Here is a 56870-nt window from a genome sequence, read left to right as displayed (position 1 = left end):
TACGGCGCATGTAAGCGCGAGACAAGGCAATCTTCTGCCACTGCCCTCCGGACAACTCCTGGCCACCGGCAAACCAGCGGCCCAGTTGAGTGGCGTAGCCTCGATCCAGCCCCTCAATGAACGGCGCCGCCATGCCTTCGGTGGCCGCTTCTTTCCAGCGTTGCTCATCGTTGAACGCCAGCGTGTCGCCGACGCCGATGTTCTCGCCGACGGAAAACTGATAGCGGATGTAATCCTGAAAAATCACGCCGATGCGCCGGCGTAGCGCGTCTTCTTCCCAGGCCTGCAAATCGCTGCCGTCGAGCAGAATGCGCCCGTGATCGGGGCGATACAGACGGGTCAGCAACTTGATCAGCGTGGTCTTGCCCGAACCGTTCTCCCCCACCAGCGCCAGGCTGTGCCCCGGCACCAGGTGCAAGTCGATGCCTTCAAGGGCCGCGCGGCTCGCCCCCGGATAACGAAAACCAACGTTCTCGAATCGCAAACCATCGCCAGGCACGGCGCCCACCGTGAGATGCCCGGCATCGGCCACCACCGGCTCGGCGAGGTATTCGTAGAGGCTCGACAGGTACAGACCATCCTCGTAGAGACCGCTGATGGCGCTCAAACTACTGCTCACCGCCGTCTGCCCCTGCTTGAACAGCACCAGGTACATGGTCATCTGCCCGAGGCTGATCTGGCCGTGGACGGTATCGACCACCACCCACGCATAGGCGAGGTAAAACGCCCCCGTGCCGAGCAACCCCAGCACAAATCCCCAGCCATCGCGGCGCAAGGTCAGCCGCCGGTCTTCGGCATACAGGCGAGCAAACGTCTCGCGATAGCGCTTCAATAGCAGCGGCGCGAAGCCGAACAGCTTGACCTCTTTGATGTAGCCCTCGTGGGAGAGCAGCGTTTCGATGTAGTTCTGCTGCCGACTCTCCGGCGCCCGCCGCGTGAACAGCCGGAACGCATCCCCGGAAAAATGCGCCTCGGCGAAAAACACCGGCAACGCACCCACCACCAGCAACACCAGTGCCCAAGGCGAAAAATGCACCAGCAACACGCCGAAGCTGATCAACACGATCAGGTTCTGGACCAGCCCCAGCGACTTCATCACCAACGCCAAAGGCCGGGTCGACGCCTCGCGCCGCACCCGCACCAACTTGTCGTAAAACTCGGAATTCTCGAACTGCACCAGCGACAACGTCTGGGCCTTCTCCAGAATCATCGTGTTGACCTTCTGCCCCAACTGCACCCGCAACAACGACTGCTGAACCGACAACGCCCGCTGCGTCCCGGACAACAACGCCAGCACGCCCGCCTCGAACAACACGTAACGCACCACCGGCCACAACGGCGCACTGCCCTGCTGCGCGTGCAATTGCATGGCGAAAACCACTGCGTCAACGATGCGCTGGCCCAGCCACGCGGCCAGCGCCGGAAGGACACCGGCGATCAGGGTCGCCAGCACGAGGCCGAGAAACAGCCCACGAGAAGTGCCCCAGACCAGCAGCAAGGCGCGCCGAGCCTGGTCGAGTAATGAGGTGAAACGAGAAAGTGCCGCAGGCATGGATTGATGAACTCGGCAAAGGAAGTCGCTGAACACTACAAAGACGTCATGGTACTTCAGCCAGAAATCCCACAGGCGAGAAACACCTGTGGCGAGGGAGCTTGCTCCCGCTGGGTCGCGCAGCGGCCCCAAAAAAGGCACCGCTGCACACCCCAACATCAGTTACCGCTCACCCCGGCAAACCGCACCTACTTGGGCAGATCAATCCTATCCAACACCCGGTTCGCCGTGATCTCCGCCATCATGATGCTGTTGGAAATACCCAACAGCGCATAACGCGACTCACCCTCCAGATGATCCACCAACTGGTGAACCATCACATCGACCGAGGCCAGCGTCTCGACCAGATACACCGCCAGGGTTTCGGCCGTAGCCTCGGGATCCACGGAAAACAAGGTGCTGCGGGTTCGCGGGGTGGCTTTGATGTCGGCATTCGACGGAAAGTGAAAGTCGAGTGCCCGCTCGGCGGCCTCGTTGAGCTTCTTTGAATCAGGTTCGTAGGGAGAGACCGGATCGGTGTCCGGTGGGTTGGGTGTTACCTTGAACATTGGCTCTAACCTCATCTAAGAGTGAGGCTGCAACCCGTTCGCGACTAAACGAAATGGAGGCAGCTGTGCACAGGTTAGTCGACCGATGAGCCAAGAAATCGGCGCGCCCGAAGGCGCCCTGCGCACAGCCACCATCAGGAGCAGGATGAGATACCCGACTGATAGAGACATCGTGCGACTTGACTACAACGGGCGACTAAACCCGACCACTGATGAGCAGTGGCAGGGAAACGATTGAGTCCGGGGTCAAACCGCACAAGCCGGCGGATTCTGGCGCAGCCGTAGGCAACGGCGCAAGGTTTTGTAGCTTTCAGGACGTAACCTTGACGGGTTTTAAACAAGCCCCGTTTCATGGTTAAACAACCGAGTCAGGTGGCTCACAAAATGCCCGCTCAAAACGCTCACTGGGAATCCTGAAACCGCGCCCGATACCGCCCAGGACTCTCCCCCGTCCACTTCTTGAACGCCCGATGAAACGCACTCGGCTCCTGAAACCCCAGCTGCTCAGCAATGTCACTGATACTCGCCCGACTCTCACGCAACTGCTCAAACGCCACCCCACGCCGCACTTCATCCTTGATCTCCTGATACGAACAGCCTTCCCGCTCCAGCTTGCGGCGGAAGGTGCTGGGGCTCAGGTGTTGTTCGAGGGCGAACGCCTGTAAGGTCGGCCATTGGCTGTAATGGCTGTTGCGCAGGCGCTGATGGACTTGTGATGCCAGGCCATGCTGGTTGCGGAAGCGGATCACCAGCCATTGCGGTGCCGTGCGCAGGAACACTTTCAGTGAAGCCAGGTCCTGGACCACCGGCAGGCGCAGGTAGTGGCTGGCGAATTCGATTTCGGTGCGTTCGGCGCCGAAGGTCAGGTTGGGGCCCCAGAGCAGTCGGTCGTCGCTGAGGGAGACGCGCTCGTGGCGAAAATCGGCGCGGTCGATCGGGATGCGCCGCCCGCCCAGCCAGCACAGCAGGCTGATCATCAACACCAGGAACGTCTCTTCACCGAAACGGCTGGCGTCTTCGTTTTGCGCGTGGCTGTCCAGGCTGATGATCGCGCGTTTGCCGCGCACCGTCAGGGTGCCGCGAAAGTCGCGCAGGAACAGCGCGAAGTTGGCCAGGCACTGGCGCATGGCTTTGTGCAGGTCGGGTTCCTGGATCAAGGCGCGGCAGATCAGCGCGAAGCTGCCGGGGGGCATGCCGTGGGAGTCGAGTCGGAAGAACTCATCGTTCAATTCGCGGATCTGAATCAGCCATAGCGCAGCAAACGCGCTCGCCGGCACACGGGCGGTCGGCTGCTCGATCAATGCCGGGTCGATGCCCGCCTCTTCCAGCGCAGCTCGCGAACGCTGCGGATTGTCCCCCTGCCCATGGATCATCGCCTGCACGAAGTAGGCCGCCACTGAGTCCTTTTCCCGCATTTGAACGCTTCTCTCCCCATCGCCCGACTGGCAAAAAACACCAGCACCGTTGAACAGTTGCGGCATAGGACAACCGCCCTGCCGGTTCTAGACTCGCGGCCAATAGTACGCCTTCGGCCGTTACGTCGGCCAAGGTATCGCAGGGTTTGATCGGAAGGACGGAACATGAATCTGCAAAACATCGGCGTGATCGGCGCGGGTACCATGGGCAACGGCATTGCGCAAGTCTGCGCAGTGGCCGGCTTCAACGTGACCTTGATCGACATCTCCGAGAGCGCGCTGCAAAAAGCCCTGGCCACCGTTGGCAAAAACCTCGACCGGCAGATTGCCAAGGAAACCCTGACCGAAGCGCAAAAGCTCGACGCCCTCGCCAGGATCCGCACCAGCACCGATTACAGCAGCCTGCACAACGTGCAGCTGGTGATCGAAGCCGCCACCGAAAACCTCGACCTGAAACTGCGCGTGCTGCAACAGATCGCCGCGCAGGTCAGCGCCGAGTGCGTGATTGCCTCCAACACCTCGTCGCTGTCGATTACTCAACTGGCCGCCAGCGTCAGCCAGCCTGAGCGTTTCATCGGCCTGCACTTCTTCAACCCGGTGCCGGTGATGGGCCTGATCGAAGTGATTCGTGGCCTGCAAACCAGCGACGCGACCCACGCCCTGGCGTTGGATATGGCCACCACCCTCGGCAAAACCGCGATCACCGCCGGCAACCGTCCGGGCTTCGTGGTCAACCGGATTCTGGTGCCGATGATCAACGAAGCAATTCTGGTGTTCCAGGAAGGCCTGGCCAGCGCGGACGACATCGACGCCGGCATGCGCCTGGGCTGCAATCAGCCGATTGGCCCGCTGGCGTTGGCCGACCTGATCGGTCTGGACACCGTGCTGGCCATTCTCGAAGCGTTCTACGACGGTTTCAACGACAGCAAATACCGCCCCGCTCCGCTGCTCAAGGAAATGGTCGCCGCCGGCTACCTGGGACGCAAGACAGGACGTGGCTTCCATGCCTATGCCTGAGCGTTGCTCGCGCTTCGCCGAGTACCGGGACATCGTGCTGGAGTTGTTCGCCAGCAAGGGTTTCGGGCAGGTCGGCATGCGTGAGCTGGCAACGTGCCTGGGGCTGTCCCCGGGCTCGTTGTATCACCATTACCCGAGCAAGCAGCACTTGCTGCTCGACCTGATCGAGGAGTTCTACGAAGAACTGCTGTCGACCCTGGGGCGCATCGACCAAAAAGGCTCGGCAAAACGCGACAAACTGCCCAACCTGATCCGCGCGCATTTGAATCTGCACCGGGAAATGCCCTGGCATTTTCGCCTGGCGGAGCGCGACAGCGGCTGCCTGAACGCCGAGCAACAAGCGCGTGTTCGACAGTTGCGCGAGCAATACGAGCGCACGCTATTGAAGATGCTCGGCGCCCCGTCCCGCCTCGGCGAACAGGGTTTGATCGCCGCCGGACACGCCATCGCCAACTTGCTCAACAGCGCCCCCGGCTGGCTGGCAAATCACCCGCTGGAGGAAGCGCAGCGCGATGAGTTGCTGGAAAGCCTGGTGATCGGCGCCGTCGAGCGCCTGCTGCGCCCATCACCCGCCACGCGTGCGGCGGCCTGAGTGTTCAAGCAATAAGCCTCGCTTCTTCCATAGAAAAAACGTCTAAACAAACCCGGCACGATTCCACGTCTAACGCTTTGCTACTTGGAGTCCATTCAAAGGCCAATGTGGGTCTCCAGACCCACGGTTACCGGGAGCAAAACATGAAAATCAATCCCTACCTCATCTTCAACGGCGACTGCAAAGCCGCTTTCACCTTCTATGAGCAAGCCCTGCCAGGCCAGATCGAAATGATGATGACCTTCGGCGAAAGCCCGGCGCGCGAACACTTCCCCGCCGACTTGCACAACCTGATCATTCATACCCGTCTGGCCGTGGGTGATCAGGCGATCATGGGTTCGGACACCACACCGGATCGCCCCACGGATGACATGAGCGGTTGCTCGGTCTCGCTGTGGATGGTGAATTGCGAAAAGGATCAGTGACGAGTTCCAGACATCCAACAGCCCGATCAGGAAAGGTTGGGCTGGCGCAGTAGCGCCTACCCCTTCACGCACACCACCTGACGCAAGGTGTGCAGCACTTCCACCAGTTCGCGCTGGGCGTGCATGACGTGGTCGATGTTTTTGTAGGCCATGGGGATTTCATCAATCACGGATGCATCTTTGCGGCACTCGACGTGGGCGGTGGCGCGGACCTGATCTTCGACGGTGAACAGGCTTTTCGCTTTGGTGCGGCTCATGACGCGGCCGGCGCCGTGGCTGCAGGAACAGAACGATTGCTCGTTGCCGAGCCCGCGAACGATGAAACTTTTCGCGCCCATCGAGCCTGGGATGATCCCCAACTCGCCCTTCTGCGCCGACACCGCGCCCTTGCGGGTGACCAGAATATCCTGGCCAAAGTGCCGTTCTTTCTGCACATAGTTGTGGTGGCAGTTGACCGCTTCCAGAGCGACTTCGAACGGCTTGCTGATCACTTTACGTGTGGCCTGAATCACCGCGTGCATCATCAAGGCCCGGTTCTGTCTGGCGAAATCCTGGGCCCAACCGACGGCTTCGACGTAATCATCAAAATGCCGGCTGCCTTCTTCGAAATAGGCCAGATCACGGTCCGGCAGGTTGGCGAGGTGCTGGCGCATGTCGGCCTGAGCCAGTTGAATGAACAGGTTGCCGATGGCGTTGCCAACCCCGCGTGAACCGCTGTGCAGCATGAACCAGACGCGGTCGGTTTCATCCAGGCACACCTCAATGAAGTGGTTACCGCTGCCCAGCGTGCCCAGATGCCCGCGATTGTTGGTGTTGGCGAGTTTGGGATATTTGTCGGTGATCGACTTGAACCGCGAGTTCAGCGCGGCCCAGGCCTGATCAGCCTGTTTCGGAACGCTATCCCAAGCCCCTTTGTCCCGCACGCCACGCCCGACTGTGCGGCCATGGGGCACGGCTTTTTCGATTGCGCAGCGCAATCCATGCAGGTTATCCGGCAAGTCAGCGGCGGTCAGCGATGTGCGCGCGGCGATCATGCCGCAGCCAATGTCAACGCCGACAGCGGCGGGAATGATCGCACCCACCGTCGGAATCACACTGCCAATCGTCGAGCCTTTGCCCAGGTGCACGTCAGGCATCACCGCCAGGTGTTTGAAGATAAACGGCATCTTCGCGGTGTTGATCAATTGCTGCCTGGCTTCGTTTTCGACCGGGACGCCTTCGGTCCAGAGTTTGATCGGTTTACCGTTGGCGACTTCCAGCAGTTGGTAGTTAGGTGCTTGCATGTTTTCGAACAAGTGGCGCCTCGGCCCCTTGAGTTCCTTGGTTATTTCCTGGTTTCCAGGATCTTGTCAGCGAGCGCTTTGACCCGCTTGATCGACAGGTTGTGCGTGGGCACCGTCTGATGAAAGAAGCGCCTCTATCTTACGCCCGAATATTCCCCTGAAAACCTCAACGTGATCACAGAACCAGTGGGAGCGTGGCTTGCCCGCGAAGAACGATGACACGCAATACCTGAAAAACCGTGGTGCGTGCTTCGCGGGCAAGCCTCGCTCCCACTGGATTTTCGTCGCTCGTGGACTTAACGGCATCCGCCGAGGCCGCAGATGTTGAATGTCGAACGCGCTCTTCAGAGCTTGGCGATGGAGACCTCGGTGAATTTGACGAAGGCAATCACCTCGCTGCCCACGCATTTAAACCGTCGCGCTGAAGCCGACAACCCAGCAGCACGACAACCATTCGTCGCCTATGAAAACCTGGCGTACAACAGGCGGCCCTCTCTGGCTTAGGGATTGCACAAGCCGGTCTTGGCAGCCCCGGAACGACGTAATTCTGACGCGGCGGCCCTCTAATCAATGCTTGGTCAGTCCCCCCGGAGATGTAACGTGTCAACTCTCAATGAAATCGCAGCGAACCACGCGAGAATGGCTATGGCAAAGGCGCAAGAGTCGACCGGACTGAGTGAGCGACATCTTCAAATCGTCGGCAGCGTCGAAATCCGCACCAGCGATGAACAACCCCACGTTCCACTGCACTTCATCACCGTGACGCCGGAAAACCACCTCGCCCAGGCGGCTGGCTACTAACGCCGTCCCCTGACGAAAGAACCCGGCGCAATGGCCGGGTTTTTCTTTTAATCAACCCATGCCCTTGCCCACGATTGGCGCCGACGCGCCTAAACTCAACTGACAACGAACTCGCCCTGCGATTGGAGGATGAGGCACTGTCATGTTTGAAATCTCAGCGGTGGCGCGGGTGAAGCGCTTCGCCGCAAACACGGCCGGCCGGGATTTCGCGGTTGGCGACATCCATGGCCACTTCACTCGCCTGCAAGCTGCGCTGGATGCCGCCAGGTTCACCCCTTCGGTCGATCGCCTGTTCAGTGTTGGCGATCTGATTGACCGCGGGCCCGAATGCCGCGCCGCGCTCGATTGGCTGGACAAGCCGTGGTTCCACGCCGTGTGCGGCAACCATGATGACTACGTGGTTCACTTCGATACCTGTGCCGTCGATAGCTGGATCTTCAACGGCGGCTTATGGTTCACGCACCTGTCGCTGCCCGAACAGAAAACATTCGCCGCGACGTTCGCCGAGTTGCCAATCGCAATCGAAGTCGAAACCGCCCAGGGCCTGATCGGCATCGTGCACGCCGATTGTCCGTTTCCATCATGGGCTCAATTGCGAAACGAACTGCAATCGCCCAAGAGCAGCCAGCGCCTGATGCAAGTCCAGAACCGCTGCCTATGGTCCCGCAGCCGCCTCGAACAACGGGAAACGCAGGGCGTTGCGGGCCTGCGTGCGCTGGTGGTCGGGCATAGCCCCATTCCCGTGCCCGTCAGGCTTGGTAATGTGATTCATATCGACACGGCGGGGTGGAGGCCGGCGGAGGGCTATTTCACCCTGCTGAATCTCGAAACGCTTGAGCCGGCGCCTTGAGCATCCTGTACCGCTCGTCCTGACCTCGGCACGTTCACCTTCCATGCTTTTCCAATGGGTACATCCACTCGCACAGCAGGTGCAAACGATGAACAGCAAAATTGCTCCTCTCATGCTCGCCGGACTTGTCTCGATCTGTCCGCTCTACTCGCTCGCAACCGAGAAAACCACCGAAGACGCCACCCTCCCACCCAGCGCACTTCCCGGGCTCAACCAAGGCGAGTCGAATGCAGAAAAGGCTGACAAAAAGGGCGAGGAAGCATCGGGTTCCAATTCCGGCGCGGAATCGCATGAGATAGAAAAAGACGCCGCTGGTTCGAGTGGTTCAGGGAATGAAGGAGCCAAGTCGAAGCCGCAACAGTAAGCCTGCAGGCGAGTGGTGCACGGGCGTGAGTACGATAAAGGGCATCCCCCACGGCGCGAACTCATCCCGGCACTGACGGTGATTGGCCGAAAACCCGTCACTTTTTGTGGCGGGCTTTTTTGCGTACGGCGCGTCGGATCGACGTTAGTCAGCCTCCAGTTCCAGGCAAGGCGCGGGCCGCCTGGTCAGGGTGCTTATATCCCAAAAACACAGGCCTGGTGACAGGACGAATAACCCTGAAATCAAGGCGCTGACCTGTTGCACCCGCCACGCCTTTCAACTCGATACGCTTTTCCGGATGAGTTTCTTATCAATCTTCCCGACGCTGGTTTTGGGGATTTCGGCGACGAACTTGAACTGCTTGGGGATCGCCCATTTGTTGATGCGGCCGCGCTCGACAAACCCTTGCAGGTGCGTCTCCAGGATCTTGCGGTCGAGGTACTGCCCCGGTTCGGACACCACCAGCGCCATGGGCCGTTCGCCCCATTGCTCATCGGCGATGCCCACGACCGCGACCGACATCACGGCGGCGTGCTCGCTGATCAGGCTCTCCAGTTCCAGGGAGCTGATCCACTCCCCGCCTGTCTTGATCACGTCCTTGATTCGATCCTTGATTTCCACACCGCCCAACCCGTCGATGGAAGCCATGTCGCCGGTGTGCAGCCAGCCATCGCGCCAAAGTTCTGCACCCTTTTCCGGTTCCTTCAAATAGCCCTGGGTCAGCCACGGCGCGCGCACCACGATCTCTCCCAGCGACTCGCCGTCATGGGCAACGTCTTTGCCACTGGCGTCGATGATTTTCAGGTCGACCATCGGCACCGGCGTGCCCGTCTTGATACGAGCAGTCAGTTGGGCTAGCGGGGATTGTTCGAGGTCTTCGTCACGCAGGTACGTCAGGCACAGCAATGGACAGGTTTCCGACATGCCGTAACCGCTGTGCACCTGCATACCTTTGGCGTTCGCTTCGCTGGCAATGCCTAAGGTCAGCGCGCTGCCGCCCAGGAGCATTTTCCAGCCATCAAAACGGGTGTGTGCCGCTTCCTCACAGCCCAGGATCATTTGCAGAAGGGTCGGCACACAGTGGGAGAACGTGACTTTCTCCTCCCGATACAGCCTGACCAGGCTGTTGGGTTCGTAGCGACCGGGGTACACCTGCTTGATTCCCATCAGGGTGGCAACATAGGGCACACCCCAGGCATGCACGTGAAACATCGGCGTGATCGGCATGTAGACATCATCCGAGCGCAGCAGCGGCAACCCCTGATAGACGCCCAAAGTGCCCACGGCATTCAAGGTGTGCAGGACCAGTTGGCGATGGGTGAAATACACGCCTTTAGGATCGCCAGTGGTGCCCGTGGTGTAGAAAAGGGTCGCCACCGAGTGTTCATCGAAATCGGGAAAGTCGTATTGGTCTGCGGCCCCGGACAACAGGTTTTCATATTCCCCCAGCACCGGTAGCGACGTGTCGGTTGCTGTGTCGTCCGTGAGCTGCAGGTAACCTTTGACGGTTTCAAGCCGCCCGTGAATCTGTTCTACCAGCGGCAGGAAATCATCATGCACCAGCACCAGGTCATCCTCGGCATGGTTCATGGTGAAGAGCACCTGATCCGGCGAAAGACGGATGTTCACGGTGTGCAGCACCGCGCCGATCATCGGTATGGCAAAGAAGCACTCCAGGTAGCGATGACTGTCCCAGTCGAGCAGGGCCACCGTATCCCCGGCCTTGACGCCGGCAGCGGTCAAGGCGTTGGCCAGTCGGCGGATCCGCTGGTTGAGGGTCTGGTAGCTGTAGCGCAGTTTGTCGGCATACACGATTTCCCGGCCCGGTTCGTAGCGCACGCCGGACAGCAGCAATTGCTTGATCAGCAAGGGATAGGCATAGGCGCCGTCGGCGGGCGGAATTAATTTTGTCGCCATCATGGTTGTGGTTCCCGGTCCTTTTTACGTGGGCTCAGAACTGCTCTGCATCCAATTGATAGAGGCATTCGCTGCCAGCCTTGGCCGACGCGCTCAACGAGTGGATACGTGGCAGCAGGCGGGCGAAGTAGAAGCGTGCGGTGGCCAGTTTGCTGGCGTAGAAATCGTCTTTGGAGTGCGTGCTCATGGCAGCCTTGGCCATTCGCGCCCACATGTAGGCGTACGCGGTGTAGCCGAATACATGCAGGTACTCGACCGACGCCGCACCGATTTCATTCGGGTTGCTCTGGGCTCGGTCCAACAGCCATGCGGTCAGTTCGTCGAGGGTGTCGAGGGCGGCGTTCAACGGTTGGGTGAACTCGGCGAGGTCAGCGCAGGCGTTGGCGGTAAAGTTGCGGATTTCCGAAGCGAACAGCCGGTAGAGCGCCCCGTCGCTGCCGACGATTTTGCGCCCGACCAGGTCCAGGGACTGGATACCGTTGGTGCCTTCGTAGATCTGGGTGATGCGCACATCGCGCACCAATTGCTCCTGGCCCCACTCGCGAATATAGCCGTGGCCGCCGAGGATCTGCTGACCGTGGAGGGTGGTTTCCAGGCCCATGTCGGTGAGGAATGCCTTGGCCACCGGGGTCAGCAGCGACACCCGTTCCTGGGCGCGACTGCGGATCGCTGCGTCATCACTGTACTTGGCGATATCGAGTTGCAGCGCCACGTAGCTGGAGAACGCCCGCCCGCCTTCGTTCAAGGCCTTCATGGTCAACAGCATGCGGCGTACATCCGGGTGAACGATGATCGGATCGGCCGCTTTGTCCTTGTTCTGCGCGCCCGTCGGCGAACGGCTTTGCAGACGGTCACGGGCGTATTCGACGGCGTTCTGGTACGAACGCTCACCCAACGCCAGCCCCTGGATACCCACGCCCAGACGTTCGTAGTTCATCATGGTGAACATTGCCGCCAGGCCCTTGTTCGGCGCATCGATGATCCAGCCGGTCGCCCCGTCAAAGTTCATCACGCACGTGGCCGAGGCCTTGATGCCCATCTTGTGCTCGATGGAACCGCAGGACAGCGCGTTGCGTTCGCCCAGCGAGCCGTCGGTATTGACCAGCACCTTGGGCACCAGAAACAGCGAAATTCCCTTGGGACCGGCGGGTGCATCCGGTAACCGGGCCAGTACCAGATGAATGATGTTTTCGGTCAGGTCGTGCTCGCCGCCGGTGATGAAGATCTTGCTGCCGCTGATCTTGAAACTGCCGTCGGCCTGAGGTTCGGCACGGGTGCGAATCAGGCCCAGGTCCGTGCCGGCATGCGCCTCGGTCAGGCACATGGAACCGGTCCAGGTGCCGGCGTACATGTTCGGCAGATAGCGTTCCTTGAGCTCCCGACTGGCGTGGGCATTGATCGACAGGCACGCACCGGCGGTCAGCATCGGGTACAGGCCGAACGACAGACTGGCCGAGTTGACCATCTCCTCGACCTGAGCCGAAATGGCCTTGGGCATGCCCATGCCACCGAACTGCGGATCACCACCAACACCCACCCAACCGCCGTCGGCGAATGCCTGGTACGCCGCGACAAAACCGTCCGGCGCCGTGACCGTGCCGTTGCTCCAGGTGCAGCCCTGCTCGTCGCTGCTGCGGTTCAGCGGTGCGATAACCTCACCACTGATTTTGCCAGCCTCTTCAAGGATCGCAGCGGCCGTTTCTTCATCGATCACCTCGCCAAGGCCAGGCAATTTGGCCCACAACCGGGACACCTGGAAGACCTCGTTGAGTACGAAGCGCATGTCGCGCAAAGGAGCTTTGTAATCAGACATCGTTGGCTTACTCGGAAGTGGTCAGGGCATGTGGCATGCCGGGACGTTGAGAGATCGGGGGGTTGTCGGCCTGCGTAACAGGCCCGGGTTCCAGCGCTCGTTCGCGAAGGAGGAAATAAGACAGGGCAGGAATCAGCACCAACGCGCCCAGCATGTTCCACAGGAACATGAAGGTCAGCAGGATGCCCATGTCAGCCTGGAACTTGATCGGCGACCAGACCCAGCACACCACGCCAGCCGCCAGGGTGATGCCCACCAGGCCCACGACCCGTCCGGTAAACGACACGGCGTTGCGGTAAGCCTGAGACAGCGGCAGGCCCTGGCGCTGGTAATGCAGTTGCACGCTGAGCAGATACAACGCGTAGTCCACGCCGATTCCCACGCCCAATGCGATCACCGGCAGGGTCGCGACCTTCACGCCAATGCCCATGGCCACCATCAACGCCTCGCAGAGGATCGACGTCAGCACCAGTGGCAACAGGGCAACCAGGGTCGCACGCCAACTGCGGAAGGTGATCAGACAGAACAGCGTCACCGCCGCATAGACGTACAACAGCATGGTGCGATTGGCCTCGCGCACCACAATGTTGGTGGCCGCCTCAATCCCGGCCGACCCGGCCGCCAACAGGAACTGTCGATCTTCGCTGTTGTTCTCCCGGGCGAATTTTTCCGCGATGCCGACCACGGCATCGAGCGTCTCGGCCTTGTGGTCCTTGAGGAAGGTGATCACCGGCATCAGCGAACAATCGGTGTTGAACAACTCCGGCGAGTTGACCGAGGCTTGCTGCGCAGCGTAATTGAGCACGTCCTGATTGCGCTGGATGCTGTTGAGCTTGGGGTTGCCTTCATAGGTGCCAGCGGTGATTTGGCGCACCGCGTTCACCAGCGAAGCCGTCGCCTGCACGCCCGGATACTGCTGCAGCTCCCAGGCCAGTCGGTCGGCGAGAATCAACGTCTTGTAGTTCAGACAGCCTTCCGGTGCGGTCTTGATCATCACTGCGAACAGGTCGCTGGACAGCGCGTAGTGGCGGGTGATGTAGGCGTTGTCACGGTTGTAGCGCGAGTCGGCACGCAACTCCGGTGCGCCACTTTGCAGATCGCCGATTTTCAGTTGCAGGCTGACCATGAAGCCGCCGATGCCCATCAGCACCGCGACCAATACCGCCCCCGTGGCCCATTTGCGCGTGGTGAAGCGGTCGAGCACGTCCCACAGTTTGCCGAAGCCTTTGTGCCCTTCTGCGCGCGTGTCGATGTTCAGCGCACGCTCGGCCGCCTTGGCGCCGACGCCGACATAAGACAGCGCCACCGGCATCAACAATAGCGAGGTGAAAATCAGCACCGCCACACCGATACTGGCGGTGATCGCCAGGTCCCGGATCACCGGAATATCGATCAGCATCAGCACCGCGAATCCGACGGCGTCGGCCAGCAGCGCCGTGACGCCGGCAATAAACAGACGGCGGAAGGTGTAGCGTGCGGCGATCAGTTTGTGGGTGCCACGGGCGATGTCTTGCATGATCCCGTTCATCTTCTGCGCCGCATGGGACACACCGATGGCGAAGATCAGAAAAGGCACCAGCACCGAATACGGGTCGATGGCATAGCCGAGCCAGGCGACGATGCCGAGTTGCCAGACCACAGCGATCAACGAGCAGCCGACCACCAGCAGGGTGCTGCGCACGCATCGTGTATAGGCGTAAATGATGACCAGCGAAGTGACCACGGCCAGGCCGAAGAACATCATCACTTGAATCAGTCCGTCGATCAGGTCGCCCATCAGTTTGGCGAAACCGATCACCCGGACTTTGTACGGGCCCTTGCCCTCCTCCCCGGCCTTGCGTGCAGCGCTGTCGCCGGCAAACTCGATCTTGTCGCGCAACTGCTCCTCAAGCATCTGCGAAAAGGCGTGGTAGTCGATGCGCTGACCGCTGGCCGTGGCCTTGTCCAGCAACGGCACGATCAGCATGCTCGATTTGTAGTCGCTGGCCACCAGACTGCCGACGATACCGGCGCGGGAAATGTTCTGGCGCAGTTGTTCTATTTCTTCAGGCTTGCCCTGGTAGGTATCGGGCATCACCGGACCACCCTGGAAACCTTCCTCCGTCACTTCGGTCCAGCGCACCGCCGGACTCCACAACGACTTCATCCAGGCGCGGTCGACGCCTTCGGTGAGAAACAATTGATCGTTGACCTGTTTGAGCACGTCCAGGTAAGCAGGGTCGAAGACATCGCCCTGAGTGGTCTCCACCACCACCCGCACCGAGTTGCCCAAACCTCGCAGTGACTGGCGGTTTTCCAGGAAGTTCTGGATGTAGGGTTGGCTCTGCGGAATCATTTTCTCGAAACTTGGACGCAGCTCCAGCCGAGTCGCGGCCATGTAACCGAAGACCAGAGTGGCCAGCGCCATCAACAGCATGAACAGCGGACGGTAGTTGAACACCAGCCGCTCCAGCCGATTGCCGGAATCGCGGTCGAAATCATGCAGATCGCGGATCACCGGCATGGCGTCTTGTTTGATATTGCCCATGTCTGGGTTCTCGCTTTAAGGGTTCGAGGACTTATTCAACGGACAGCGTCCGCGCACCACGGCTGCCGACCACCACCAGCGCATCGGTGATGGCGCGCGTGACGCCCGTCACTGGCACCGGCTGGGCTTGCTGCACCCAGCGCTGTTGCGCACCGGTGCCCTGGCTCGCCAGCATCTGCCCGCCCTGGGTAAACAAGCGGTAATCACCATGGGCATCGACGAGGCCGGCGGTGATGCTGACGTGCAGGCCAGTGTCCAGCGAGGTCCAACTGAGGCCTGCATCGGTGCTGCGCAGCACATTGCCGCGCAAGCCGTAGACGAGCACTTCGCCGGGTTTGCCGACGACGCCGAAAAAGCTGCCCTGATAAGGTGTTTGCAGGGCGGCGAATCGCTGCTGGGCGTCATCCCACTTCAGCAACAGGCCCTGCTCGCCGGCGATGTACAGCGCATCGCCGGTAGAGGCGATGGCGTTGAGGTGAAAGCCCTGCGGGTTGTCGGTGCGATCCTGAAACGGCGTCCAGCTCTGACCGCCATCCTCGGTGCGCAGGATCAGGTTGAACACCCCGACCACATAGCCGAGGCGGTCGTTGGCGAACCAGACATCGAGCAAGGGTTTGTCGGCACCCTGCGCCTCCAGCCGCTGACCTTCGGCGACCCGCAGCGGCCATTGTTCATTGCCAGGTTCGGCACGGGCCAACGCCTGGTAATGCTTGACCAGCAAGGCACCGATCTCGCGCCCGTCGAGTTGCTTGCTCCAGGTTGCACCCGCGTCATTGCTGTGCAACACCACGCCGTCGCCGCCCACCGCCCAGCCCTGAGTGGCGGAAGGAAAACTCACGGCATTGAGGTCGGCACTGACCGGCACAGCGGCCTGCTGCCAGTGCTGGCCGGCATCATCGGAAAACAGAATATGGCCACGCTGGCCGACGGCGACCAAGCGGTCGCCCGCGCGGGCCATGTCGGATAACGGGCTGTTGACGGCCAAGGCGCTGACCCTGGCCGGCAGATCCAGCACGTCGACATAAGCGGACGCCTGGCTCAGGCCCTGCAACATTGCAAGCAGAGCGCCGAGCGCCAGCTGCAGGTAACTTTTGTACGAACACATACCGCGTCCTCTTCGGAAAACTGCGCCGGGACACACGTCCGTGTGCCTGACGTTCCAACCTGGCGTCCGAAACGGTCGGTATGCGCCGACCGTCGCGCGATCCCCTGCCTTGCAGGCAGCGGACCGAATGGACGCTTGTCACGGTTTGCTTAACGAATCCCGCTACCTGCCAGAGACTCCGACGACCATTGCGCCTTGGAAAGCGGATCGGTGTACTTGATGCCGCCATAAGGCCCGACCACGCCGTTGATGTTGTAGGAACCACCCACCAGGTCGTAGATCATGAAGGGCGTGGAATCCGGGATCTGCTTGTCGTAGCTCTGGCTGAGGAACGCGAAGGAGCCACGGTACAACTGACCACGTGCGTCGTATTGATCAGAGGCCAGCGCGGTCCAGCTGTCTTCATCGAGGTAGAAGCGGCGCTTCTGATAGATGTGTCGGGCGCCGGACTTGAGGTTGCCTTCCACCACCCAGACGCGGTGTTTTTCCCAACGCACATAGTCGGGTGCCAGGTGATTGGCCGTGGTCAGCGATTTGGGATCCTGGGCGTAGGTCAGCTTGTAAGTGTTGTAGGGCACGATCATTTCCTGTTTGCCCACCAGCTTCCAGTCGTAGCGATCCAGCGCACCGTTGAACACGAAGACATCGTCGTAAGTGCCCGCGCCAGCGGTGCCAGGGTTAGGCGTGTCGTAGGCCAGGTTCGGTGCCAGCTTGACCCGACGCTGGCCCGGCAGGTACTGCCAGGCACGGCGCGGTTGTTGCAACGGGTTGGCGGCGTCCTTGAGCATCACCGCTTCGCCGGCCCGGCGCGCAGGGCCGGTGTAGGACAGCTTCATCTGGTAATACACGTCGGCGCTGCTGATCGGCTGCGCGAGGTTTTCGTAGATCGGGTAGGAAATGAACGCCTGCCCAGTGGTCGCCAGGCTTGGCACGCCAGCGGAATCGACGTTCCAGGAGTCGTACTTGGAGCTGATGCTCACGCCCTGATATCGCAGCAGGAAGTTCCACATCGCTTCGTTGCCCGACTGCGGGATCGGGAACGGCACGCCCGGCAGTACGTTGTCGATGGCCAGCCCGTTTTCGAGGGATTTGGCGCCGCTGGCATTTTTCACGCCGTTATCCAGAATGGCCTGGGGCAGCGAAACGGTGCGGTGGGTCGGGAACACATCGACACGGAAAGTCGGGAAACGCTTGGCCAGTTCAACGGTGGTAGCGCTGAGCATGCCCTTGTACTGCTCGACGTTTTTGCCGTCGATCTGCAGCAACGGTTTTTCACTGGCAAACGGATCCGGACGCATGCTGTCACCGGATTTGAAGCTGGCCGGCGGCGTGGTCAGGCCACCGTTGTAGGCGGGGATGGAACCATCAGCGTTCCCGGCTTTTTCAGCGCCCACCAAGGTCAGGCTGGTGCCCAACCGGGCAGCGTCCTGAGTTGAAACAGCGGCCTGTGCCTGGGCGGCAAGGACCATGGCCAGCGAAGCGGCCAACACGGTTTTTGCGAATGTCATCTTGTTATTCTCCTGCTTGCATTGAGCAAATCAGTGGTGAATCAAAAAGTGGTTTTCATCGTCAGGTAAACGGCGCCACGGTCCTCAGTCGTGGCCCCGCCACCGGAGAAGGCGGAGTAGCCACCGGCGTAACAGGCGTAGTTTTCGTTACCGCTAAAGGCATTCGGCGCAGCGCCGTCGCCTCCGGTCGGACCGGTACTCACGCCGCTGACGTTGCACTTGTCGGCCTTGCCGAATGAGTCCACGTACTTCAGGTCGACAAAGTATTTGTTGTACACAACGGCCCCGAGGCCGATGGCGTAGTTACCGGTGTCTTTGGCGCCGCCACCGGAGACCGGTGAAACACCATCGAGACCGATGTTGATGGACATCGGGGCGTTGAGGTCGACACCGGGAAACACCTGGTACCAGGTCGGGGTGAAGTTGACCGCGATGCCCCAGTTGTCCCGGGTCGGCTGGTCGATGCCGCGATAGGTGTCCTTGCCCTTGTAGAGCGCCTCGTTGTTGCTATCGAGCTTGAGCAGGTTGCTGTAATACAGCTCGCCCAGCAGAGTGGCCGAATCGAACACAGGCGTTTTAGCAATGGTCATCAGGCCGTTGAGCGTCCAGTGCAAGGTGTCGCCGGTGGCGGCCATGCTGTCGCCCTTCTGCGGGGTGTCATAAACCACACCGGTGGCAGCCGTGCGCGCAGGCAACAGGCCAAGACCTGCGCCCAGGCCCAGCGGACTGTTAGTGCTGACAACCGCCGGAATACTGGCCAACGGCATATTGTGACGAATGTTCAGGTCCGAACCGACGCTGATCCCGCCCACGTCCTTGGACAGGCTCAGGCCAACGATCTTGATGTTGTCGGCATAGGCCATTTGATAGGTGGCGGTGCTCAGCGAGTTGAGGGTGTTGACCACCGCAGGCACTTGCCCTGCCGGCCGGGTGCCGTTGGGATTGGCCGAACTCAAGCCTCTGGCATCCAGCCAGGCTTGCGGCAGGATTTCCGAGGTTTCGCGGTAGTAAACGCCGAGGGTCCCGTCCAGCCAGGCTGGCGACCACTTGGCCATAATCCCCCAGTCTCCGCGCTTGTCCGGTGTCAGGTCGTGACCGCGACGCACATTGGTCAAACCGTTACAGGGTGCCAGACCACACCCCAGCGGACTGCCCGGCACCACGCCATTGGTGTTGCCCAGCAGGAAGGATTGCGCACCGAAACCGACCAGGTCGGAACCGCCGTAATAAGTACCGGCTTCCGGCAGGCGCGCGGCGTCCCAATCCAGGAAATACTGAGCGCCTACGGTCAACTCGGGATTGACGGTGAACGACATCGACAACTGGTTACGCGGAACGAACAGTTCCTTGGCTTCGGTACCGGGCGAGGCAGCCAGTTTGGCCAGGTCCAGGCCCGATTGGCCGTAACTGTTCGAGTGCACCGGGTTGAGAATAGTCTCGCCCCAGAACACGTTATGCTGACCGGCCTTGACGCTTAACAGCGACTCCTCGCCCACTTCGGTGCTGTAGAACACGAAGGCGTCGAGGATTTCGCCGGAAGGACCGGTGTAATAACGCTGGGCATAGTTGCTCAGGTGCGGGCTGCCATTGCCGACGTTGTCACGGGTGACCGCGGCCAGACGTGGGTCGTTGGCGACCAGCCCCGACCTTGAGTCGTTGCCGTTGACGAACGGATTGGAATTGGAACCGGTGTTCTCGTAGGCCTTGTCGTACCAACTGGCAGCGCTCACACGGAAACCCATGTGGTTCTGGTAGACCACATCCATCTCGGTCAACAGGTCGACACGGTGGGTGATGTTGGTCCCGGCCTTGCGGAAGTTGTAGTCGCCGTCGTTGTTGTTCGGCGTTGCCAGCATGCGCTTGTCGGCGCTTTCGGTGCGTACGCCGTAGTTGTACTTCACAGTGTTATCAAAACGCACGGTCCAGTCCGGGTTCCCGGTGTCGAGCTCGATCGCCTGCGCGACCGGCACGCCTGCGGCCAGAATGGCCGAGGCCAACAAGGTGTAACGCGAGGGTCCGAACCCGTGACTCTTATTGTTGTGCATTGCGTTGTCTCCGCCTTTTTGTATTTGTTTTAAGCGCAGCCGCCCTCGCGCAACCCCTTGTTCCAGGGGTTTACGTTTTCAGGAGTGAGGGCAAATGCCGGATGGCGCGGGCCAACCGGCGCCTGAATCAGCGGTCCAGTTCGAGGATGAGAGCTTCGGCTTGTGGCCAGCGCCCATACCCGGCGGCAGGATTGAGATGACCGACTTCGCCGAGATTGAGCAGCTCGCTGCCCCAGCCTTCGGCCATGCGCGTGGCGGCGTCCAGACTGGCGAGGTGGTCGTTGGTACTGGCGGCCAGCAGACTGCGGAACGGCAACCGGCCTTTGGGTAGAGGGTCCCAACCCTGGGTACGCAGGGTTTCAGCGCAGGGGTAGCCCTGCGGCCATTGGGCATCAAGGTCCGGCGGAGCGGCCAGCAGCGCGCCCTTGATCGGCCGACTGTGACGCGCAGCCCAGTGCGCAACCATCAGCACGCCGGCGCTGTGAGCGACCAGAATCACCGGCCCGTCGATCTGCGCAAGTGTGTGCTGAATGGCTTCGACCCGCTTGCTGCAATCAAGCTTGTCGGTTTCAAGCGGCGGCACACTGTGCACCTTGCACAGCCTGGATTCAAGCAACGTTTGCCAATGCTCGGCAACGTGCTCACGCAGACCCGGTACGATCACAACGGTTGCGGCAGTTTGCAGTTTGTCCACGTCAACACCTTCGCTTTCTCGATGACTCGACTGGCTCTATTGGCCAGGGGCTTTTTGTAGGAGTGACATTAAAGAGCGCCCGACCGAGGCGCTTTTCATTGGACGTCAGGCACTTTTCTTTTCATGACAAAATTCTGCGTGTTGTCGCGCAGCGACCATTGGTCGAATATCCCCGCAGCTTCTCTCCAGCTCACTGTAATCAATGGGTGCGTGTCGATTTTTACACTGCAACGATGTGATTCCGGCCAGCACCGGGCGAGCGCCCTCGACGTTGTCACAACTGTTCAATTGCTGAAGTGCTGGATATAGTCGCCACGCTCATTTGAATCGCAACCGGCCCAGGAAAGACCTTCGCATGCCCAAGCTTGTTCGCGCCGCCGTCTTGACCAACTACCTGGAGGTCACCCAGTACCTGGGGTTCAATCCCCGAGACGTACTGGCCGGCGTCGGTTTGAGTAAAGCCATATTGCAAGCTCCTGAACATCGCATCCCCATCGACGCCGCCGTGCGGTTGCTGGAGGATTCAGCCGCCGCCAGCGGCTGCCAGAGCTTCGGCTTGAGCATGGCCGAGTCGCGCCAGCTCTCGGACTTCGGTGTGGTCAGCCTGTTGCTCTCTCATCAGCGAACGCTGCGTGATGCGTTGCAAGTGTTGGTGCACTACCGTCATCTGATGAACGATTCGCTGGCCCTCTTCATCGAGGAGGCAGGCAAGATGGTGATCATTCGCGAAGAGGTGGTCACCGAATCGCCGATGCCCTGCCGACAAGCCAATGAACTGGCCATCGGGGTGATGTTCCGCCTGTGCGCCGCCCTGCTCGGTGCACACTGGCATCCCTACAGCGTCAACTTCACGCACCAGCCTCCCGACAACCTGCAACTGCATCGCCGCCTGTTCGGCTGCAAACTGGAGTTCGGCAGCGAGTTCAATGGCATCGTCTGCCCCAATGCCAGCCTCGACATGACCAACCCCCATGCCGACCCGGCCATGGCGCGCTACGCCCAGAGTTACCTTGACTCGCTGCTCAGCCACGAAGGCCCTTCGATGCTGTTCGAGGTGCGCAAAGCCATCTACCTGTTGTTGCCGATGGGGCGCGCCACCATCGAGCAGATCGCCCAGACCCAGGGCATGAACGTTCGGACCCTGCAGCGCCGCCTCAAAGACGACGGCTGCGCCTTCAACGACCTGATCAACGACGTGCGCCGCGACCTGGTGTTGCGCTACCTGGAAAACCCGAATTACTCGTTGGGGCGCATTGCCGACATGCTCGGCTACTCCATGGCGAGTTCCTTTACACGCTGGTTCATCACCCAGTTCGGCATGCCGCCCGCGGCATGGCGCAGTGCGCAAAAGCACACCGTCAAAGCACCGCCGGAGCTGACCACCCCGCCCGGCTCCAGCGAACCCTGAACCGAACGCAACAGACCCGGCGTTTTGCAAAAAAAAGCGGCGACTGCTGGTACAGTCGCCGCAAAAGAACCGGTGTCTGTGACACCGGCCGAGGAGTCCTGTGGCGAGGGAGCTTGCTCCCGCTGGGGTGCGCAGCGGCCCCAAAAAAGACGCCGAGTAGTTTCTGAAAAAGCGCGGTGGTCTTTGTGGGGCGCTTCGCTCCCCAGCGGGAGCAAGCTCCCTCGCCACAAGTTTGTGTACCTACATTCCCCAGCGCAGCAACAACAGCACCAGCACGACGAGGAACACCGTCTCCCCCACCATCAACAAAATCGGCTTGATGCCCACCGCCGCCAGCTCCTTGAGTTGGGTTTTCATACCCAGGGCGCTGATGGAAACCACCAGGCACCAGCGCGACAACTCGTTGACCGACCCTTGCACCACCGGGGCCACCCACCCGGTGCTGTTGATACAGGCCAACATCAGAAACCCGACGGCGAACCAAGGTAGCAGCGGAGGTCGTTTGCCGGTCGGGTCGGCGCCCTGCATGCGGGTGATCATGGCGGCACACACGATCACCGGCAGCAACATGGCAACCCGCATCAACTTGACCACCGTGGCCGTATCGCCGGTCTCGGTCGACATGCTGTAACCGGCACCGACCACCTGGGCGACATCGTGAATGGTCGCCCCCAGAAACACGCCCGCCACTTGTGGCGACAACGACAGCCAGTTGGCAATCATCGGATACACGATCATCGCCAGGGTCGACAGCGCCGACACCCCGATCACCGTGAATAACGTCGCGCGTTCTTTCTGCGGATGATTGGGCAATGCCGCCGCCAGCGCCAACGCGGCCGATGCCCCACAAATCGCTGTGGCGCCGCCGGTGAGCATGCCGAACAAACGCTGAAAGCCCAGCGCCTTGGCTGCGATCACTGAAACGCCGATGGTCACCACCACCAGAATCACCACCAGCGCCACAGGCTTCCAGCCCAGCGCAGCCATCTGTTCGAGGGTGATGCGCATGCCCAGCAGCGCCACACCAATGCGCAACACGGTGCGTGCGGTGAACTCGATGCCCGGCTTGCAAACACCGTCACCGGCCAGGAAGTTCAGCGCCATGCCCAGCAACAAAGCGAACAGCATCACCGGCGCGCCGTAGTGCTCGGACAAAAAGGACGCAGCCGCTGCAACGATCAAACTGACGATAAAGCCCGGCGCCAGTTTGCGCGTTCGGCTGTGGATACGGGTGAGAGCGATGGCGCTCATGGCGCGGCCTCCTCGGGAACGATAACGATGAAAGCCTGGCCGTCGATGATCTCAACCGGGTAGTTGGCGACTTTGACTGCGGTGGAATTAAGCAGGTAACCGCTGCGCAAATCGAAGCGCAGGCCATGGGCGCAGCACTGAATCACCCACCCCTCAAGGCGCCCGCCACACAGCGAGGCGCCTTGATGGGGGCAACTGTCGTCGACGGCGAACACGTCACCTTCGACGTTGAATAACGCCAGGCTTTTGTCATCGAATTCGAACAGTGCACGACCGCCCGCCTGCGGGAGCTTTCCGGCAGGCACGGGGATACGTCGGTTCATGCAGGTTGCCGCTCGTGATCACTTTCTTTCAGGGCTTGGTTCATGGCCCCGAGCAGCGCCTGAGCAGGTTGTGCACCGACCATCGTCATGCGACGGTCGAACTGAAAGCCCGGCACCCCACTGGTCGCGCCGGGAAAGCCGTCAAATGGCGTGGCGTCGCCCTTCAGGCAATCGAGCACCACCTGCGCATCAACGCCGCAGGAGCGGGCAATGGCGAGCAAGGTCTCGCGGCACCCCAGGTTTTCGCGTTTGCGGAAATAAGCGGCGAACAGCCGTTCGAGCAACATTTCACGCTGAGTAGCATTGCCCAGTACGCTGACGCGTTCGAACAAACGGTGGGCGTCTGCGGTGTTGGGCATTGTCTCGATGCGGCTGAAGTCGATGGTCAGTCCAACCGCCGCCGCAGCCTGCTGTACCTGGGCCTGGCGCATGGTCATAGCCTCGGCATTGCCCAGGCGTTTGCGGTAGAAATGGGCGAAGGGCTCCCCTTGTACCGGCAACTGAGGCAGCAACTGCACGCCATGCCACACCGTGGTGACCTGCACATCCGGGTGGCGACTGCGAAACTGTACTTGCGCATGCTCCAATTGGCGTTTGCCGATCAGGCACCAGGGGCAGATGAAATCGAAGAACACATCAATACGTAAACGACGACTACTCACAACTTCACCTCTAACACTGCTTTGCTAACCGAATCGTGGACTTGCTCGCCCTTAAGCCGGGCAATGTCCTTGTGGTAATGACACTTGGCATAAAAGAACACGGCCGCAGCCGCGATGCTGACCAGCGGCACCCATTGAAAGGCAGCCTGCAAGCCAATGAGGTCGGAGACCCTGCCGGTAATGAACGGCCCAGGCGCCAGCCCCAGCATGTTGTTGGCCAGGGTCAGCGTGGCGAAGGCCGTGCCGTGGATCGAGTAATGGGTCAGGTTGGCAACCATCGCTCCGCAAGGGCCAGTCGTGCCGGCGGCAATCAACATGCCCAGGCAGATCAGCGCCAGTTGCACAGGCCCTGCCGGCAGGGCAAATGCCGCCGACAACAGCAGGCAACTGCCTAGGCAATAGGCGATGGCCAAAGTGACTTTGCGCTCCGGCGAATGGCGCGACAGTCGATCGCTGAGCATGCCGCACAGGATCATCCCGGCCCCGCTGCACAGCACGATAATGGCCGCGACGCCGCCCGCCTTGTCCGTGGCCATGTCGTAATAGCGATTGAGGTAACTGGGCATCCATACAATCACCGTGCCGCCGACGAACAGTTGCAAGCCACTGCCGATGTAGGCAGCGATCACCGAACGGCTGGAAAACAGCGTACGCAACGGACGCTTGACCGCTGCCGCCTTGTTCGCCGCCTGGGCGGCACGTTGCGGCGCAATGCGCGCCTCCTTGACGATGACCGGGTAAAGCACGGCCAGCAGCAGGCCGAACAACGCCATGCCGGCAAACGACCAGCGCCAGCCAAGTTTGGCGGCGATTGCACCGCCCAGCGCCATCCCTAATACCGAACCGAACATGCCGCCCGCCATGAAGGCACTGGCCAGCGTTGCACGCAGGTGCTTGGGAAACACCGAAATGACGACTGCGATGCCGACGCTGCCGTACGCCGCTTCGCCAACGCCGACCATGAATCGTGCAATGAACATCTGCTGATAGTCCTGCGCCACGGCGCAACCCAGCGTCGCCAGACTCCACAGCAAGGCCATCAGCGCCAGGCTCTTGACCCGGCCAAAGCGATCCGCCAGCAATGACAGGGGAAATGTCAGCAGCCCCACCATCAGCGCGACAATGCCACTGAGCAAGCCAAGCTGGCCGTCGCTCAGAGCCCATTCGCCCTTGAGCATCGGGAACACCGCGTTCAAGACCTGGCGCGACATGTAATCGGATATCAACAGCCCGAACGTCAGTGCGAAGACGATCCAGGCATACGGTCGCGCAACACCGACAGCACTGTCGTCATCGTCTGCGGCGATTGGGTGAAAGGCCATGCAGCCTCCTCAAAGCTTTGTTTTATTGTTGTTATCAAGCGTGTTGCAGTGCAGCGAGCGGGAGGCCTGACCGCCCGCTGCGTCTGCCGATCAGCCGCGTTGCGGCACACCTTTCTGCCCTGCCTTGCGGTTGGGGGCCATGCCGTTGGCCAACAGCGTTTCTTCGATGCTCTGGTACTGCACGCCGATGCGGTAGATCTCACGGGCTTCTTTGCCGGTGGCGATTTCGCGACCCAGTTCATGGGCGATACGCACGGTCTGCCTGATCTGCGCAACTGAGCCGAAACGATCGCCCTTGTGATCAATGATAGTGTCTTCATTGCCCACTCGCGGGTGCAGCCCCATGGCCATCGACATGGTGTTGAACGGCATGACGTTCTTGAGCAGCGACTCAGAAGTCAGGGTGCAACCGTCCGGCGCGCGGTGGATGAAGTTGAAGAAGTTGAACGGATTGGGGCCGTCGAAACCGCCGCCAATGCCGATCCAGGTCAGGTTCAACGGGCCCTTGTAGACGCCCCTGCGCACCAGACGCTCGAGGGTTTCCATCGCGTGCATGCCGGTCAGCTGGAAGTGCGGCTGGATGCCGTTGTCCATCAGACGCTTGAGGTGTTCGGCGACCCAGGCCGGACCTGCCGGAACGGTCATTTCGCTGTAGGCGGCCTGAAACAGGGGATTGGCCAAGGACGTGCCTTCCAGGTACTGCGGATACAGCAGCTCCATGATGTTCATCTGGGTGGTGTTGATAGCCACCGTGACCTGATCCGGTTTTGGCGTCAGCTCGGCCAGCATGTGTCGCGTATCGTCAGACAGCCACTTGGCGGCTTCGCCATCGCTTTCCGGCGCGAAGGAAATCGAACCACCGACCTGGATGATCATGTCCGGCACGGCTTCACGCACACCGGCGATCAATTCGTTGAATTTGGACAGGCGCTTGGAACCCTTGCCGTCCAGCTCGCGCACGTGCAAGTGCAAGACGGTGGCCCCGGCCTCATAACATTCGACCGCTTTTTGTACCTGTTCATCCATGGTCAGCGGGATGTCTTCGGGGAAGTCTTCCGGCATCCATTCCGGGCCGTACGGGGCCACGGTGATGACCACCTTTTCCATGTTTTCCGGGTGCAGGGAATCGTCAAAAAATTGCATGAGTTACTCCTGTTCTTATGATTGTCGCGCCCACCCGGGATCGTGCCGGGCAGACGCGTTTACGAGTGCGAATGCAGAAGGGGTTGATCAGTAGGTCTTGTCGCCGATGATTCCGGCACGCTCCATCTTGCGATGGCACGGCGGATAATCCATGACGGCGTAGTGCTGGGTGCTGCGGTTGTCCCAGATGGCGATGCTGTTGGGCTTCCAGCGCCAGCGCACCTGATACTCGGGGATGTAGGCCTGGCTGATCAGGTAGCGCAGCAACTCGCTCGCGCCAGGGTTGGCGTCCTGGCCGAAGCGCACCCGCTCGGGGGTGTGGTAGTTGCTCAAGTGCGTCGTGAAGGCGTTGACGAACAGCACCTTTTCCCCGGTTTCCGGGTGGGTGCGAACCACCGGGTGTTCGGCATCCGGATACATCGCCTTGAGCGCCAGACGCTTTTCGATTGGCATGGCAGCACCGAAACTCGCTTCGATGCTGTGGCGGGCGCGCAGGTCGGCAATTTTCACCTTCACGTCCTCCGGCAAACGCGCGTAAGCCTCGACCATGTTGGCCCACATGGTGTCGCCGCCCACCGGCGGGCACTCTACGCAGCGCAACACGCAGCCCATCGGCGGCGCCTCGCGCCAGGTCGCGTCGGTGTGCCAGGCGTTTTCGTAGCGGTCCATCGGCTGGTCCGGATTCTTGTAGATGCGCACCAGCCCGGGATGATCCGGATCGCTGCCGGCCACCGGATGGTCCTCCAACTCACCGAAGCGGCGGGCGAAGGCCACGTGCTCGGCGCGAGTGATGTCCTGATCGCGCAGGAACACCACCCGATGCTTGAGCAACTGAGCACGAATCTCGCAAAAAAGACCGTCGTCATGGACCGCGTCGGCAAGATTTACGCCGATCAGTTCGGCGCCAATGCTGCAGGTCAATTGTTCGACTTTCATGGCAGATCGCTCCTTAGATGACGAAAATCGACGAGCCCGTCGTTTTGCGTGACTCAAGGTCGCGATGGGCCTGTACGGCGTCCTCCAACGCATAATGCTGGTTGATCTCGATCTTGATCCGACCACTGCCGACGTGGTCGAACAGCTCGCCGGCCAGGGCAGCTTTCTCTGCCGGATCGGCGATGTAGTCGGCCAGCGCCGGACGGGTCAGGAACAGTGAGCCCTTCATCGCCAGCATCACCGGGTCGAAAGCCGGAATCGGGCCGGATGCGGTGCCAACGCAGACCATCAGTCCCCGACGCTTGAGCGAATCCAGTGATCCCATGAAGGTGTTTTTGCCAACGCTGTCGAACACCACGTTGACTCCCACGCCGGCAGTCAGCTCGCGCACGCGCTGGGCGACATTTTCGTGGCTGTAATTGATGACATGGTCGCAGCCATGGGCCAGGGCAATTTCACCCTTGACCTCGGTGGACACAGTGCCGATGACGGTCAGGCCGAGCAGCTTGGCCCACTGTGAAACGATCAGCCCCACGCCACCGGCAGCGGCGTGCAGCAGAATGCTGTCGCCGGCCTTGAAATCATAAATGCGCCGCATCAGGTACGACGACGTCAGGCCACGCATGGTCATGGCGGCGGCCGTCTCGAAACTGATGGTTTCCGGCAGCTTGATCAGCGGCGCGGCCGCAATCAGTCGCTCGGTACTGTAGGCGCCCAAGGTATTGAGAAATCCGGTGTAGGTGACGCGATCCCCCACCTGAACGTTAGTCACACCCTCGCCGATGGCCTGGACCACACCGGACGCTTCAACCCCCATGCCGTTGGGCATCGGGATCGGGTAAGTGCCATTACGAAAATAGGTGTCGGCATAGTTCAGGCCGACCGCCACATGACGAAGACGGACCTGGCCCGGACCGGGTTCGCCGACATCGACCTCTTCATAACAAAGAACGTCGGGACCACCGGTTTCGTAGAAGCGTACGGCTTTGGCCATTTTTTCTTATTCTCCAGTCTGTGCAGCGTCGATTTACGCTGATTGGACTGTAGGACGCCGCCTGGCCAGCTGCTTTTCATCAGACGACAATGGCTTTTCATTTCATGACAATTGGCCACTGGCGCCCCCTTCTTCGCAAACCCGGTCAGCGCCATAGCGCAATTCAATTGACGCGTCACGGCCGGCTGTATGGGCTCTCACACTCAAAACCCGGACACAAAAAACCCCGCACACTGGCGGGGTTCTCAAACAGCAGGTGACTTACCAGGTACCCGTGCCACAAGGATTTTCTTTTGAAGCATAAGGCTTGGTCAATTTGCTGAATCCCAACTTTCAATCGACTTAAGGCTTGGGATGCTCGCTCGATACTGAATTATTGGCATCCACATCGGCCATTTCTTCATCGACAGGCGCCTCGTCGCCCCCTGGCAGCGGAACCTCAGGTTCATTTTCCTTTGAATCATGGCCTGTTTCGTTATCAGTGCCGCCCGTGACGCCCTGTTGGGATTTGTTTCCTGGGGCATTTTCATCAATGTCCATGCTGGCTCTCCGTTCTGATGCACGGGATGTCGGTGCATGAACATCAGAGAGAAGCCAAGCCTTGCTAGTGCCAGGCACTGGACGAACGGCAGTGTGAACTCGGATACAAAAGCAGACCGCCGGCATAACAAGCCCGAAAAGTCATAACCCGACCTTTTCACCTGCGTCTCACGCTATAGAGCCAGAGGTCGATCTTGCACAACGGAGGCTATGCGCAGCGATTCCGGTTGATCGTGATAGCCACCCTGGAGGCGCCCCTGAATCGGTCTTTCAGCACCACATCCTTGAAAAATTTTTCTGCGTGCAACTGATCGAAGTCAAACCCGGTCAACGCACAGCGGATACCATAAAACCTGACCTTAACGCTAAGGATTGAGGGCTCTCCATGGACCTCGTACTTAAGCTATTCAATGGCGGAGCCGGCAGTCTGGCTTCCTACTTGGCAGCCCACGTCCTTCTTTGTCTGTTGCCGGCGTTTTTTATCGCCGGGGCCATGACAGCACTTATTCCTAAAGCCAGCATCACTCACTGGCTAGGTCGACATGCACCTGTTTACGTTTCCTACCCTGCGGCGGCACTAGCCGGGTCACTGATTGCCGTCTGCTCATGCACAATTGTTCCTTTGTTCGCGGGCGTTTACCGCAAAGGAGCAGGTATCGGCCCGGCGATCACCTTCCTGTTTTTTGCTCCCGCAGGAAACATCATGGCCCTGGCCTATACCGGCAATATTCTGGGAGCGGAGTTTGCAATCGCCCGTCTGATCCTCTGCCTGATCTTCGGCATCGGTATTGGCTTGCTGATGGCTACCCTATTCTGGAAAGACGACCTGACCCACGACGCACAGGCGGATGCCCTGTTCGCAGAGAAGGCCAGCGTTTCCGGGCCTGCACTGGGCGTACTGCTATCTTTGGTGGCCTTGCTGATTGCGGGCACCTTGAAACTGTGGCCCCTGACCGCAGATCTGATCAGTTTCAAAGTCCCGCTTTTCTGGCCCGAGGCGTGGCAGGACACCTTGTTTGACTGGGTTCCATACGACGCCAGTAAAGGAGAAGAAGGCGTGAGCTTCCAAGGGTCTGTTCTCATCGCCCTACTCCTGATGATTGCCGCCACGGCCAAACGTGGTCTGGATAACATCACTGAAGGTGCCAACAACTGGACATGGGTTGCGCTGGGGCTGACCGCTAGTACCTTGCTGATCGCGTCAATGCGACTGACGCCAGAACCTGGCACATTAGCCTTTACCTTCACGGGTCGTGTATTCGGTGTCGCATTGACCATGCTGTCTGTTGGGTACTTTGCCCGAAAACTGCCAGCCGAAGACTGGCAAGGCTGGCTATGGGAAGCCTGGCGCTTCGTCAAGCAGATATTTGTTGTGCTGGTGGTGGGTGTATTCATTGTCGGCATGGTTCGCCAGGTGATTCAACCCGAGTGGATTGAAAGCCTTGCAGGCAGCAACACCGTGCTCGCCAATGCCATAGCGGTAGGGTTCGGCGTGTTCATGTACTTCCCAACCCTGGTAGAAGTGCCCGTCGCCCGCATGTTCCTTGATCTAGGTATGCATCCTGGCCCGCTCTTGGCCTACTTGATGGCGGATCCTGAACTTAGCTTGCAGAGCATGCTCATGGTGGCGGCGGTGATTGGTCGCAAGAAGACCGCAGCCTATGTTGGGTTAGTCGCTTCGTTCAGCATCGTGGCAGGCCTGCTATTTGGTGCCTGGGTCGATGGCACCCACTGGCTGACCCTTGGTGCAGGAATGGCGGCCTCACTGGCCATAACTGGCGCAATTTACCAGCTGATCCGTTATCAACGTAAAGAAACAGCAAGCTAACTTACACACCAAGGAGCTTCCAATGCTGAACATCAAAATCCTGGGTTCGGGGTGTGCCAACTGCAAGAAGCTGGAGGCCGTTGCCCGTCAGGCCACGCAGAATCTAAATATCCAGGCCGAATTCGAAAAGATCACCGACATGGGCAAGATGATGACTTATGACATCCTCGCCACGCCGGCTCTGGTGATCAACGAGAAGGTTGTAAGCAGCGGGAAGATTCCGACTGTTGCGGATATCCAGGGCTGGATTTCGACTGCGCAATGATGCGCTGAAGGAGGATATCCCTCATCCCCCTGGTTATTGCGCCACTCACCTGTAAATCATCTCCCTTCAATCGTCTTGTCCATACCGGACGGACGCTTGGCGGGTGTCTCGCCTTTATCACAAGCGCTCAATGCGAACGCTGCAATCACCACGAAAGACAGTGCGGGGATGTGGATAAATTGCCCATGGCGTACCTCCGACAGCTGCTGATTCAGGCTCTACCGCCCCCCCCAAACGCGCATAGCGCGAAGAGGGTTATCGGCCTGACAGTTTCATATCGCCTCGGCATGCCTTGGCAGCCCGATAGAAATCAGTGCTGCGAGCAGAACGAATGCACTCGATATCCACAAGCACGCTTGCAGCCCATACACCTGATAAACCCACCCGGACAGTACTGTGCCTATCAGCCTTCCCATCGCATTCGACATGTAATAAAACCCCACATCCAGCGACACGCCATCTTCCTTGGCATAGGACACGATCAAGTAGCTGTGCAGCGACGAATTCACCGCGAACAGCGCACCAAAGACCATCAATCCGCCGAGTAGCATCATCTGCTGCGACAAAGCAGTGTCAAGCCCGAGAGCAATTGCCGCAGGCAAGCCTGCCAGTGCAAGTGCCCACAGAAATGCCGCACGACCATCCGGTACGTGGCCGCGTTTCTTGCCAGTGATGTTGGGCGCAAACGACTGCACGATGCCGTAGCCGATCACCCACGCCGCAAGAAAGCCGCCAACCTTCCAGAAGTCCCAGCCGAACACGCTGCTCAGGTACACCGGCAAGGCCACCACAAACCAGACATCACGGGCTCCGAACAAGAACATCCGCGCCGCCGAAAGGATATTGATCGCCCGACTCTTGGACAGGATGTCGCGAAACTTGGGTTTGGCTTTCGCTTTGCCCAGGTCCTTCTTCAGCAGTATCAAGCTGCTGATCCAGATCAGCGCCAGAACACCCGCCATGGCCAGCAATGCACCTTTGAAGCCGATCAATGCCAGCAAGGCTCCGCCGAGAAAGAAGCCGACCCCCTTGAGTGCGTTCTTCGAGCCGGTGAGGATTGCCACCCACTGGTAGAGCTTTCCCTGTTGCCCATCCGGAACAAGAAGCTTGATGGAGCTTTTGGCACTCATCTTGTTCAGGTCTTTGGCAATCCCCGACAGCGCCTGTGCGCCCATCACCCATGGGATGGTTAGCCAAGCGACAGGAACCGTCAGCATCAACAGCGCCACGACTTGGATACCCAGCCCGATATTCATGGTTCGATTCAGTCCCAGCCGGGCGCCGAGGTAGCCACCCACCAGGTTGGTGATCACGCCAAAGATTTCGTAGAACAGAAACAACGCCGCGATTTGCAGTGGGCTGTAGCCCAACGCGTGAAAGTGCAACACCACCAACATGCGCAAGGCACCGTCGGTGAGGGTGAAGGCCCAATAGTTGCCCGTGACGAGCAAGTACTGCCGCACTTCCGGAGCGAGGGCTGACAACGCTTTCATGACCGCTCCTTAGTCCGCCAGACTGACCAGTCTGGCCAGTTCGACGGCGCGATTGGCATAGCCCCATTCGTTGTCGTACCAGGCATAGATCTTCACTTGAGTACCATTGATCACCATCGTCGACAGTGCATCGATGATCGATGAGCGCGGGTCGGTGCGGTAGTCGATGGACACCAACGGACGCTCCTCAAAACCGAGGATGTCTTTCAGCTCGTTCTCGGAGGCGTCCTTGAGGAGTTGATTCACCTCTTCGACAGTGGTGGCACGCTCGACTTCAAAGACGCAGTCGGTCAGCGACGCGTTGGCCAGCGGCACACGAACGGCATGACCATTCAGGCGTCCGCGCAGTTCCGGGAAGATTTCGGCAATCGCGGTGGCCGAGCCGGTGCTGGTTGGAATCAGGCTCATACCCGAAGCACGCGCACGACGCAGATCCTTGTGCGGTTGATCGAGAATGCTTTGGGTGTTCGTCAGGTCGTGGATAGTGGTGATCGAGCCATGACGAATGCCCAGTTTCTCGTGGATGACTTTCACCACGGGTGCCAGACAGTTGGTGGTGCACGAAGCGGCGGTAACGATGCGATGTTCAGCCGGTTTGAACAACTGATGGTTGACGCCCATGACGACGTTCAACGCCCCTTTTTCCTTCACCGGAGCGCAAACCACCACACGCTTGACGCCCTGATCCAGGTAGGCTTGCAACACCGCCACGGTTTTCATCTTGCCGCTGGCCTCGATCACCAGATCGCAACCCGACCAGTCGGTGTCGGCAATCGCTTTGTTAGCGGTCACCTTGATGCGCTTGCCGCCAATCACCACCTGATCGCCTTCCGCGCTGGCTTCGTGGTGCCAACGACCATGCACCGAGTCGAAGTTCAGCAAGTGTGCATGCGTCGCCGCGTCACCCGCTGGATCGTTGATCTGCACGAATTCGAATTCTGGCCAGCCCCAGGCTGCTCGCAGCGCGAGGCGACCGATCCGACCAAAACCATTGATGCCAACTTTGATAGTCATGTTGTTGTGCTCTGTATCTGTAGTCAGTGGGAGTTCGACTGGGTGTCGAACTGGCCGATGTATTCGATATGGGCAGGATGTTGAATGGCGCGTGGACGCAACGACTGAACATCGCGGATGGCATCGCTAAAGGGCACATCGCTCTCGATCAACAGTTGAGCGGCGACCAAACCGGTACGACCCGATCCGCCCTTGCAATGGATGGCGATGGTGTCCCCTTCGGTCAGCCGCTGCGGGGTGAAGATCAATTGGCCATTGAACTGTGCCAGGGGTAGCACGGAATAAGGGTGTTGTTGCACGGTGAAAATCCTCAGATGGAGCGCTGATTGACACGTTTCATGAGTTCTTCCGCCGACTCCTTGCGCTCGGAGTAACGGTTGACCAGATAGTCCTGACGGTCGCGAAGCAGCAGCGTGAATTTCACCAACTCTTCCATCACATCCACGATGCGGTCGTAGAACGGAGAAGGTTTCATCCGGCCGTTATCGTCGAACTCCATATAGGCCTTTGGCACGGAGGATTGGTTGGGGATGGTGAACATGCGCATCCAACGTCCCAGCACTCGCAACTGATTGACCACGTTGAACGACTGCGAGCCACCACACACCTGCATGACGGCGAGGGTTTTGCCCTGGGTCGGGCGTACCGCACCCATTGCGAGTGGCACCCAGTCGATCTGCGCCTTGAAGACCGCGCTCATGGAACCGTGACGCTCCGGGGAACACCAGACCTGCCCTTCCGACCACAACATCAGCTCGCGTAACTCCTTCACGCGCGGATGGTTGTCGGGGGCGTCATCTGGCAGCGGCAAACCGGACGGATTGAAAATCCGCGCCTCGGCGCCGAAGTGCTCCAGCAGTCGAGCGGCCTCCTCGACCATCAGGCGACTGAAGGAGCGCTCACGGGTCGATCCGTACAGCAGCAAAATGCGCGGCTTGTGGATGGATGTCTTCTCGATGCCCAGCTTGTCAGCCGATGGAAGATCAACCAGGTCGGTATCGAGTTGGGGGATGTCGTCTTCAAACATAGTCTTTGTCCTGCGCAACAGCGCTCTTGGAGTCATCGAACCAACGGCACTTCAACCAGCTATCGGTCCAGGAAGGAAAGGCGATTTTTACTCATGGTCATTGTTCCTGTGGTTACAGCATGCCAATCAGGGCCAGTTCTGCCTTGAGCTGTTCGGCACTCAGTTGGGCAAGCGGTAAAGCCAAGAAAGCTTCAATACGGGTTTTGATCTGCTCCAAGGTGGCTTCAAAAGCCGCATCGATCTCTTCTTGAGTCCCGTGGTATTCCGAAGGGTCAGTCAGCCCCCAGTGGGCTTTGGTGGCGGGTCCAAAAAATACCGGGCAAGCTTCACCAGCTGCCTTGTCGCACACCGTGATGACGAAATCAGGTGCCAAATTTACATGGACATCGCTGGACTTACTGAACAGCCCGAGCGTCGACATACCAGCGTTTTCCAAAGTTTTGAGACTCAGCGGATGCACGTCGCCTTTGGGTTGACTGCCCGCGCTGTAGGCTTTCATGCCTTGCGGTGCCAAGTGATTGAAAACCGCCTCACAAAGGATGCTGCGACAGCTATTGGCCGTGCAGAGGAACAGGATTTTCATCGAGTGATCTCATAGTCAAAGGCGGAATCAGGCGATTTTGCTTTCACAGCACACGGCTGCCCGTTCAGGACGGTCACCCATTTCATCAAGGCGTTTGGCATCAGGGCTCAACCAGTGCTTGTTGCTTTCCAGCACGGTGGTCAGCACTTGATGAACCCAATCAGGGAGATTCGGGTGAAGTCGGTAATACACCCATTGGCCTTGCCGACGGTCCGACAACAGGCCGCAAGTACGCAGTTGCGCCAGGTGCCTGGAGATTTTTGGCTGACTCTCGTTCAACGCGCAGGTCAGCTCGCAAACACAAAGCTCTCCTTCACGGGTGATGAGCATCATCGTGCGGACCCGAGTGTCGTCAGCAAGGCATTTGAAAACAGTGGTCGGTGTCAGATGGTCAGCCATATCGTTTTCTCAGTGCTTGTTTTTGACCAAGACGAACATCTTGATGCGCTCATGAATTTCGTGAAGGGTGTGACGGAAGGCATCGGGTTTGGTGCTGGTGACCGGGTCTTCAAAACTCCAGGCCAATGCCTCACCCGCTCCAGGTAAAGACAGGCATTCCGCTGCGGCTTTATCACACAAGGTGATGACGTAATCGAAACGCTCACCACGAAACTCGTCTATCGACTTGCTACGTAATCCTTCGGTGCTCACACCGATGTGTGAAAGCGCCTCGAAGGTGCGCGGATCTACCTGAGTTGGAGTTGTGCCGGCGCTGAACGCCTCGAAATGCTCCGAATCGGTATGCCTCAGCAACGCTTGGGCCAACTGGGAGCGTGCAGCGTTGGCAGTACAGACGAACAGGACACGGGCTTTGCTAGTCATTGTGAAGCCTCAGCTCATATGCGGCTTGACGAATATATGTTTTCCCGTATGTAAGGTAAAGAGCCAACGAACATTAATCCATCAAAACGATTGGACGCCGCCGAGCACCTTCAATGAAAGCTTTGTATCAAGGCGCTAGCCAGCCTTCCGTGCCTCTTAAAATATCTGCGACGATGTATATATGATTTCTGTAATAAACCTGTCACTCACGCAGAAATAGGTCGCCCTTGGTTCAAGGACTACCTGGATGTGCAAAAGAAAATAGGAAGGTCGCCCCTATGCCGCCCCGGTCATCGAGGGCGGGTCAGGTTGCTGCGCACTGGGCTTTGCAACAAACCGGCGAGGTACGCTTTGAGTTGCGGGATCAAGTGCGATACGCAACTCGGCGAGCAGGCTCATGTCAGGTCGGAATACAGTCGCCACAATGATTGGGTCCACAGGTGGAAGTATCTGGCCTCCCGCCTTCACAACCAACCCTTGATCTATCCTTCTGGCATCAGATCCGGATCAAAAAACAGATCAGCATCTCCAGCAAAAAAAGTATCTTGGAGGACGGCTCGATGGAACGATGGCGACCAAAGGATCTCGGTCTACCCGTTGGATAAACCTCATATCTAATGCTGCCGCTTCCGACTGCGAAACTATCTCGTCACCCAATGAATCTATGCTCACCGCCCCAGCAAAAACGCTGTTAACACCCAAGCGACTTAGCGCTCGTGCAACGTTCCAGGGAGCACCGCCTGGGTAACCTTTCCACTGTCCAGGAGTGCCTTGGACAAGGTCGGTCAGGGCTTCGCCAAATACTACTGCGCGAGGTAATACCATCGTCATTTCCTCATTTTTTTTAGGGATAACTGCTGGCTGATCAGTTTTGACCGGTAATCAATTACTCAATACGCTTGGTGAAAAGCAGGGATCGATGAGCTGAAGGCGTGTTGGCCGACGCGTTCAAACATTAAAACCAGGTTTCCATTTGTATCCCGTATTGCCACACACCTCCGGCATTGAAGTCCGTCTTGCCGAAGGAGTCTGAGGTACTGTATCTGTCCAGATCCGAAGACCAATTCATGAAGCTCGCGAACACACGCAGTTCGGGACGAGTGAGCAGGTCTCCAACGTCAGGTTTGAATGTCGGCGCGATCGTGAATTTCCAGAAGTTACCGTCGACCGCATTACGTTGTAGATAGCCCTTCGGGTCGAGGTTCATGGTTTGCCAGCTCATTTCGTAGGCCATCTCGAAATTGCTGTTGATTGCATTGGCCAAACGCATGTTCAGGGTCATCCAACGGTAATCGTCACCTTTAACGTATCTATCCTTGCTCTGTTCGACCAACAAGCTGGGGCCGATGCGCCAACCAGGCGCTATGGGTGTCTCGCCGTAAAGTGCCAGGCGCAGAGCGCGGGCATCGTCAATCAGTTCACCATCCGAGCCGACGTTCTTGACCTCTGCCCCCAGACCTTGCCCATAGAGCAGTGCCGTTTTGAAGAAGCCTTCTCGGCCGAAAAAGTTTTTCTGGTGATTGGCCAGCATGCTGTGCAACCCGGAATCTGCTGGTGTCAGCCCCGCTTCATTACTGCGGGTGCCAATGTCGTTTTTCCTGGAGCCAATGGCATTGAACATCCACTGCCACTGACCATTATCGAAGAACTGGTTGGAGGTCAGAATGTAGCTTTCCACGTCTGCGTTGATGCCGCCTTCACTGAAATCCCCGTAGTTACGCCCGACCAAGGAGTAATTCGAGCGCCAACTCTTGTTCATCTGCACATCGTAGATTCCCCCCCCGGTACCAGCCAGATAGACAACGTCCGAGTCCAGCCAGTGGATATCGAAGTTATCTCGATCAAATCGCTTACCTGCCCACAAGGTCGCGTTCTCGAACACTGAATTACCCTTGAATGCAGCGAGATGGTCGAGCTCTGTAAATACCTGACGCACGTTCAGGTTGCTTTCGTCGGCCGTCCAGTCATTGGAGCTTTCCACTCCATCGGCGATGGAAACCGTGAATTTGGAACGGGTGCCGTTCTGCGCATAGGCCTCTTTCGACAGGTCGATGCGCATGTAGGTGTCGTCTTCATTGCCGAGTCGCCCGACGGCACCACCGACTGAACCGGCCGGGGTTGTATAAGGGCCGCCACGACCACCACCTAGCCCATCGTTGATCAGCAATCCGGAACGGGCATAACCCTTAAAGCTGAAGCCGTCCGTGAGGTGGCCGCTGCTGCCCTGCTTTTCCATGCTTTGCTGACGGGCTTCCAGTTTTGCCAGCCGGGTGTCCAACCCAGGCGCCTCAATGGCTGTCGCAGTGGACGCAACAGGCTGCGCGGCGGGAGTGGCGAGTTTGATCTGCTGCAATTCCCTGGCGAGTGCCTGGGTTTGTTGTTCAGCTGCGGCTGCGCGCTTTTCCGCTGCGCTGGCACGGACTTCAAACGCGGCCATGCGTTCTTCCAGAGTCGCGGCCTGAGAGGTCGCCGCCGAGGTGCCGAGCACACCTGCGAGTAGCCAGCTTGATGCTTTCTGCATGTGGATTCCCTGTTTTGTTTTTATTGTGTAATTCCCGCGACCATCCATTTTTCGTGAGTTGTAAATTGTGGTAATCGACGAAAAAATGGATGCTTCATCGCAAATACGCTGCTACATTTGGCGATGTTAACGTTAACTTTTCTAAAAACAAAAATAAAGGGTGCTCAATGAAACATCTGAAATCTCTCCTTCCTGCAGCACTAATCACCCTCTGTGCCGGACTTCCATCCGTCTCGAGCGCAGCCGATTTGACGATTTCGTGCGGTGCAGTGGGGGCCGAATTACAACTGTGCAAGGAGGCTGTCGAGGCGTGGTCGAAACAGACCGGCAACAACGTCGAGGTGGTTTCCACGCCTAACTCGGCAACCGAGAGGTTGTCGTTCTACCAACAGATCCTCAGTGCTCAGTCCACCGACATCGACATCATTCAAATCGATATGGTGTGGCCAGGGATGCTGGCCAAACATCTGATGGATCTGCGCGAGGTGCTGCCCGCCAACGCGACTCAAGGTTACTTCCAGACACAGGTGGATAACGCCACGGTGAATGGACGACTGGTGACGATGCCGTGGTTCACCGACTCGGGCCTGCTGTATTACCGCAAGGACTTGCTTGAGAAGTACGCCAAGCAGGTTCCCCAGACCTGGGAGGAAATGACCGCTACCGCCAGGGATGTTCAACAAGCAGAGCGCACTGCCGGGAACCCCAATGCATGGGGTTACATCTTTCAGGGACGCGCTTACGAGGGGCTGACGTGTAATGCGCTGGAGTGGATCAGCAGCCAACCGGAAGGCGGACTGGTCAATCCAGCAGGAGATATCGTGGTCAACAGTCAGGCCTCGAGAACTGCTTTGACCCTGGCGAAAAGCTGGGTAGGAGACATCTCCCCGCGTGGCGTCCTCAACTACACCGAGGAAGAAGGACGAGGCGTATTCCAGTCGGGAAATGCGTTGTTCATGCGTAACTGGCCTTATGTCTGGGCCTTGGTACAAAGCCAGGATAGTGCCGTAAAAGATAAAGTCGGCGTCGCTCCCCTGCCCCGAGGCGGCATGACCGGCACCCATGCCTCCACCCTCGGTGGCTGGGGCCTGGCGGTATCGCGTTACAGCGCCCATCCAAAACTTGCCGCAGAACTGGTGACCTACCTGACCAGTGCCCGGCAGCAAAAACATCGAGCTTTAGTAGGCGGCTATAACCCGGTTATCGAGTCGCTTTATCAAGACCCCGAGCTGCTCGCGGCCATGCCTTATTACAGTCAACTCCTCAGTATTCTCAACGAAGGGGTCATGCGCCCCGCCTCAATAACAGCCGAGCGCTATCCACGGGTCTCCAACGCGTTCTTCGATCGAGTGCATGGCGTGCTGGCAGGCGAGTTGCCGGTCGATCAGGCGCTGGCCGAACTGGAAAGCGAACTCACGCGCATCAAACGCCGGAACTGGTAAGCCACAAGGAAGGAATTCACCATGTCTGTCTCTATTACCCATGCCCCCTGTGACGAGCTCCTGGTCACCAGGGAAACGCCTGTACAGCGTCGCCGAGTACGCGCCGCCTGGCTGTTTCTGACACCGATGTTGATGTGTCTGGCCCTCGTGGCCGCCTGGCCGCTACTGCGTACATTCTGGTTCAGCCTGACTGACGCCACCCTGACTGACACCCGTGGTGGATCCTTCGTAGGCTTGAGCAATTATCTGTTCCACAACGGTTCCAACTGGTCGGGCATCCTGGTCGATCCACAATGGTGGAACGCTGTGCGCAACACGTTGCATTTCACTGTGGTGTCGGTGGGACTGGAAGTCGTACTAGGGCTACTAGTGGCGTTGCTGTTGAACATCAAGTTCACCGGCCGTTCTTTGGTGCGTGCGTTGATTCTGATTCCGTGGGCGATTCCTACCATTGTCTCGGCGAAGATCTGGTCATGGATGCTCAACGACCAGTTCGGCATCATCAATCACCTGATGCTAAGTATCGGCCTGATTGACGCTCCCCTGGCCTGGACAGCAGACGCGGATCTGTCGATGTGGGCGGTGATCATCGTCGACGTCTGGAAGACCGTCCCTTTTGTCACGCTGCTGATGCTGGCGGCCTTGCAGATGTTGCCGAGCGATTGCTACGAAGCCGCCAGGGTCGATGGCATTCATCCGCTGAAGGTATTCTGGCGTGTCACGCTTCCCCTGCTGATGCCCGCACTGCTGGTGGCGGCGATCTTCCGCATCCTCGACTCGCTGCGGGTTTTCGACGTCATCTATGTGCTGACCTCGAACTCATCGAGCACCATGAGCATGTCGGTCTATGCCCGCCAGCACCTGGTGGAGTTCCAGGATGTTGGCTATGGCAGCGCGGCCTCGACTCTGTTGTTTCTGGTCGTTGCGGTAATCGCCATGCTTTATCTCTACCTCGGACGCCGTCAACTGGAGGTTCGGTCATGAGCCAGCGCCTACTGAAAAAAGCGCTGTGGCGCCTCGGGTTCTGGTGTCTGATCGGGGTGTTGCTGCTGTATGCGGTCTTCCCTTTCTACTACGCCATCGTGACTTCGCTAAAGCCGTCCAGTGCCTTGTTCAAGGTGAGCTACTGGATCGAAAACCCCGACTTCTCCAATTACGCGGCGGTACTCCATCAAGCCTCATTCCTACGGGCTATCGGTAACTCGCTGCTGGTCGCGCTGTGCGTGGTGACGCTGGCGCTGTTTCTCAGCCTGACCGCCGCCTATGCCTTGGGAAGGGTGAAATTCCGTGGACGTGGCACGGTATTGATGATGGTTCTCGGCGTGTCGATGTTTCCCCAAGTCGCTGTACTGTCGGGGCTGTTCGAAGTGATCCGCGCCCTGGGTCTGTACAACACGTCTTTGGCGTTGATCCTGAGCTACACGATTTTCACCCTGCCCTTCACCGTGTGGGTGCTGACCACGTTCATGGGGCAACTGCCCCATGAACTGGAGGAAGCAGCAATCATGGATGGCGCTTCGCCCTGGGTCACGCTGACCCGCGTGTTGTTGCCGCTGCTCTGGCCTGCACTGGTCACCACTGGCCTGTTGGCCTTTATCGCAGCCTGGAACGAGTTCCTGTTTGCCTTGACCTTCACCCTCACAGACACGCAACGCACAGTACCGGTCGCCATCGCCTTGATTTCCGGCGGTAGCCCCCATGAGTTGCCTTGGGGGCTGTTGATGGCCGCCTCGGTGCTGGTCACCGTCCCACTGGTGATTCTGGTGCTGATCTTCCAGCGCCGAATCGTTTCCGGTCTCACTACCGGCGCGTTAAAGGGTTGATGCCCAACACGTACAAGGAACAGCATCGTGATCAAATTGAAACTGGACAACGTGAACAAACAATTGGGCGGCGTGCGGATTCTTCGCGACGTTAGCCTGGAGATTGCTGCGGGTGAATTCGTGGTGTTCGTTGGCCCTTCTGGCTGCGGAAAGTCGACCCTGCTGCGACTGATTGCCGGACTGGATTCGATCTGTGGCGGCGACCTGCTGATCGACGGGCGACGGGTCAACGACCTGGAACCGCGCGAGCGTGGCGTCGGTATGGTGTTTCAGTCTTATGCGCTGTACCCGCACATGAGCGTCTACGACAACATCAGCTTTGGTCTCAAACTGGCCAAGACTGAAAAGAGCAGCCTGCGCGAGCGCGTGCTGAAAACAGCGCAAATCCTTCAGTTGGACAAACTGCTGCAACGCAAGCCAAAAGAACTGTCTGGAGGGCAGCGTCAGCGAGTGGCAATGGGCAGAGCCATGGCGCGCGAGCCGGACATTTTGTTGTTCGATGAGCCGCTCTCCAATCTGGATGCATCCTTGCGGGTGCAGATGCGCAACGAAATTGCCCGGCTGCATGATCGACTGGGCTCGACGATGATCTACGTCACTCACGATCAAGTGGAAGCGATGACCCTGGCCGACAAAATTGTTGTACTCAACGGCGGTCGCGTAGAGCAGGTCGGTTCACCGCGCGAACTCTATGAACGCCCGGCCAGCCGCTTTGTCGCCGGTTTTCTTGGTTCGCCCAGAATGAACTTTCTGACGGCGCGCCTGCATGCCCCGGGCGAAACCAGCCTGGTCGATACTCCCGTTTTGGGTATGACCTCCCTGCCCTTCGACAGCTCGAACCTGGCGGCAGACGCCCCGCTTAGCCTGGGAATTCGCCCGGAACACATGTCGCTCAAGGCGGCGCAGGGAACTGCCGGCGTCGTCGTTACCGCGGTCGAATACCTGGGCAGTGAAACCTATGTGCACCTGGATACAGGTCAGGACGAGCCACTGATCTGTCGTTGTGAAGTCAACGCCGGATGGCAGGCAGGCGATCGGGTCGAACTGCAGCTGGACTTCGACAACCTGCACCTGTTCGACGCCGACGGCACGGCCTTGAGGCGCCACCCACAAGTCATTGAAACCCTGCCGGATGACGTCTCTCCACGCTCAGTCCGAGCAGGCGCCCTATGACCTTATCTTTGAATACCATGAGCGATCCAATGTCTTCGTCCCTTGACCTTGCGCAGCGCGCACTGGGAGACAGCCTGTCTCGCGTCATCCAGGATTATCGACCCGGTTATCATATTTCCCCGCCGGCAGGCTGGATGAACGACCCTAATGGGGTAGTGTACTTTCGTGGCGAATATCACGTTTTCTATCAGCACCACCCCTTCGACGCGAAATGGGGCCCGATGTATTGGGGCCACGCCAAGAGTGCCGATCTGGTTCATTGGCAGCACCTGCCCATTGCGCTGGCACCCGGCGATGACTTCGACCGTGACGGATGTTTTTCCGGTAGCGCAGTGGTGTGTGGAGACACCTTGGCACTGATCTACACCGGACACACCTGGCTGGGGGAAGTGGGTGATGAACGCTTGATCCGACAAGTCCAGTGCCTGGCCACCAGCATCGACGGCATCCGGTTCGTCAAGCATGGCGCAGTCATCGAGACCGCGCCGCAAGACACTATCATGCACTTTCGTGACCCCAAGGTATGGAAGGAGGATGACTATTGGTACCTCATTGTCGGCGCACGTCTGGGCGATATGCCGCTGCTTCCGCTGTACCGTTCCACGGATCTGCATACTTGGGAGTTCCTTGATTATGTGTCCAGCGGCAGCGAGGGCGATGGCTATATGTGGGAGTGCCCGGATCTGTTTCGACTGAACGGACGCGATGTGCTGCTGTACTCGCCCCAAGGCATGCTACCCCATGGCTACGAACGGCTTAACAAGTTCCAGACTGGTTACCGAGTGGGCCGACTCGACAACGAGTGGAACTTCACCGGCGGGCCTTTTATCGAGTTGGATAACGGCCACGATTTCTATGCGGCGCAGACGCTATTGGCCGCCGATGGTCGACGCCTCGTGTGGGCGTGGCTCGACATGTGGGAAAGCCCGATGCCGAGCCAGGCCCATCACTGGTGCGGCATGCTCGGATTGCCACGCGAACTTGAACTGTGCGCAGATCGCCTTTTCATGTATCCGGCACGGGAGCTCACCGCTCTGCGAATGACGCAATTGCCTGGTACGCCGTGGTGGGAGGAGTCGGGAACCCGGTGGGTGCCGGAAGTGAATGGCGATATGCTCGAAATCCATGTGCATCTGGATTTGTTCGGGTGCACCGACGGCCACTTGGGAGTTGCCTTGCGTTGCAGCGACGATGGCCGTGAAGAAACCCTGCTCTACTACGATGCATCACTGAATCGCCTGGTGCTTGACCGCAGCCGCTCGGGTGCGCAAGTCACAGGCCAGCGCAGCGTATCGATAGACCCGATACAAGAGCGACTGGAACTGCGCGTGTTCCTCGATCGCTCGTCCATCGAGGTGTTCGACGAAAACGGACGTTTCAGCCTCAGCAGTCGTTTCTATCCGCGGCCCGACAGTCTGGGCGTGAAGCTGCTAGCAAGCGGGAGTGGCGGGCGTGTCTCGATTCCCAAGGCATGGCCTCTCGACTCGGGATGGCTATGAGCGGCGTCATTCGGGTCGCGAGAAGCGCGGGCCATGTGTCATGATTCTGCGTCAACCTGACCGGCCTCACTTCGCATGACTTCAGTGAAAGACGTTGCACAGCTGGCCGGCGTATCCCTGATGACGGTTTCTCGAGCGCTCAACACTCCGGAAAAACTGAGCCCCGAAACTCTTCTGCGGGTGCGTCGTGCCATTGATGAACTGCAATTCGTACCGAGCCTGTCGGCGCGCAAGATGCGCGGCGACAACCTCCAGTCGCGAACCATCGGTGTGTTCGCGCTGGACACCGCGACCACACCATTCGCGGTCGAGCTGCTGCTGTCCATCGAGCAGACCGCGCAGCAAGCCGGCTGGAATGTATTTATCCTCAACCTGTTAAGCAACCCGCCCACCGACCAGAACATCGACCTGATGCTATCGCACCGTCCGGACGGCTTGATCTTCAGCGCCATGGGGTTTCGCCAGGTGTGCATTCCCGAGCGATTGAAGAGCAAACCCCTGGTGCTCGCCAATTGCCTGGCAGATGACAGCCGTCTCGTCAGCTATGTACCAGACGACGAAATGGGGCAGTATCGGGCCGTACACCACGCTTTGAACCTCGGCTATAAGCGCCCTCTGTGTATCAATCTGCCAAAACAGAGTCTGGCCTGGGGCCTGCGACAAAAAGGCATGCAGCGTGCCTGTCAGGCATTCGGACTGGCGCCTGACGCGCTCCTGCAATACGACCTTTCCGATCATGATGCCTATTGTGAAACAGCAGCTATCCTCGACCGGCACGTCATTGATGGTCGTCCCCAATTTGATATTCTGATCTGCGGCAATGACCGCATTGCCTTTTGTGCCTATCAGCTGTTGTTGGGCCGTGGCCTGAAAATCCCCAACGATGTCGCCGTGCTCGGCTACGACAATATGATCGGTATTGCTGAGCTGTTTATCCCGCCGCTGACCACGGTGCAACTGCCGTACTACGAGATCGGTCGCAAGGCTGCACGGCACCTGATAGAGACCCTCGACGTATCGGGAGCCCAGCCAGTTGATTGTCCATTGGTGGTTAGGGCATCGCTATAAGATTTAGTTAATTCGGTGATAGCGCCCCCGCTTGCTTTCGATTTGCCACTGGCCTGTCACCGACCACTTATGGCCCAAAGTGTGCTGCATTCCTGCACTCCAAGCCTACCCTTCCGCTGTTCCTCTGACTTTCGACGCACAACCTACAGTTACCGCGCCCGCAAGTGCGGTCACTCCGGAACGAATTGGCGGTAACTGGGATTCCAACCCTTGGGTCTGGGCGGTTCCGTTCAAGCAGTCGATTCCGTGATCGTCCCTATCGCCGCCCTCGCCTATATGGCCTTGCTCATCTACAAGGGGCCACGGGGATGAGTCGACGCCTAGCGTCTTCCTGCCAACACAAGAAATTGGTTTACGACGATAAAGAACGGCGCGTTTGGTGCAGTTGATTGTGAAACAGAAGTGGAGGCCTTCGACGCGCTCATAGGGCTCGTTGAGGTATTCAGCGGTGGTATGAGCTCGATACAGCGACGTCGCCGTTCACTGGAAGAGGCCGAGAAACCCCAGATAAGAAGCTGATAGAAACATGCGCAGACGAAGGACCACTGGACGAAGATTGAAGAGAGGTATTTGACTCGAGCGTTCAAGGACGCCCGGGAGGCGGCAGACTGCTACAAGGGATGGAGGAGGAAGAGTTGCCGGACTTTCACAAAGTGCGAGTGCGCTGTCGCTGCACCTGTACAAGAAAGCCGGAAAGGATGGTCAGAAAATCGCAGGCCATACGAGCGAGGGCATGATCAAAAAATACCAGCGAGACCACGAGAAAATGATCTGGTCCGAGGCAATTCCGGACCTGAATATCAGCGAAATCACCGGGTAGTCTTGCGCCAGTTTTGCGCAGACGCAAAAAAGCCGATCTATATGATCGGCTTAAGTGTCTGATTCTACTCAGAAAATATGGTCGGGACGGAGTGATTCGAACACTCGACCCCTAGCACCCCATGCTAGTGCGCTACCGGACTGCGCTACGCCCCGACTAGGCGTGAAACTCGTTCCTCTTCTCGAAGAACGCTCAAGAATATATCGCAAGCTTTTGAAAACTGGAAGTATTCAAATGCAGGAAATTATTTCTTGAGGACAACCAACACATCTTCCAACTCAGCAATCATCTGCCGAATCATCTGTTTGTATTGGGTGGTGTCGTCTTTGGCCTCATCGCCGGACAAACGCAAGCGCGCGCCGCCGATGGTGAACCCTTGATCATAAAGAAGCGCGCGGATCTGCCGGATCATCAGCACGTCTTGTCGCTGATAATACCGGCGGTTTCCGCGGCGTTTGACGGGGTTGAGTTGAGGAAACTCCTGCTCCCAATAGCGCAGCACGTGCGGTTTTACCGCACACAGCTCGCTGACTTCACCAATGGTGAAGTAGCGTTTGCCTGGGATGACGGGTAGCTCGTCGTTATGACTTGGTTCCAGCATAAGCCTCAACTCGGGCCTTCAACTTCTGCCCTGGACGAAAGGTGACCACACGGCGAGCCGTGATCGGGATTTCTTCACCCGTTTTCGGATTGCGGCCAGGCCGCTGGCGTTTGTCCCGAAGGTCGAAATTGCCGAAACCGGACAATTTGACTTGTTCGTTGTCTTCAAGAGCGTGCCTGATTTCTTCAAAAAACAGTTCGACCAATTCCTTGGCCTCCCGTTTATTCAGGCCCAGCTCTTCATACAGACGTTCCGCCATCTCAGCTTTCGTCAGAGCCCCCATACGTCACTTCCTTAACGTGGCGTTCAACCTTTGTTCGAGCGAGGTGAGGATGTTTTGCGTCGTGGTATTCACCTCATCGTCATTAAGAGTGCGCGATGGATGCTGCCAGGTCAAGCCGACTGCAAGGCTTTTTCTATCAGGATCAATGCCTTTACCCTGATACACGTCAAATAGCCTGAGGTCTGTGAGCCATTCGCCTGCATTTTCACGGATTACATCCAGTACGGCACTGGCCGCAACGTCTGTGGACGCAATCAGTGCCAGGTCACGACGCACTTCAGGAAAGCGTGATAACTCCTGGAATTTTGGCATTTTTCCCAATGCCACTTCGGCCAGAACCAGCTCGAAGACGAAAACCGGACGGTCGAGACCGAGGGTTTTTGACAATTCAGGGTGGATAGCGCCGACGAACCCAACCAGACGACCTTCTCGTTCGATGCGCGCGGTTTGACCCGGGTGCAACGCAGGGTGTTTGCCCGGCACGAAAGTGAATGAATCCAGTGCGCCGGCGAAACCCAGTACCGCTTCCACATCAGCTTTGACGTCGAAGAAATCCACGACATCGCGACCTTGCGCCCAGCCTTCCGGCAGGCGGCTACCGCATACCACACCTGCCAGCATCGGCTCTTGCTTCAGGCCTTCCAGCTGACCAGCGAAGCGCAGGCCGCTTTCGAACAAGCGGACGCGATCCTGTTGACGGTTCAGGTTGTGCTGAAGTGCCTTGACCAGACCGGGCCACAAGGACGAGCGCATGGCCGCCATGTCGTTCGAGATCGGGTTGGCCAGCAGCAGCGGCTCGACACCCGGATTAAACAACTCGAATTGTTTCGGATCGATGAAACTGTAGGTGATCGCTTCCTGATAACCACGCGCCACCAGCAGGCGACGCAGTTCAGGCAGATCGCTACGCGCTTCGGCTTTGGCTTGCGGTGCCAGGCGAGCTTGCGGGTAGCGAACCGGCAGACGGTTGTAGCCGTACAGACGGGCCAGCTCTTCGATCAGATCGACTTCCAGGCTGATGTCGAAGCGGTGGCTTGGCACTTCAACGCGCCACTGCCCCGCTCCATCTGCAGCAATCTTCAGGCCCAGGCCGCTGAGCAGACGCTCGACTTCGGCCGACTCCATTTCCATGCCCAGCATCTGAGTGATGCGCTGCGCACGCAGGGTGACCGGAGCAATCTTCGGCAGGTGCTGTTCGCTGACGGTTTCGATGATCGGGCCAGCTTCGCCGCCAGTGATTTCCAACAGCAGGCCAGTGGCGCGCTCCATGGCTTCACGGGCCAATTGCCAATCCACGCCACGCTCGTAGCGATGCGAAGCATCAGTGTGCAGGCCATAAGAACGGGCCTTGCCAGCGACGGCAATCTGATCGAAGAACGCACTTTCCAGGAATACATCACGCGTGGTCGCGGTGTTGACGCCACTGTGCTCGCCCCCCATGACGCCGGCGATGGCCAAGGCGCGGGTATGGTCGGCAATCACCAGCGTATCGCTACGCAGGCTGACTTCCTGGCCGTCGAGCAGTACCAGCTTCTCGCCTTCTTCGGCCATGCGCACGCGGATGCCGCCATTGATTTCAGCGAGATCGAACGCGTGCAGCGGCTGACCCAGCTCAAGCATCACGTAGTTGGTGATGTCCACGGCAGCGTCGATGCTGCGCACGTCGCCACGACGCAAGCGCTCGACCATCCACAGCGGCGTAGGCTTGGACAGATCGACGTTACGGATCACACGACCCAGGTAACGCGGGCAAGCGGCTGGCGCCAGCACTTCGATCGAGCGCACTTCGTCATGCACGGCGGGCACGACAGCCACCACCGGACGGGTGACTTCAGCGTCATACAGCGCGCCGACTTCACGGGCCAGACCGGCCAGGGACAGGCAATCGCCGCGGTTCGGGGTCAGGTCAACCTCGATGCTGGCATCGTCCAGGCTCAGGTACTCGCGAATATCCAGACCGACCGGCGCATCCGCCGGCAATTCCATCAGGCCATCGTTGCCTTCGCCGACTTGCAGCTCGGCTTGCGAGCACAGCATGCCGTTGGACTCAACGCCACGCAGCTTGGCTTTCTTGATTTTGAAGTCGCCTGGCAGTTCGGCACCGATCATGGCGAACGGGATCTTCAGGCCAGGGCGCACGTTTGGCGCTCCGCACACAACCTGGAAGGTTTCCGAGCCATTGCTGACCTGGCAAACGCGCAACTTGTCGGCGTCCGGGTGCTGCTCGGTGCTCAGCACCTCACCCACGACCACGCCACTGAATTCACCGGCGGCCAGCGTAACGCTATCGACCTCAAGACCGGCCATCGACAGACGGGCAACCAGCTCGTCGCGACTTACCTGCGGGCTTACCCAGCCACGCAGCCATTGTTCACTGAATTTCATCCTGCTCTCCTAAGAATTCGTTACGACTAGCGAAATTGCGCGAGGAACCGCAAGTCGTTGTCGAAGAACAGACGCAAGTCATTCACGCCGTAACGCAGCATGGCCAGACGCTCAACGCCCATGCCGAAGGCAAAGCCCGAAAACTCTTCCGGGTCGATTCCGGACATGCGCAGCACGTTCGGGTGAACCATCCCGCAGCCCATGACTTCCAGCCAGCCCGTCTGTTTGCAGACGCGGCAGCCTTTGCCGCTGCACATCACGCATTCCATGTCGACTTCAGCGGACGGCTCGGTGAACGGGAAGTACGAAGGACGGAAACGCACGGCCAGCTCTTTTTCGAAGAACACGCGCAGGAACTCTTCGATGGTCCCTTTGAGGTCGGCGAAGTTGATGTCGCGGTCGACCAGCAGGCCTTCGACCTGGTGGAACATCGGCGAGTGGGTGATATCGGAGTCGCTACGGTACACACGGCCTGGGCAGACGATGCGGATCGGTGGTTGTTTCGATTCCATGGTGCGGACCTGTACCGGCGAGGTATGGGTGCGCAGCAACATGTTGGCATTGAAATAGAAAGTGTCATGCATCGACCGGGCCGGGTGATGGCCTGGGATGTTGAGCGCTTCGAAGTTGTGGTAGTCGTCTTCGACCTCAGGGCCTTCGGCGATGCCGTAGCCGATGTGGGTGAAGAACTGTTCGATACGTTCCAGAGTACGAGTAACCGGATGCAGACCACCCGAGGTCTGGCCGCGGCCAGGCAGGGTCACGTCAATGGACTCGGCAGACAGTTTGGCGGCCAGATCGGCCTCTTCAAACAGCGCCTTGCGGGCATTGAGAACCTCTGTGACACGCTCCTTGGCAACGTTGATCAGGGCGCCGACTTGCGGACGCTCTTCTGCCGGCAAATTCCCCAGGGTCTTCATCACCTGAGTCAATTCACCCTTCTTGCCAAGGTAGTGAACCCGGATTTGCTCCAGGGCATTGATATCTTCAGCGCTTTGCACAGCCTCTAGTGCTTGAGAGACGAGCGCGTCCAGGTTTTCCATGTACAGACTCCAGATACAAAATAGGGGAAGAGCTTGAAGGCTCTTCCCCTATTTATGACGTTTAACACCTGGCCCCACAGAGGTGAGACCGGGTGACTGTCGGGGGTACTTAAGCCAAGGTGGCTTTAGCTTTCTCGACAATCGCAGCAAACGCCGCTTTTTCGTTCACTGCCAGATCAGCCAGAACCTTACGGTCGATCTCGATGGACGCTTTTTTCAGGCCGGCGATGAAACGGCTGTAGGACAGACCGTTGATACGTGCACCAGCGTTGATACGAGCGATCCACAGAGCGCGGAACTGACGTTTTTTCTGACGACGGTCACGGTAGGCGTATTGGCCTGCCTTGATTACCGCTTGCTTGGCAACACGGAATACGCGCGAGCGAGCGCCGTAGTAGCCTTTAGCAAGTTTCAGAATTTTTTTGTGACGTTTACGGGCAATGACGCCACGCTTTACACGAGCCATGAGTTACTTCCTCTATTCTTGACTAAAATTAACGAAGGCGCAGCATGCGCTCGACTTTTGCCACGTCAGACGGATGCAGCAAGCTGCTACCGCGCAGTTGACGCTTACGCTTGGTCGACATTTTAGTCAGGATGTGGCTCTTGAAAGCGTGCTTGTGCTTGATACCGTTAGCAGTTTTCAGAAACCGCTTAGCAGCACCACTTTTCGTTTTCATTTTTGGCATGTTCGGATACTCCGCATTCAGTTGATAAACATAATCAGAAGGCCTGCCGTGCCCTGATGATTACTTCTTCTTTTTCGGGGCGATGACCATGATCAGCTGGCGTCCTTCCATCTTAGGATGCTGTTCGACCGAACCGTACTCGAGCAAGTCACCTTCAACTCGCTTGAGGAGTTCCATCCCCAGCTCCTGGTGGGCCATCTCACGGCCGCGGAATCGCAAGGATACCTTGGCCCTGTCCCCATCACTCAGGAAACGTACCAGGTTGCGCAGTTTTACCTGGTAATCCCCTTCCTCCGTCCCTGGACGAAACTTGATTTCTTTAACCTGAATCTGCTTCTGGTTTTTCTTGGCCGCGGCAATCTGCTTCTTCTTCTCGAAGATCGATTTGCCGTAGTCCATCAGTTTGCAAACAGGGGGTACTGCATCGGCGGAAATTTCCACCAAATCCAGTTTGGCCTCTTCAGCCTTAAGAAGCGCGTCTTCAATTGACACAATCCCAAGCTGTTCACCTTCAGCCCCAATTAACCGAACCTCGCGTGCCGAGATATTCTCGTTGATCGGGGCTTTCGGTGCAGCTCGTTTATCTTGTCTCATTTCACGCTTAATAGTAATTACTCCGAATCTGGGCGACCACGCCGGGAAACCGCTTGCGCGAGAAACTCAGCGAACTGGGCGACGGGCATCGAGCCCAGGTCAGCACCTTCACGAGTACGCACAGCGACAGTCTGCATCTCGACTTCCCGATCTCCGATAACCAAGAGATAAGGAACCTTGAGCAAAGTATGCTCGCGGATTTTAAAGCCGATCTTTTCATTTCTCAAGTCAGACTTGGCACGAAATCCGCTTTCGTTGAGGGTTTTTTCGACCTCGGCGGCAAAATCGGCCTGTTTGTCAGTGATATTCATGATCACTGCCTGGGTCGGAGCCAGCCACGCAGGGAATGCACCCTCGTAGTGCTCGATCAGGATTCCGACGAAACGTTCGAAGGATCCGAGGATCGCCCGGTGCAACATCACCGGGTGCTTGCGACTGTTGTCTTCGGAGACGTATTCGGCTCCCAGACGGACAGGCAGGTTAAAATCGAGCTGAAGGGTACCACACTGCCAGACACGGCCGAGGCAATCTTTCAGCGAGAACTCGATCTTCGGACCGTAGAACGCACCTTCGCCCGGCTGCAAATCATATGGCAAGCCAGCGCTATCAAGGGCTGCAGCCAATGCGGCTTCGGCGCGATCCCACAGTTCGTCGGAACCAACACGTTTTTCCGGACGAGTGGACAGCTTCATTTCGACGTCTTTAAAGCCGAAGTCGGCATAAACGTCCATGGTCAGCTTGATAAAAGCGGCGGATTCGGCCTGCATCTGCTCTTCAGTGCAGAAGATGTGGGCATCGTCCTGAGTGAACGCACGCACACGCATGATGCCGTGCAGCGCACCCGATGGCTCGTTACGGTGGCAAGCACCGAATTCGGCCAGACGCATCGGCAACTCGCGGTAGCTCTTCAGGCCTTGATTGAACACTTGCACATGGCAAGGGCAGTTCATCGGCTTGATCGCGTAGTCGCGGTTTTCCGACTGCGTGGTGAACATGTTGTCGGCGTAGTTGGCCCAGTGCCCGGATTTCTCCCACAGGCTGCGGTCAACGACTTGTGGAGTTTTGATCTCCAGATAGCCGTTGTCGCGCTGAACCTTGCGCATGTACTGCTCGAGCACTTGATACAAAGTCCAGCCGTTCGGGTGCCAGAACACCATGCCCGGCGACTCTTCCTGGGTATGAAACAGGCCCAGGCGCTTGCCGATCTTGCGGTGATCGCGCTTTTCAGCTTCTTCGATGCGCTGGATGTAGGCCGCCAGCTGCTTCTTGTCCGCCCAAGCGGTGCCGTAAACGCGCTGCAACTGCTCGTTCTTGGCATCGCCACGCCAGTAGGCGCCGGACAACTTGGTCAGCTTGAAGGATTTCAGGAAGCGCGTATTCGGGACGTGCGGGCCGCGGCACATGTCGACGTATTCTTCGTGATAGTACAGGCCCATGGCCTGTTCGTTCGGCATGTCTTCGACCAGGCGCAGCTTGTAGTCTTCGCCACGGGCCTTGAACACTTCGATCACTTCGGCGCGCGGAGTGACTTTCTTGATCACGTCGTAATCTTTCTCGATCAGCTGCTGCATGCGCTGTTCGATGGCTGCCAGGTCGTCCGGAGTGAAAGGACGTTCGAAGGCGATGTCGTAATAGAAGCCTTCGTCGATGACCGGACCGATGACCATCTTGGCGGTCGGGTACAGCTGCTTGACCGCGTGGCCAACCAGGTGGGCGCAAGAGTGGCGAATGATCTCCAGCCCCTCTTCATCCTTTGGCGTAATGATTTGCAGCGTGGAATCGCTGTCGATGATGTCGCTGGCGTCGACCAGCTTGCCATTGACCTTGCCGGCCACGGTGGCCTTGGCCAGACCTGCACCAATGGATGCGGCGACCTCGGCTACGGAAACCGGGTGATCGAATGAACGTTGACTGCCGTCGGGAAGAGTAATAGTTGGCATGGCGCCTCCTCTCCTAGTGGTGACCCCTACCAAAGGTCACGTGGGTTGGGATGAGCCAGTACAAGATCCGATCCAGGCCATTCAATGACGAACGCCTGCCTTACAGCGGCAGGAGCCTTGCGGCCAACCGGAAAACCGAACCAGAGTGACTGGGATTCAAATCAGGGTTATTCGCGCCGTTGCCGCCACCGGGACTGAAGGTCATCCGGAGCCCGCAAAAGCCCGAGCGAGGCATGCTAGCACAGATGAACGGTCATCGATGCAACGAGGCTTATGCCGGGGCAAATCTCGCAATTTATGCCAGAGTGCTGAACTTGAACCCCACTTTACCCCTCAGATAACAAGACATTGACCCACAAGGAGCATCCCAGCATGCGTCTGAATCGTTTGTTCGCAGTCGTCGCCCCCATCGTTCTGTTGCTGCCATTGGCCGCCCATGCCGATTGGCCAAAGGGCGAGCGCGAAAAATACATGGCTCAGTGCACAGATGCGGCCACTCCGCAGATTGGTGCGGCCGCAGCGAAGGCCCACTGCGCTTGCGGTGCTGATGCGATCAAATCGTATCCGGCTGGCGATATCCAGGCATTGATGGACAATAAGGCCAGCCCGGAATTGCAGCAGAAAGCTCTGGGTCAGATAGCCAAATGCAAGGCCAATACACCGGCGAAGAAGTGACAAAAAAGTCCTTTTGACTCGGCTTATCGCTGATAAAAACCGCTGCATTTGAGCTTTTTCGTACAATTTATGCAGGTTTTACAGGTTTTTTTATCGTCTTTACTTTCGGCTGAAAGCCTTGTAAAACGGGGCTTTCAGCTACATCAAGCAGCAAACGGAACGCGACTGCACGGCAAACAGCACGTCCGGGGGGCTCCCAAAGCGAACATTTCGACTATGATACCCCGGTGTGCCCAGTTGGCCTGAGCAGCACAGCACTACTGAAAATATATGTTTCTTGGAGATACACCATGTCTAATCGCCAAACCGGCACCGTTAAATGGTTCAACGATGAAAAAGGCTTCGGCTTCATCACTCCTCAAGGTGGCGGTGACGACCTGTTCGTACACTTCAAAGCTATCGAAAGCGACGGTTTCAAAAGCCTGAAAGAAGGCCAAACCGTTTCCTTCGTGGCTGAGAAAGGCCAAAAGGGTATGCAAGCTGCACAAGTCCGCGCTGAGTAATTTTCAGCCGCACTAAAAAAACCCCGTCCATGTGACGGGGTTTTTTATGGGTGAAGCAAAAGCCTGAAGCGATCAGCCGCAGTTGACGCGGGTGACCACCCGGCTGGCATCGGTGTTGAGGTTCAGACGATCGGAGCGGTATTCCAGCGTCACCATATCGTTAGGCGACAGGAACCGTGCGTTCTGTGCGCCTGCGCGGGTACGCGCCTGCTCCAACAGTGCGGGCGAAGCCGGTTTGCCGATGGCGAATTCGGCTGCCTTCGCCTCACAACGGCTGTGACCTGTGTCAGACGTCGCTACAGGGTCTGCCGCCGACTCGGAGGACGTGCTGCTGCAACCAGCCAGCAAAGTGACGGCGAACAATGTACCCAATGACGCGAGCTTCCAAGGCATGAAGCCTCCTTTTTTCCAATAGTTAAGCTGAGATCTTGCGACCGCCAATCCGGCATTTGGTTTCAAGGTGAGTGCCATCACTCTGCCCTGGAACCGCACGAGCGGCGAGTTTGCCTGAGCATCGCCGCGCCGTTCATCACTCAATCGTGACTGAATATGAACAGCCCTCAATAGACGTCGATGTAATCATACGGCGGGTTCGGCCAGTTCTCTTTCAGCGCATTGAAGATCTGCATGACCCAGACCTCATCGCTTGCTGCGACCAAGCCTACGTAACCGGAGCCCTTGGCCCACGTCTCCAGCCGAAACAATAGTCCGTTGATATCGGTGCCGCCCACAACACCCGATGAAATATAGGCAACGCCAGCCTTGGTCACCCGCAGTTGCGTATGCTCGTCATCACTGGCAGAAGCCAGTAACTGGCGCACCGCCTCGAGGGTCAAGCCGTCGGGCGTGTTCAAATCGATCTGCACAGCACGGTCCTTGAAAATTCGTCAAAGACCAAGTGTCGCATAGCCCTCCTCTCATGCCTAAGTCGGAGTGCCAAACGCCGCGCAAAATGGTTAACTCGACACTCAGACTTTCCCGACTTCACGAGCGCCATCATGTCCACCATAAGCATCGACGCCAACATCACCGTCAAGTGGCCGCAGGGTCACAGCTCTTACAGCCCGGGCAGCCCGGAAGAGTTCGCAATCATTGGCATCGATCTATTGGTCAAGGAACTGGGAACTGAAGCGGCCAGGAAATTCATCGCGCAGATATTCGAAAAATACCCCGCCGGCTATATGGGCTTGACAGAGAACGAGCGGGCGTAAAACCCGCAGGCTGGCACCTGCGGGTGTGAAACTTACTTCAGACGAGCCAGACGCTGGGTCAGCAAGTCGAAGAATCCCTGGGCGTCGCCGCTTTCTACCCAGAATGCATTCTTCGGCGCTTTCAGGCCGTCATACCAGTCGACGATGGTTTGGCCGAAGGTCGGGCCTTCGCGGCTATCAACGACCACATTGACAGAGCGACCGGTGAACAATTCAGGCTTGAGCAGGTAGGCGATGACGGTGGCGTCATGCACCGGGCCACCCGGAATGCCATAGTGTTCCATGTCGCCTTTGACGTACTCATTGAGAATGTCGCCCACCAGCTTGCTGGCGTTGTTGTTGATCGCGGCGATCTGCTTCAGGCGCGCCTCACTGGTGAGGATCTTGTGGGTCACGTCCAGCGGCAGATAGGTCAGCTTCACGCCGCTCTTGAGCACCACTTCCGCAGCCTGCGGGTCGGCGAACAGGTTGAACTCGGCCACCGGGGTGATGTTGCCGCCGTTGAAATGCGCTCCCCCCATGATCACCACTTC

General features: G+C 58.5%; 55 protein-coding genes, 1 tRNA gene and 3 pseudogenes (2 of these 59 cut by a window edge). 19 read left to right on the top strand and 40 right to left on the bottom strand.

What is annotated here, in order from left to right; translation table 11 throughout:
• The 3 genes from QMX98_RS01990 to QMX98_RS01980 form a co-directional block, all read right to left on the bottom strand.
• A protein-coding gene (locus QMX98_RS01990) for an ABC transporter ATP-binding protein (RefSeq protein WP_282410159.1) crosses the window boundary here: on the bottom strand, positions 1–1552 show its 5' portion. 263 nt of this gene lie to the left of the window's left edge; the window shows 1552 of its 1815 coding nt (coding positions 1–1552); it begins with the start codon at positions 1550–1552; its stop codon lies beyond the left edge, outside the window.
• 188 nt (positions 1553–1740) lie between these two features.
• A complete protein-coding gene (locus QMX98_RS01985) occupies positions 1741–2100 on the bottom strand; it encodes a DUF6124 family protein (protein WP_282410158.1) in 360 nt (119 codons plus the stop codon).
• Between the two features lie 401 nt (positions 2101–2501).
• A complete protein-coding gene (locus tag QMX98_RS01980) occupies positions 2502–3515 on the bottom strand; it encodes an AraC family transcriptional regulator (RefSeq protein WP_102595832.1) in 1014 nt (337 codons plus the stop codon).
• Between the two features lie 165 nt (positions 3516–3680).
• On the opposite strand from QMX98_RS01980, the gene QMX98_RS01975 reads away from it, so the two are divergent.
• From QMX98_RS01975 to QMX98_RS01965, 3 genes and pseudogenes are all read left to right on the top strand, one after another.
• Entirely contained in the window at positions 3681–4532 is an 852-nt protein-coding gene (locus QMX98_RS01975) for a 3-hydroxybutyryl-CoA dehydrogenase (RefSeq protein WP_010455783.1), read from the top strand.
• Positions 4519–5124: a TetR/AcrR family transcriptional regulator gene (locus QMX98_RS01970; RefSeq protein ID WP_083376329.1), complete on the top strand. Its 606-nt coding sequence runs from the start codon at positions 4519–4521 to the stop codon at positions 5122–5124. The genes QMX98_RS01975 and QMX98_RS01970 overlap by 14 nt, the downstream gene beginning before the upstream one ends.
• 143 nt (positions 5125–5267) lie before the next feature.
• Positions 5268–5519 (top strand): annotated as a pseudogene (locus QMX98_RS01965) (VOC family protein); the annotation flags it as partial.
• An 86-nt stretch (positions 5520–5605) separates the two neighbouring features.
• Here the strand turns inward: QMX98_RS01965 and QMX98_RS01960 are convergent.
• Complete coding sequence (locus QMX98_RS01960) at positions 5606–6832, bottom strand: RtcB family protein (RefSeq protein WP_282410157.1); 1227 nt, start codon at positions 6830–6832, stop codon at positions 5606–5608.
• A gap of 600 nt (positions 6833–7432) precedes the next feature.
• Here QMX98_RS01960 and QMX98_RS01955 point away from each other — a divergent pair.
• From QMX98_RS01955 to QMX98_RS01945, 3 genes are all read left to right on the top strand, one after another.
• A complete protein-coding gene (locus tag QMX98_RS01955; RefSeq protein ID WP_077748130.1) occupies positions 7433–7633 on the top strand; it encodes a hypothetical protein in 201 nt (66 codons plus the stop codon).
• Between the two features lie 142 nt (positions 7634–7775).
• Positions 7776–8483 carry a metallophosphoesterase gene (locus QMX98_RS01950; protein WP_010455791.1) on the top strand — a complete coding sequence of 236 codons (708 nt, stop codon included), beginning with the start codon at positions 7776–7778 and terminating at the stop codon, positions 8481–8483.
• Between the two features lie 88 nt (positions 8484–8571).
• Complete coding sequence (locus QMX98_RS01945) at positions 8572–8847, top strand: hypothetical protein (protein WP_010455793.1); 276 nt, start codon at positions 8572–8574, stop codon at positions 8845–8847.
• A 276-nt stretch (positions 8848–9123) separates the two neighbouring features.
• On the opposite strand, the gene QMX98_RS01940 is transcribed toward QMX98_RS01945, so the two are convergent.
• From QMX98_RS01940 to QMX98_RS01910, 7 genes are all read right to left on the bottom strand, one after another.
• Positions 9124–10767: a fatty acid--CoA ligase gene (locus QMX98_RS01940; RefSeq protein ID WP_282410156.1), complete on the bottom strand. Its 1644-nt coding sequence runs from the start codon at positions 10765–10767 to the stop codon at positions 9124–9126.
• A gap of 31 nt (positions 10768–10798) precedes the next feature.
• Complete coding sequence (locus QMX98_RS01935; RefSeq protein ID WP_083376326.1) at positions 10799–12577, bottom strand: acyl-CoA dehydrogenase C-terminal domain-containing protein; 1779 nt, start codon at positions 12575–12577, stop codon at positions 10799–10801.
• 7 nt (positions 12578–12584) lie between these two features.
• Positions 12585–15104: an MMPL family transporter gene (locus QMX98_RS01930; RefSeq protein ID WP_282410155.1), complete on the bottom strand. Its 2520-nt coding sequence runs from the start codon at positions 15102–15104 to the stop codon at positions 12585–12587.
• Between the two features lie 31 nt (positions 15105–15135).
• Positions 15136–16209, bottom strand: coding sequence for a YCF48-related protein (locus tag QMX98_RS01925; protein ID WP_282410154.1), 1074 nt, complete (start codon positions 16207–16209; stop codon positions 15136–15138).
• Positions 16210–16358: 149 nt separating this feature from the next.
• The gene (locus QMX98_RS01920; protein WP_010455826.1) at positions 16359–17717 is read right to left on the bottom strand and encodes a DUF1329 domain-containing protein; all 1359 of its coding nucleotides are present in this window, start codon (positions 17715–17717) and stop codon (positions 16359–16361) included.
• A gap of 41 nt (positions 17718–17758) precedes the next feature.
• Positions 17759–19762 carry a DUF1302 domain-containing protein gene (locus tag QMX98_RS01915; RefSeq protein WP_282410153.1) on the bottom strand — a complete coding sequence of 668 codons (2004 nt, stop codon included), beginning with the start codon at positions 19760–19762 and terminating at the stop codon, positions 17759–17761.
• A gap of 127 nt (positions 19763–19889) precedes the next feature.
• Complete coding sequence (locus QMX98_RS01910; RefSeq protein WP_282410152.1) at positions 19890–20456, bottom strand: alpha/beta fold hydrolase; 567 nt, start codon at positions 20454–20456, stop codon at positions 19890–19892.
• 355 nt (positions 20457–20811) lie between these two features.
• On the opposite strand from QMX98_RS01910, the gene QMX98_RS01905 reads away from it, so the two are divergent.
• A complete protein-coding gene (locus QMX98_RS01905) occupies positions 20812–21864 on the top strand; it encodes an AraC family transcriptional regulator (RefSeq protein ID WP_282410151.1) in 1053 nt (350 codons plus the stop codon).
• Between the two features lie 240 nt (positions 21865–22104).
• Here QMX98_RS01905 and QMX98_RS01900 read toward each other — a convergent pair whose 3' ends face one another.
• The 8 genes from QMX98_RS01900 to QMX98_RS01865 form a co-directional block, all read right to left on the bottom strand.
• The gene (locus QMX98_RS01900) at positions 22105–23115 is read right to left on the bottom strand and encodes a putative sulfate exporter family transporter (RefSeq protein ID WP_282410150.1); all 1011 of its coding nucleotides are present in this window, start codon (positions 23113–23115) and stop codon (positions 22105–22107) included.
• Positions 23112–23438, bottom strand: a complete 327-nt coding sequence (locus QMX98_RS01895) for a Rieske 2Fe-2S domain-containing protein (protein ID WP_010455834.1) — start codon at positions 23436–23438, stop codon at positions 23112–23114. Before QMX98_RS01895 ends, QMX98_RS01900 begins: the two co-directional genes overlap by 4 nt.
• Positions 23435–24100 carry a DsbA family protein gene (locus QMX98_RS01890; protein WP_282410149.1) on the bottom strand — a complete coding sequence of 222 codons (666 nt, stop codon included), beginning with the start codon at positions 24098–24100 and terminating at the stop codon, positions 23435–23437. Before QMX98_RS01890 ends, QMX98_RS01895 begins: the two co-directional genes overlap by 4 nt.
• On the bottom strand, positions 24097–25422 hold the full coding sequence (locus QMX98_RS01885; RefSeq protein WP_282410148.1) for an MFS transporter: 1326 nt from the start codon (positions 25420–25422) through the stop codon (positions 24097–24099). Before QMX98_RS01885 ends, QMX98_RS01890 begins: the two co-directional genes overlap by 4 nt.
• Positions 25423–25512: 90 nt before the next feature.
• On the bottom strand, positions 25513–26565 hold the full coding sequence (locus QMX98_RS01880; protein ID WP_077748120.1) for a 3-keto-5-aminohexanoate cleavage protein: 1053 nt from the start codon (positions 26563–26565) through the stop codon (positions 25513–25515).
• A gap of 87 nt (positions 26566–26652) precedes the next feature.
• Positions 26653–27501, bottom strand: a complete 849-nt coding sequence (locus QMX98_RS01875; protein WP_083376320.1) for a TauD/TfdA family dioxygenase — start codon at positions 27499–27501, stop codon at positions 26653–26655.
• A gap of 13 nt (positions 27502–27514) precedes the next feature.
• Entirely contained in the window at positions 27515–28495 is a 981-nt protein-coding gene (locus tag QMX98_RS01870; RefSeq protein ID WP_010455841.1) for a quinone oxidoreductase, read from the bottom strand.
• 342 nt (positions 28496–28837) lie between these two features.
• Positions 28838–29035 (bottom strand): hypothetical protein, encoded by a 198-nt coding sequence (locus QMX98_RS01865; protein ID WP_282410147.1) that lies wholly within the window; start codon positions 29033–29035, stop codon positions 28838–28840.
• 385 nt (positions 29036–29420) lie between these two features.
• Between QMX98_RS01865 and QMX98_RS01860 the strand changes: the two genes are divergently transcribed.
• Both QMX98_RS01860 and QMX98_RS01855 read left to right on the top strand, forming a co-directional pair.
• Positions 29421–30863 carry a permease gene (locus QMX98_RS01860; protein ID WP_282410146.1) on the top strand — a complete coding sequence of 481 codons (1443 nt, stop codon included), beginning with the start codon at positions 29421–29423 and terminating at the stop codon, positions 30861–30863.
• A gap of 22 nt (positions 30864–30885) precedes the next feature.
• Positions 30886–31128, top strand: coding sequence for a thioredoxin family protein (locus QMX98_RS01855; protein ID WP_010455847.1), 243 nt, complete (start codon positions 30886–30888; stop codon positions 31126–31128).
• Between the two features lie 272 nt (positions 31129–31400).
• Here QMX98_RS01855 and arsJ read toward each other — a convergent pair whose 3' ends face one another.
• The 9 genes and pseudogenes from arsJ to QMX98_RS01810 form a co-directional block, all read right to left on the bottom strand.
• Positions 31401–32621, bottom strand: coding sequence for an organoarsenical effux MFS transporter ArsJ (gene arsJ, locus QMX98_RS01850; protein ID WP_282410145.1), 1221 nt, complete (start codon positions 32619–32621; stop codon positions 31401–31403).
• Positions 32622–32630: 9 nt separating this feature from the next.
• Positions 32631–33635: an ArsJ-associated glyceraldehyde-3-phosphate dehydrogenase gene (locus QMX98_RS01845; protein ID WP_077748114.1), complete on the bottom strand. Its 1005-nt coding sequence runs from the start codon at positions 33633–33635 to the stop codon at positions 32631–32633.
• A 23-nt stretch (positions 33636–33658) separates the two neighbouring features.
• Positions 33659–33934, bottom strand: coding sequence for a dual specificity protein phosphatase (locus QMX98_RS01840; RefSeq protein ID WP_010455852.1), 276 nt, complete (start codon positions 33932–33934; stop codon positions 33659–33661).
• Between the two features lie 11 nt (positions 33935–33945).
• On the bottom strand, positions 33946–34662 hold the full coding sequence (gene arsH / locus QMX98_RS01835) for an arsenical resistance protein ArsH (RefSeq protein ID WP_282410144.1): 717 nt from the start codon (positions 34660–34662) through the stop codon (positions 33946–33948).
• Between the two features lie 112 nt (positions 34663–34774).
• Positions 34775–35245 (bottom strand): arsenate reductase ArsC, encoded by a 471-nt coding sequence (locus tag QMX98_RS01830; RefSeq protein ID WP_282410143.1) that lies wholly within the window; start codon positions 35243–35245, stop codon positions 34775–34777.
• A 27-nt stretch (positions 35246–35272) separates the two neighbouring features.
• On the bottom strand, positions 35273–35644 hold the full coding sequence (locus QMX98_RS01825; RefSeq protein ID WP_010455862.1) for a metalloregulator ArsR/SmtB family transcription factor: 372 nt from the start codon (positions 35642–35644) through the stop codon (positions 35273–35275).
• Positions 35645–35653: 9 nt separating this feature from the next.
• A complete protein-coding gene (locus QMX98_RS01820; RefSeq protein ID WP_046056646.1) occupies positions 35654–36067 on the bottom strand; it encodes an arsenate reductase ArsC in 414 nt (137 codons plus the stop codon).
• Positions 36068–36555: 488 nt separating this feature from the next.
• Positions 36556–36892: pseudogene (locus QMX98_RS01815) on the bottom strand (PfkB family carbohydrate kinase); the annotation flags it as partial.
• A 130-nt stretch (positions 36893–37022) separates the two neighbouring features.
• A complete protein-coding gene (locus QMX98_RS01810; protein WP_282410142.1) occupies positions 37023–38588 on the bottom strand; it encodes a carbohydrate porin in 1566 nt (521 codons plus the stop codon).
• A 167-nt stretch (positions 38589–38755) separates the two neighbouring features.
• On the opposite strand from QMX98_RS01810, the gene QMX98_RS01805 reads away from it, so the two are divergent.
• From QMX98_RS01805 to QMX98_RS01775, 7 genes and pseudogenes are all read left to right on the top strand, one after another.
• Entirely contained in the window at positions 38756–40030 is a 1275-nt protein-coding gene (locus QMX98_RS01805) for an ABC transporter substrate-binding protein (RefSeq protein WP_077748152.1), read from the top strand.
• A 21-nt stretch (positions 40031–40051) separates the two neighbouring features.
• Positions 40052–41014 (top strand): sugar ABC transporter permease, encoded by a 963-nt coding sequence (locus QMX98_RS01800; RefSeq protein ID WP_077748108.1) that lies wholly within the window; start codon positions 40052–40054, stop codon positions 41012–41014.
• Positions 41011–41853, top strand: a complete 843-nt coding sequence (locus QMX98_RS01795) for a carbohydrate ABC transporter permease (RefSeq protein ID WP_077748107.1) — start codon at positions 41011–41013, stop codon at positions 41851–41853. The genes QMX98_RS01800 and QMX98_RS01795 overlap by 4 nt, the downstream gene beginning before the upstream one ends.
• A 27-nt stretch (positions 41854–41880) precedes the next feature.
• The gene (gene ugpC, locus QMX98_RS01790; protein ID WP_077748106.1) at positions 41881–43026 is read left to right on the top strand and encodes a sn-glycerol-3-phosphate ABC transporter ATP-binding protein UgpC; all 1146 of its coding nucleotides are present in this window, start codon (positions 41881–41883) and stop codon (positions 43024–43026) included.
• Positions 43023–44525 carry a sucrose-6-phosphate hydrolase gene (locus tag QMX98_RS01785; RefSeq protein WP_282410141.1) on the top strand — a complete coding sequence of 501 codons (1503 nt, stop codon included), beginning with the start codon at positions 43023–43025 and terminating at the stop codon, positions 44523–44525. Before ugpC ends, QMX98_RS01785 begins: the two co-directional genes overlap by 4 nt.
• A gap of 75 nt (positions 44526–44600) precedes the next feature.
• Positions 44601–45593 carry a LacI family DNA-binding transcriptional regulator gene (locus QMX98_RS01780; protein WP_154501260.1) on the top strand — a complete coding sequence of 331 codons (993 nt, stop codon included), beginning with the start codon at positions 44601–44603 and terminating at the stop codon, positions 45591–45593.
• Between the two features lie 522 nt (positions 45594–46115).
• Positions 46116–46413 (top strand): annotated as a pseudogene (locus tag QMX98_RS01775) (integrase); the annotation flags it as partial.
• A 78-nt stretch (positions 46414–46491) separates the two neighbouring features.
• On the opposite strand, the gene QMX98_RS01770 reads toward QMX98_RS01775, so the two are convergent.
• The 9 genes from QMX98_RS01770 to thrS form a co-directional block, all read right to left on the bottom strand.
• A tRNA-Pro gene (locus QMX98_RS01770) sits at positions 46492–46568 on the bottom strand.
• Positions 46569–46657: 89 nt separating this feature from the next.
• Entirely contained in the window at positions 46658–47014 is a 357-nt protein-coding gene (locus QMX98_RS01765) for a MerR family transcriptional regulator (RefSeq protein ID WP_003179985.1), read from the bottom strand.
• Positions 46995–47297 (bottom strand): integration host factor subunit alpha, encoded by a 303-nt coding sequence (gene ihfA, locus QMX98_RS01760; protein WP_002553164.1) that lies wholly within the window; start codon positions 47295–47297, stop codon positions 46995–46997. Before ihfA ends, QMX98_RS01765 begins: the two co-directional genes overlap by 20 nt.
• A 3-nt stretch (positions 47298–47300) precedes the next feature.
• Positions 47301–49682, bottom strand: coding sequence for a phenylalanine--tRNA ligase subunit beta (gene pheT / locus QMX98_RS01755; protein ID WP_282410140.1), 2382 nt, complete (start codon positions 49680–49682; stop codon positions 47301–47303).
• A gap of 26 nt (positions 49683–49708) precedes the next feature.
• Positions 49709–50725: a phenylalanine--tRNA ligase subunit alpha gene (pheS, locus tag QMX98_RS01750; protein WP_007905876.1), complete on the bottom strand. Its 1017-nt coding sequence runs from the start codon at positions 50723–50725 to the stop codon at positions 49709–49711.
• Positions 50726–50834: 109 nt separating this feature from the next.
• Positions 50835–51191, bottom strand: a complete 357-nt coding sequence (gene rplT, locus QMX98_RS01745) for a 50S ribosomal protein L20 (protein WP_007905879.1) — start codon at positions 51189–51191, stop codon at positions 50835–50837.
• 28 nt (positions 51192–51219) lie between these two features.
• A complete protein-coding gene (gene rpmI, locus QMX98_RS01740) occupies positions 51220–51414 on the bottom strand; it encodes a 50S ribosomal protein L35 (RefSeq protein WP_002553160.1) in 195 nt (64 codons plus the stop codon).
• Between the two features lie 60 nt (positions 51415–51474).
• Positions 51475–52026, bottom strand: coding sequence for a translation initiation factor IF-3 (infC, locus tag QMX98_RS01735; RefSeq protein ID WP_169857083.1), 552 nt, complete (start codon positions 52024–52026; stop codon positions 51475–51477).
• On the bottom strand, positions 52026–53948 hold the full coding sequence (gene thrS, locus QMX98_RS01730) for a threonine--tRNA ligase (protein ID WP_010455934.1): 1923 nt from the start codon (positions 53946–53948) through the stop codon (positions 52026–52028). The genes infC and thrS overlap by 1 nt, the downstream gene beginning before the upstream one ends.
• 372 nt (positions 53949–54320) lie before the next feature.
• Here thrS and QMX98_RS01725 point away from each other — a divergent pair, with 372 nt between their 5' ends.
• Both QMX98_RS01725 and QMX98_RS01720 read left to right on the top strand, forming a co-directional pair.
• A complete protein-coding gene (locus QMX98_RS01725) occupies positions 54321–54623 on the top strand; it encodes a hypothetical protein (protein WP_077748044.1) in 303 nt (100 codons plus the stop codon).
• 290 nt (positions 54624–54913) lie between these two features.
• The gene (locus QMX98_RS01720) at positions 54914–55126 is read left to right on the top strand and encodes a cold-shock protein (protein WP_007905882.1); all 213 of its coding nucleotides are present in this window, start codon (positions 54914–54916) and stop codon (positions 55124–55126) included.
• A 72-nt stretch (positions 55127–55198) separates the two neighbouring features.
• On the opposite strand, the gene QMX98_RS01715 is transcribed toward QMX98_RS01720, so the two are convergent.
• Positions 55199–55519: an I78 family peptidase inhibitor gene (locus QMX98_RS01715; RefSeq protein ID WP_077748043.1), complete on the bottom strand. Its 321-nt coding sequence runs from the start codon at positions 55517–55519 to the stop codon at positions 55199–55201.
• 167 nt (positions 55520–55686) lie between these two features.
• The gene (locus tag QMX98_RS01710) at positions 55687–55992 is read right to left on the bottom strand and encodes a hypothetical protein (RefSeq protein ID WP_077748042.1); all 306 of its coding nucleotides are present in this window, start codon (positions 55990–55992) and stop codon (positions 55687–55689) included.
• Positions 55993–56124: 132 nt separating this feature from the next.
• Here QMX98_RS01710 and QMX98_RS01705 point away from each other — a divergent pair, with 132 nt between their 5' ends.
• A complete protein-coding gene (locus tag QMX98_RS01705) occupies positions 56125–56337 on the top strand; it encodes a hypothetical protein (protein ID WP_010455943.1) in 213 nt (70 codons plus the stop codon).
• A gap of 32 nt (positions 56338–56369) precedes the next feature.
• Here the strand turns inward: QMX98_RS01705 and QMX98_RS01700 are convergent, their stop codons facing one another.
• Positions 56370–56870, bottom strand: partial view of a nucleoside hydrolase gene (locus QMX98_RS01700; RefSeq protein ID WP_102595447.1) — the 3' portion only. 528 nt of this gene lie beyond the right edge of the window; the window shows 501 of its 1029 coding nt (coding positions 529–1029); the start codon falls outside the window, past its right edge; its stop codon occupies positions 56370–56372.

Origin of the sequence: Pseudomonas sp. PS02303 (assembly GCF_029959925.1) — a bacterium.
GTDB classification, from domain to species: Bacteria; Pseudomonadota; Gammaproteobacteria; order Pseudomonadales; family Pseudomonadaceae; genus Aquipseudomonas; species Aquipseudomonas mandelii.
Note: the sequence above shows the minus strand (reverse complement) of the source record. Positions and strands in the feature narration are given on the sequence as shown.

Bases quoted from the DNA above. Each gene is read 5' to 3' on its own strand.
- QMX98_RS01930 (WP_282410155.1), bottom strand. From the start codon at position 15,104: ATGGGCAATATCAAACAAGACGCCATGCCGGTGATCCGCGATCTGCAT.
- QMX98_RS01725 (WP_077748044.1), top strand. From the start codon at position 54,321: ATGCGTCTGAATCGTTTGTTCGCAGTCGTCGCCCCCATCGTTCTGTTG.
- QMX98_RS01900 (WP_282410150.1), bottom strand. From the start codon at position 23,115: ATGAGCGCCATCGCTCTCACCCGTATCCACAGCCGAACGCGCAAACTG.
- QMX98_RS01825 (WP_010455862.1), bottom strand. From the start codon at position 35,644: ATGGCTGACCATCTGACACCGACCACTGTTTTCAAATGCCTTGCTGAC.
- QMX98_RS01810 (WP_282410142.1), bottom strand. From the start codon at position 38,588: ATGCAGAAAGCATCAAGCTGGCTACTCGCAGGTGTGCTCGGCACCTCG.
- QMX98_RS01945 (WP_010455793.1), top strand. From the start codon at position 8,572: ATGAACAGCAAAATTGCTCCTCTCATGCTCGCCGGACTTGTCTCGATC.
- QMX98_RS01885 (WP_282410148.1), bottom strand. From the start codon at position 25,422: ATGGCCTTTCACCCAATCGCCGCAGACGATGACGACAGTGCTGTCGGT.
- QMX98_RS01905 (WP_282410151.1), top strand. From the start codon at position 20,812: ATGCCCAAGCTTGTTCGCGCCGCCGTCTTGACCAACTACCTGGAGGTC.
- QMX98_RS01985 (WP_282410158.1), bottom strand. From the start codon at position 2,100: ATGTTCAAGGTAACACCCAACCCACCGGACACCGATCCGGTCTCTCCC.
- QMX98_RS01845 (WP_077748114.1), bottom strand. From the start codon at position 33,635: ATGACTATCAAAGTTGGCATCAATGGTTTTGGTCGGATCGGTCGCCTC.
- QMX98_RS01785 (WP_282410141.1), top strand. From the start codon at position 43,023: ATGACCTTATCTTTGAATACCATGAGCGATCCAATGTCTTCGTCCCTT.
- QMX98_RS01720 (WP_007905882.1), top strand. From the start codon at position 54,914: ATGTCTAATCGCCAAACCGGCACCGTTAAATGGTTCAACGATGAAAAA.
- QMX98_RS01805 (WP_077748152.1), top strand. From the start codon at position 38,756: ATGAAACATCTGAAATCTCTCCTTCCTGCAGCACTAATCACCCTCTGT.
- QMX98_RS01875 (WP_083376320.1), bottom strand. From the start codon at position 27,501: ATGAAAGTCGAACAATTGACCTGCAGCATTGGCGCCGAACTGATCGGC.
- thrS (WP_010455934.1), bottom strand. From the start codon at position 53,948: ATGCCAACTATTACTCTTCCCGACGGCAGTCAACGTTCATTCGATCAC.
- pheS (WP_007905876.1), bottom strand. From the start codon at position 50,725: ATGGAAAACCTGGACGCGCTCGTCTCTCAAGCACTAGAGGCTGTGCAA.
- QMX98_RS01800 (WP_077748108.1), top strand. From the start codon at position 40,052: ATGTCTGTCTCTATTACCCATGCCCCCTGTGACGAGCTCCTGGTCACC.
- arsH (WP_282410144.1), bottom strand. From the start codon at position 34,662: ATGTTTGAAGACGACATCCCCCAACTCGATACCGACCTGGTTGATCTT.
- QMX98_RS01705 (WP_010455943.1), top strand. From the start codon at position 56,125: ATGTCCACCATAAGCATCGACGCCAACATCACCGTCAAGTGGCCGCAG.
- rpmI (WP_002553160.1), bottom strand. From the start codon at position 51,414: ATGCCAAAAATGAAAACGAAAAGTGGTGCTGCTAAGCGGTTTCTGAAA.
- pheT (WP_282410140.1), bottom strand. From the start codon at position 49,682: ATGAAATTCAGTGAACAATGGCTGCGTGGCTGGGTAAGCCCGCAGGTA.
- QMX98_RS01880 (WP_077748120.1), bottom strand. From the start codon at position 26,565: ATGCAATTTTTTGACGATTCCCTGCACCCGGAAAACATGGAAAAGGTG.
- QMX98_RS01780 (WP_154501260.1), top strand. From the start codon at position 44,601: ATGACTTCAGTGAAAGACGTTGCACAGCTGGCCGGCGTATCCCTGATG.
- QMX98_RS01895 (WP_010455834.1), bottom strand. From the start codon at position 23,438: ATGAACCGACGTATCCCCGTGCCTGCCGGAAAGCTCCCGCAGGCGGGC.
- QMX98_RS01975 (WP_010455783.1), top strand. From the start codon at position 3,681: ATGAATCTGCAAAACATCGGCGTGATCGGCGCGGGTACCATGGGCAAC.
- QMX98_RS01855 (WP_010455847.1), top strand. From the start codon at position 30,886: ATGCTGAACATCAAAATCCTGGGTTCGGGGTGTGCCAACTGCAAGAAG.
- QMX98_RS01830 (WP_282410143.1), bottom strand. From the start codon at position 35,245: ATGAAAATCCTGTTCCTCTGCACGGCCAATAGCTGTCGCAGCATCCTT.
- QMX98_RS01950 (WP_010455791.1), top strand. From the start codon at position 7,776: ATGTTTGAAATCTCAGCGGTGGCGCGGGTGAAGCGCTTCGCCGCAAAC.
- QMX98_RS01980 (WP_102595832.1), bottom strand. From the start codon at position 3,515: ATGCGGGAAAAGGACTCAGTGGCGGCCTACTTCGTGCAGGCGATGATC.
- QMX98_RS01970 (WP_083376329.1), top strand. From the start codon at position 4,519: ATGCCTATGCCTGAGCGTTGCTCGCGCTTCGCCGAGTACCGGGACATC.
- QMX98_RS01795 (WP_077748107.1), top strand. From the start codon at position 41,011: ATGAGCCAGCGCCTACTGAAAAAAGCGCTGTGGCGCCTCGGGTTCTGG.
- QMX98_RS01820 (WP_046056646.1), bottom strand. From the start codon at position 36,067: ATGACTAGCAAAGCCCGTGTCCTGTTCGTCTGTACTGCCAACGCTGCA.
- QMX98_RS01870 (WP_010455841.1), bottom strand. From the start codon at position 28,495: ATGGCCAAAGCCGTACGCTTCTACGAAACCGGTGGTCCCGACGTTCTT.
- QMX98_RS01865 (WP_282410147.1), bottom strand. From the start codon at position 29,035: ATGGACATTGATGAAAATGCCCCAGGAAACAAATCCCAACAGGGCGTC.
- QMX98_RS01920 (WP_010455826.1), bottom strand. From the start codon at position 17,717: ATGACATTCGCAAAAACCGTGTTGGCCGCTTCGCTGGCCATGGTCCTT.
- rplT (WP_007905879.1), bottom strand. From the start codon at position 51,191: ATGGCTCGTGTAAAGCGTGGCGTCATTGCCCGTAAACGTCACAAAAAA.
- QMX98_RS01860 (WP_282410146.1), top strand. From the start codon at position 29,421: ATGGACCTCGTACTTAAGCTATTCAATGGCGGAGCCGGCAGTCTGGCT.
- QMX98_RS01915 (WP_282410153.1), bottom strand. From the start codon at position 19,762: ATGCACAACAATAAGAGTCACGGGTTCGGACCCTCGCGTTACACCTTG.
- ihfA (WP_002553164.1), bottom strand. From the start codon at position 47,297: ATGGGGGCTCTGACGAAAGCTGAGATGGCGGAACGTCTGTATGAAGAG.
- QMX98_RS01935 (WP_083376326.1), bottom strand. From the start codon at position 12,577: ATGTCTGATTACAAAGCTCCTTTGCGCGACATGCGCTTCGTACTCAAC.
- QMX98_RS01940 (WP_282410156.1), bottom strand. From the start codon at position 10,767: ATGATGGCGACAAAATTAATTCCGCCCGCCGACGGCGCCTATGCCTAT.
- QMX98_RS01715 (WP_077748043.1), bottom strand. From the start codon at position 55,519: ATGCCTTGGAAGCTCGCGTCATTGGGTACATTGTTCGCCGTCACTTTG.
- arsJ (WP_282410145.1), bottom strand. From the start codon at position 32,621: ATGAAAGCGTTGTCAGCCCTCGCTCCGGAAGTGCGGCAGTACTTGCTC.
- QMX98_RS01925 (WP_282410154.1), bottom strand. From the start codon at position 16,209: ATGTGTTCGTACAAAAGTTACCTGCAGCTGGCGCTCGGCGCTCTGCTT.
- QMX98_RS01765 (WP_003179985.1), bottom strand. From the start codon at position 47,014: ATGCTGGAACCAAGTCATAACGACGAGCTACCCGTCATCCCAGGCAAA.
- QMX98_RS01960 (WP_282410157.1), bottom strand. From the start codon at position 6,832: ATGCAAGCACCTAACTACCAACTGCTGGAAGTCGCCAACGGTAAACCG.